Source organism: Streptomyces sp. SID8352 (assembly GCF_009862265.1).
Classification (GTDB): domain Bacteria; phylum Actinomycetota; class Actinomycetes; order Streptomycetales; family Streptomycetaceae; genus Streptomyces.
On record NZ_WWGX01000039.1, the window covers coordinates 1 to 40,934 of the forward strand.

The 40,934-nt window shown below is 72.0% G+C and carries 45 protein-coding genes, 1 tRNA gene and 1 pseudogene; 33 read left to right on the top strand and 14 right to left on the bottom strand.

Annotation, left to right across the window (positions count from 1 at the left end):
- Positions 1-489 precede the first annotated feature (489 nt).
- Positions 490-1,920 (top strand): FAD-dependent monooxygenase, encoded by a 1,431-nt coding sequence (locus GTY84_RS13740; protein WP_161226538.1) that lies wholly within the window; start codon positions 490-492, stop codon positions 1,918-1,920.
- Between the two features lie 181 nt (positions 1,921-2,101).
- Here GTY84_RS13740 and GTY84_RS13745 read toward each other — a convergent pair.
- Positions 2,102-2,185: transfer RNA gene (locus GTY84_RS13745), tRNA-Leu, on the bottom strand.
- 407 nt (positions 2,186-2,592) lie between these two features.
- Here GTY84_RS13745 and GTY84_RS13750 point away from each other — a divergent pair.
- From GTY84_RS13750 to pknB, 6 genes are all read left to right on the top strand, one after another.
- Positions 2,593-3,450, top strand: a complete 858-nt coding sequence (locus tag GTY84_RS13750; protein WP_161226539.1) for a DUF3662 and FHA domain-containing protein — start codon at positions 2,593-2,595, stop codon at positions 3,448-3,450.
- A gap of 10 nt (positions 3,451-3,460) precedes the next feature.
- The gene (locus tag GTY84_RS13755; protein ID WP_161226540.1) at positions 3,461-3,973 is read left to right on the top strand and encodes an FHA domain-containing protein; all 513 of its coding nucleotides are present in this window, start codon (positions 3,461-3,463) and stop codon (positions 3,971-3,973) included.
- A 141-nt stretch (positions 3,974-4,114) separates the two neighbouring features.
- Positions 4,115-5,647, top strand: coding sequence for a Stp1/IreP family PP2C-type Ser/Thr phosphatase (locus tag GTY84_RS13760; RefSeq protein WP_161226541.1), 1,533 nt, complete (start codon positions 4,115-4,117; stop codon positions 5,645-5,647).
- Between the two features lie 27 nt (positions 5,648-5,674).
- Positions 5,675-7,120, top strand: coding sequence for an FtsW/RodA/SpoVE family cell cycle protein (locus tag GTY84_RS13765; RefSeq protein WP_161226542.1), 1,446 nt, complete (start codon positions 5,675-5,677; stop codon positions 7,118-7,120).
- Complete coding sequence (locus GTY84_RS13770) at positions 7,117-8,589, top strand: penicillin-binding protein 2 (RefSeq protein WP_161226543.1); 1,473 nt, start codon at positions 7,117-7,119, stop codon at positions 8,587-8,589. Before GTY84_RS13765 ends, GTY84_RS13770 begins: the two co-directional genes overlap by 4 nt.
- 191 nt (positions 8,590-8,780) lie before the next feature.
- Positions 8,781-10,805 carry a Stk1 family PASTA domain-containing Ser/Thr kinase gene (gene pknB, locus GTY84_RS13775; RefSeq protein WP_161226544.1) on the top strand — a complete coding sequence of 675 codons (2,025 nt, stop codon included), beginning with the start codon at positions 8,781-8,783 and terminating at the stop codon, positions 10,803-10,805.
- A gap of 466 nt (positions 10,806-11,271) precedes the next feature.
- On the opposite strand, the gene GTY84_RS13780 is transcribed toward pknB, so the two are convergent.
- Genes GTY84_RS13780 through GTY84_RS13805 form a run of 5 tightly spaced genes read right to left on the bottom strand, consistent with a single transcriptional unit; the run spans position 11,272 to position 15,031 of the window.
- The gene (locus GTY84_RS13780; protein WP_345943428.1) at positions 11,272-12,045 is read right to left on the bottom strand and encodes a class E sortase; all 774 of its coding nucleotides are present in this window, start codon (positions 12,043-12,045) and stop codon (positions 11,272-11,274) included.
- Positions 12,046-12,060: 15 nt separating this feature from the next.
- Positions 12,061-13,365, bottom strand: a complete 1,305-nt coding sequence (locus GTY84_RS13785) for a class E sortase (RefSeq protein ID WP_345943429.1) — start codon at positions 13,363-13,365, stop codon at positions 12,061-12,063.
- A complete protein-coding gene (locus GTY84_RS13795; protein WP_161226546.1) occupies positions 13,362-14,000 on the bottom strand; it encodes an aminodeoxychorismate/anthranilate synthase component II in 639 nt (212 codons plus the stop codon). The genes GTY84_RS13785 and GTY84_RS13795 overlap by 4 nt, the downstream gene beginning before the upstream one ends.
- The gene (locus GTY84_RS13800) at positions 13,997-14,194 is read right to left on the bottom strand and encodes a hypothetical protein (protein ID WP_202551116.1); all 198 of its coding nucleotides are present in this window, start codon (positions 14,192-14,194) and stop codon (positions 13,997-13,999) included. Before GTY84_RS13800 ends, GTY84_RS13795 begins: the two co-directional genes overlap by 4 nt.
- A 45-nt stretch (positions 14,195-14,239) precedes the next feature.
- Positions 14,240-15,031 carry a DUF881 domain-containing protein gene (locus tag GTY84_RS13805; protein WP_161226548.1) on the bottom strand — a complete coding sequence of 264 codons (792 nt, stop codon included), beginning with the start codon at positions 15,029-15,031 and terminating at the stop codon, positions 14,240-14,242.
- A 94-nt stretch (positions 15,032-15,125) separates the two neighbouring features.
- On the opposite strand from GTY84_RS13805, the gene crgA reads away from it, so the two are divergent.
- On the top strand, positions 15,126-15,380 hold the full coding sequence (gene crgA / locus GTY84_RS13810; RefSeq protein WP_161226549.1) for a cell division protein CrgA: 255 nt from the start codon (positions 15,126-15,128) through the stop codon (positions 15,378-15,380).
- A 258-nt stretch (positions 15,381-15,638) separates the two neighbouring features.
- On the opposite strand, the gene GTY84_RS13815 is transcribed toward crgA, so the two are convergent.
- Together GTY84_RS13815 and GTY84_RS13820 are read right to left on the bottom strand one after the other, a co-directional pair.
- A complete protein-coding gene (locus tag GTY84_RS13815; RefSeq protein ID WP_161226550.1) occupies positions 15,639-16,568 on the bottom strand; it encodes a rhomboid family intramembrane serine protease in 930 nt (309 codons plus the stop codon).
- A 119-nt stretch (positions 16,569-16,687) separates the two neighbouring features.
- Complete coding sequence (locus GTY84_RS13820; RefSeq protein WP_161226551.1) at positions 16,688-17,221, bottom strand: peptidylprolyl isomerase; 534 nt, start codon at positions 17,219-17,221, stop codon at positions 16,688-16,690.
- 405 nt (positions 17,222-17,626) lie between these two features.
- Here GTY84_RS13820 and GTY84_RS13825 point away from each other — a divergent pair, with 405 nt between their 5' ends.
- Positions 17,627-18,352, top strand: coding sequence for a DUF5324 family protein (locus tag GTY84_RS13825; RefSeq protein ID WP_161226552.1), 726 nt, complete (start codon positions 17,627-17,629; stop codon positions 18,350-18,352).
- Positions 18,353-18,710: 358 nt separating this feature from the next.
- On the opposite strand, the gene GTY84_RS13830 is transcribed toward GTY84_RS13825, so the two are convergent.
- Entirely contained in the window at positions 18,711-19,487 is a 777-nt protein-coding gene (locus GTY84_RS13830) for an isoprenyl transferase (protein WP_161226553.1), read from the bottom strand.
- Between the two features lie 1,109 nt (positions 19,488-20,596).
- Here GTY84_RS13830 and GTY84_RS13835 point away from each other — a divergent pair.
- Positions 20,597-22,888 (top strand): hypothetical protein, encoded by a 2,292-nt coding sequence (locus tag GTY84_RS13835; protein ID WP_237532258.1) that lies wholly within the window; start codon positions 20,597-20,599, stop codon positions 22,886-22,888.
- Between the two features lie 172 nt (positions 22,889-23,060).
- Here the strand turns inward: GTY84_RS13835 and GTY84_RS13840 are convergent, their stop codons facing one another.
- Complete coding sequence (locus tag GTY84_RS13840; RefSeq protein ID WP_161226555.1) at positions 23,061-23,642, bottom strand: NAD(P)H-dependent oxidoreductase; 582 nt, start codon at positions 23,640-23,642, stop codon at positions 23,061-23,063.
- Between the two features lie 941 nt (positions 23,643-24,583).
- Here GTY84_RS13840 and GTY84_RS13845 point away from each other — a divergent pair.
- Positions 24,584-25,498 (top strand): NADP-dependent oxidoreductase, encoded by a 915-nt coding sequence (locus GTY84_RS13845; protein ID WP_161226556.1) that lies wholly within the window; start codon positions 24,584-24,586, stop codon positions 25,496-25,498.
- Positions 25,499-25,548: 50 nt separating this feature from the next.
- The gene (locus tag GTY84_RS13850) at positions 25,549-26,979 is read left to right on the top strand and encodes a DHA2 family efflux MFS transporter permease subunit (protein WP_161226557.1); all 1,431 of its coding nucleotides are present in this window, start codon (positions 25,549-25,551) and stop codon (positions 26,977-26,979) included.
- Positions 26,980-27,022: 43 nt separating this feature from the next.
- Here the strand turns inward: GTY84_RS13850 and GTY84_RS33840 are convergent.
- From GTY84_RS33840 to GTY84_RS13870, 4 genes and pseudogenes are all read right to left on the bottom strand, one after another.
- Positions 27,023-27,231, bottom strand: a pseudogene (locus GTY84_RS33840) (carboxyl transferase domain-containing protein); the annotation flags it as partial.
- A 349-nt stretch (positions 27,232-27,580) separates the two neighbouring features.
- Positions 27,581-28,888, bottom strand: coding sequence for a tyrosine-type recombinase/integrase (locus GTY84_RS13860; protein WP_237532259.1), 1,308 nt, complete (start codon positions 28,886-28,888; stop codon positions 27,581-27,583).
- Between the two features lie 59 nt (positions 28,889-28,947).
- On the bottom strand, positions 28,948-29,154 hold the full coding sequence (locus GTY84_RS13865) for a hypothetical protein (protein WP_161226558.1): 207 nt from the start codon (positions 29,152-29,154) through the stop codon (positions 28,948-28,950).
- Between the two features lie 153 nt (positions 29,155-29,307).
- A complete protein-coding gene (locus GTY84_RS13870; RefSeq protein ID WP_161226559.1) occupies positions 29,308-29,673 on the bottom strand; it encodes a helix-turn-helix domain-containing protein in 366 nt (121 codons plus the stop codon).
- Positions 29,674-29,986: 313 nt separating this feature from the next.
- Here GTY84_RS13870 and GTY84_RS13875 point away from each other — a divergent pair, with 313 nt between their 5' ends.
- From GTY84_RS13875 to GTY84_RS13965, 21 genes are all read left to right on the top strand, one after another.
- Positions 29,987-30,253 carry an XRE family transcriptional regulator gene (locus GTY84_RS13875; RefSeq protein WP_237532260.1) on the top strand — a complete coding sequence of 89 codons (267 nt, stop codon included), beginning with the start codon at positions 29,987-29,989 and terminating at the stop codon, positions 30,251-30,253.
- Positions 30,237-30,467 carry a hypothetical protein gene (locus GTY84_RS13880; RefSeq protein WP_161226561.1) on the top strand — a complete coding sequence of 77 codons (231 nt, stop codon included), beginning with the start codon at positions 30,237-30,239 and terminating at the stop codon, positions 30,465-30,467. Before GTY84_RS13875 ends, GTY84_RS13880 begins: the two co-directional genes overlap by 17 nt.
- Positions 30,468-30,557: 90 nt before the next feature.
- Positions 30,558-30,926: a hypothetical protein gene (locus GTY84_RS13885; RefSeq protein WP_161226562.1), complete on the top strand. Its 369-nt coding sequence runs from the start codon at positions 30,558-30,560 to the stop codon at positions 30,924-30,926.
- Entirely contained in the window at positions 30,923-31,687 is a 765-nt protein-coding gene (locus GTY84_RS13890; RefSeq protein WP_161226563.1) for a hypothetical protein, read from the top strand. Before GTY84_RS13885 ends, GTY84_RS13890 begins: the two co-directional genes overlap by 4 nt.
- Entirely contained in the window at positions 31,684-31,815 is a 132-nt protein-coding gene (locus GTY84_RS34660) for a hypothetical protein (protein ID WP_272919207.1), read from the top strand. The genes GTY84_RS13890 and GTY84_RS34660 overlap by 4 nt, the downstream gene beginning before the upstream one ends.
- Positions 31,812-32,192 carry a hypothetical protein gene (locus tag GTY84_RS13895; RefSeq protein WP_202551107.1) on the top strand — a complete coding sequence of 127 codons (381 nt, stop codon included), beginning with the start codon at positions 31,812-31,814 and terminating at the stop codon, positions 32,190-32,192. The genes GTY84_RS34660 and GTY84_RS13895 overlap by 4 nt, the downstream gene beginning before the upstream one ends.
- Positions 32,189-32,779 (top strand): hypothetical protein, encoded by a 591-nt coding sequence (locus GTY84_RS13900; RefSeq protein ID WP_161226564.1) that lies wholly within the window; start codon positions 32,189-32,191, stop codon positions 32,777-32,779. The genes GTY84_RS13895 and GTY84_RS13900 overlap by 4 nt, the downstream gene beginning before the upstream one ends.
- Complete coding sequence (locus GTY84_RS13905; RefSeq protein WP_161226565.1) at positions 32,776-33,090, top strand: hypothetical protein; 315 nt, start codon at positions 32,776-32,778, stop codon at positions 33,088-33,090. Before GTY84_RS13900 ends, GTY84_RS13905 begins: the two co-directional genes overlap by 4 nt.
- Positions 33,087-33,290: a hypothetical protein gene (locus tag GTY84_RS32980; protein WP_202551108.1), complete on the top strand. Its 204-nt coding sequence runs from the start codon at positions 33,087-33,089 to the stop codon at positions 33,288-33,290. The genes GTY84_RS13905 and GTY84_RS32980 overlap by 4 nt, the downstream gene beginning before the upstream one ends.
- Positions 33,287-34,330, top strand: a complete 1,044-nt coding sequence (locus GTY84_RS13910) for a lambda-exonuclease family protein (RefSeq protein ID WP_161226566.1) — start codon at positions 33,287-33,289, stop codon at positions 34,328-34,330. The genes GTY84_RS32980 and GTY84_RS13910 overlap by 4 nt, the downstream gene beginning before the upstream one ends.
- 1 nt (position 34,331) lies before the next feature.
- Positions 34,332-35,123: an ERF family protein gene (locus GTY84_RS13915; protein WP_161226567.1), complete on the top strand. Its 792-nt coding sequence runs from the start codon at positions 34,332-34,334 to the stop codon at positions 35,121-35,123.
- Positions 35,120-35,878, top strand: coding sequence for an exonuclease domain-containing protein (locus tag GTY84_RS13920; protein ID WP_161226568.1), 759 nt, complete (start codon positions 35,120-35,122; stop codon positions 35,876-35,878). The genes GTY84_RS13915 and GTY84_RS13920 overlap by 4 nt, the downstream gene beginning before the upstream one ends.
- Positions 35,878-36,288 carry a hypothetical protein gene (locus GTY84_RS13925; RefSeq protein ID WP_161226569.1) on the top strand — a complete coding sequence of 137 codons (411 nt, stop codon included), beginning with the start codon at positions 35,878-35,880 and terminating at the stop codon, positions 36,286-36,288. Before GTY84_RS13920 ends, GTY84_RS13925 begins: the two co-directional genes overlap by 1 nt.
- Before the next feature lie 148 nt (positions 36,289-36,436).
- A complete protein-coding gene (locus GTY84_RS13930; RefSeq protein WP_161226570.1) occupies positions 36,437-37,024 on the top strand; it encodes a crossover junction endodeoxyribonuclease RuvC in 588 nt (195 codons plus the stop codon).
- The gene (locus GTY84_RS13935; RefSeq protein WP_161226571.1) at positions 37,021-37,374 is read left to right on the top strand and encodes a hypothetical protein; all 354 of its coding nucleotides are present in this window, start codon (positions 37,021-37,023) and stop codon (positions 37,372-37,374) included. The genes GTY84_RS13930 and GTY84_RS13935 overlap by 4 nt, the downstream gene beginning before the upstream one ends.
- On the top strand, positions 37,344-37,628 hold the full coding sequence (locus GTY84_RS13940; RefSeq protein ID WP_202551109.1) for a WhiB family transcriptional regulator: 285 nt from the start codon (positions 37,344-37,346) through the stop codon (positions 37,626-37,628). Before GTY84_RS13935 ends, GTY84_RS13940 begins: the two co-directional genes overlap by 31 nt.
- Entirely contained in the window at positions 37,625-37,819 is a 195-nt protein-coding gene (locus GTY84_RS13945; protein WP_161226572.1) for a transcription factor WhiB, read from the top strand. The genes GTY84_RS13940 and GTY84_RS13945 overlap by 4 nt, the downstream gene beginning before the upstream one ends.
- Complete coding sequence (locus tag GTY84_RS13950; RefSeq protein WP_161226573.1) at positions 37,816-38,133, top strand: hypothetical protein; 318 nt, start codon at positions 37,816-37,818, stop codon at positions 38,131-38,133. The genes GTY84_RS13945 and GTY84_RS13950 overlap by 4 nt, the downstream gene beginning before the upstream one ends.
- Positions 38,133-38,441: a hypothetical protein gene (locus tag GTY84_RS13955; RefSeq protein ID WP_202551110.1), complete on the top strand. Its 309-nt coding sequence runs from the start codon at positions 38,133-38,135 to the stop codon at positions 38,439-38,441. Before GTY84_RS13950 ends, GTY84_RS13955 begins: the two co-directional genes overlap by 1 nt.
- 12 nt (positions 38,442-38,453) lie before the next feature.
- Positions 38,454-40,313, top strand: a complete 1,860-nt coding sequence (locus GTY84_RS13960; RefSeq protein ID WP_161226574.1) for an AAA family ATPase — start codon at positions 38,454-38,456, stop codon at positions 40,311-40,313.
- A 55-nt stretch (positions 40,314-40,368) separates the two neighbouring features.
- Positions 40,369-40,934, top strand: a 566-nt coding sequence (locus GTY84_RS13965) for a DUF4326 domain-containing protein (protein ID WP_202551111.1), incomplete at its 3' end; no start/stop codon positions are given.

Here is a 40,934-nt window from a genome sequence, read left to right on the forward strand (position 1 = left end):
CCCCTCCCCTCCCCTCCCCGCACCAGCTCCGCCACGGGCCCGCTCCGCCACGCCCACCGGAACGCCGACCGCCGCCGCTCCCTCGCCGCCGCGCATGCGCGCGCCGGTCCCACGGCCCCGGTCCCGTTCCACCGGCGCGCCCCGGCGCGCGGGGCGGCCCGGACGACGGCCTCCCATGCCCTCCGCGACCCGCACGGGACACGCGAGCCCCGCACCGGAACTCCCCCACCCCCAACGGCGCTTCCCCCGCGTGGCCCGGCAACGGCCGCCGCCCGCGCGGCCGTTCATGTGACGAACATCCCACTCGCTGACGTCGGCATCGTCCATGATGGAGCGTCAGCTCCGTCCCGACCTCGTACCCGCGCCCGGGCCGATCCCGAGCCCCCCAACCCCCGGACTCCCAACCCCGAACTCCCAACACCGAGCCCCGAACCCCGAACCCCGGACAGCGAACCGCCCCGCCCCGCCCCCGAAGGGAAACAGCCCGTCATGACCGAGGCACCGCGCGGCGGTCCCGCCAAGGTGGTCGTCATCGGCGGCAGCATGGCCGGGATGCTGGCCGCGGCGGCCGTGAGGGACCACACCGACCGCGTCGAGATCGTCGAGGCGCACGAGCTGCCCGACGGCCCCGACCCCCGTACCGGCGTCCCCCAGGCCGTCCACATCCACATGCTCCAGACCGGCGGGGCCGAGGCGGTCGAGGCGCTGCTGCCGGGGAGCGTCGGCCGCCTGGTCGCCGCGGGCGCCCATCGCATACCGGTGACCACCGGCATGGTCATCCACTCCCCCGAGGGCTGGTACCGCCGCTGGCGGCGCGCCACCCACTACCTGATCAGCGCCAGCCGCGACCTGACCGACCTCGTCGTCCGGCGGCAGGTGCTGGAGGACCCCCGGATCGGTGTGCGGACGCGCACCCGCGCCGTCGGGCTGCTCGGCGACCGGCGCGCCGTGACCGGGATACGGGTGCGCGCCGCCGACGGCACCGAGGCGGAGCTCCGCGCCGACCTGGTCGTCGACGCCTCCGGCCGGTCCTCCCACACCCCGCGGTGGCTCACCGACCTGGGCGTCACCGGGCTCACCAGGGACGAGATCGACTCCGGCCTGGTGTACGCCAGCCGGATCTACCGCGCCCCCGGCCCGCTCCGCGACTGGCCCATGATCGGCGTGCAGGCCGACCCGCGCCGGCCCGGACCGGGCGGTTCGGGCGGCATGCTCCCGATCGAGGGCGACCGCTGGCACGTCAGCCTGATGGGCCCCCCGGGCGCGCACCCCACCCGCGACCCGGCGGACTTCGAGCCCTTCGCCCGCTCGCTGCGCCACCCCATCCTGGCCGATCTGCTGGCGCACGCCGAGCCGCTCACCGGCGTCAGCCTCACCCGCGGCACCGCCAACCGGCGCCACCACTACGAGCGGCTCGCCCACTGGCCCGAGGGCCTGGTCGTGCTCGGCGACGCGGCGGCGGCCTTCAACCCGGTCTACGGGCACGGGCTCACCGTGGCCGCCCAGAGCGCCCTGGCCCTGCGCGAGCTGCTCGCCGGGGACGGCGCCGCCGGACGGCGCGCGGGACGGGCCCCGGGCTTCGCCCGGCGGGCCCAGCGCGCCGTCGCCCGCCCCGTGGGCTCCGCGTGGGCCCTGGCCACCGGGCAGGACATCCACTTCCCCACCACGACGGGCCGGAGCCCGACGGCCGCCGACCGCCTCCTGCTCCGCGGCGTCAGCCGGCTCTCCCGCACGGCGGCGGGCTCCTTCCGCGCCGCCACCGCCCTGACCGACGTCCTCTCCCTCCAGGCGCCGCCGGTCTCGCTGGCCCGGCCCGACGTGCTGCTGGCGGCCCTGCTGGGCCCCCTGCGGCCCCCGCTGGAGCACCCGCCGCTCACCCGGGCCGAACGCGCCCTGCTGAACCCCCCGGACCGGCCCTGAGACCTTCCTCACAGGGAACCGCCCCCGAAGGCCCCGCCCGGCCCGGCGGCGACCGCCCGCCCGGCCCACGGGGCCGGGAGACGGACGTCACCGCACACGAAAAACGGAACGGGCGGCATCGTCTGAACGATGCCGCCCGTTCCATCGGTACGACCGGAGCGCCTCAACCGGCACTCTCTTGTGCGCGAGGGGGGAGTTGAACCCCCACGCCCTTGCGGGCACTGGAACCTGAATCCAGCGCGTCTGCCTATTCCGCCACCCGCGCATTGGGTGTTGTCCTCGGGCCCGTTTCCGCTGCTCCCAGCGGCGTGGCGCCTTCCGACATGCAGAACATTAGCACGCCGGCGGCTGCCGATTCACCTCACTTCCGCCGGGGCGGGGTCGCCCCGCGCACGTACCGACCTGTGACCGTCCGGGTATCAACCTCGTACCGGTCCGGCCCGTCTCCCAGGGAGCCCGGTCAGGTCGTCAGCCGGGTGCGGGACACTGGACCACGGCCGCCTCTACGATCCAGAGGGAAGGTGCGGACAGGTGTCCCCCCGGGAGTTCGGCGCGGACTCCGCAGGGGAACCGGTCGATCGACCCGCGCGTGGATACGATCAGTAAGCACTACCAGGTACGCAGCGGCACGCAGGGCAGTGAACAGGACGGCAGCGACGGAGGAGGTGCCCCATGGGAGTCCTGAAGAAGTTCGAGCAGCGCCTCGAAGGTCTGGTCAACGGCACCTTCGCGAAGGTGTTCAAGTCCGAGGTACAGCCCGTGGAGATCGCGGGCGCGCTTCAGCGCGAGTGCGACAACAACGCGACCATCTGGAACCGCGACCGCACCGTCGTCCCCAACGACTTCATCGTGGAGCTGAGCACCCCGGACTTCGAGCGGCTCAGCCCCTACTCCGGGCAGCTCGGCGACGAGCTGGCCGGCATGGTGCGGGACTACGCGAAGCAGCAGCGCTACACGTTCATGGGACCCATCAAGGTCCATCTGGAGAAGGCCGACGACCTCGACACGGGCCTGTACCGGGTGCGCAGCCGCACCCTCGCCTCCTCCAGCAGCCAGCAGGCCGGACCGGGCGCCGCCCCGCCCGCCCCCCAGGGCCGCCCCGGCGCCCCCGGCGGCGGCTACGGCTACCCGCCCCCCGCCGGTCCCGCGGGCGCCCCGCCGATGCCCCCCGGCCCCCCGGCCGGCGGCTACGGCTACCCTCAGCCCGCGGGCGGCCAGCGCCCCCCGGCCGCCCCCGCGGCCGGAAGCCGCACCCGCCACTGGATCGAGATCAACGGCAACCGCCACCAGATCTCCCGCGCCACGCTCGTGCTGGGCCGCAGTACCGAGGCCGACGTGCGGATCGACGACCCCGGCGTCTCCCGCCGGCACTGCGAGATCCGGACCGGAACGCCCTCGACGATCCAGGACCTCGGCTCCACCAACGGCATCGTGGTGGACGGGCAGCACACCACCCGCGCTACGCTCCGCGACGGCTCGCGGATCGTCGTGGGCAGCACCACCGTTATCTATAGGCAAGCCGAAGGGTGATCCGGGGGCAATGTCAGAGCTGACCCTGACGGTCATGCGGCTGGGTTTCCTGGCCGTACTGTGGCTGTTCGTGATCGTGGCCGTGCAGGTCATCCGCAGCGACCTGTTCGGGACGCGGGTCACCCAGCGCGGGGCGCGGCGCGACGCCGCGCGACCGCAGCAGGCCGCGCGCCAGGGCCAGGCGCCTCCGCAGCAGCGCCAGCAGCAGGGCGGCCGCCGCGGCCGCAACACACCCACCAAACTCGTCGTCACCGAGGGCACCCTCACGGGCACCACCGTCGCCCTCCAGGGCCAGACCATCACCCTGGGCCGGGCGCACGACTCCACGATCGTGCTCGACGACGACTACGCCTCCAGCCGCCATGCCAGGATCTACCCGGACCGCGACGGGCAGTGGATCGTCGAGGACCTCGGGTCCACCAACGGCACGTATCTGGACCGGTCCCGGCTGACGACTCCCACACCGATCTCGCTGGGTGCGCCGATCCGCATCGGCAAGACCGTCATCGAGCTGCGGAAGTAGTGCTACACCAATGAATGAGCGCGAGCGGAGCGAGCACGCGGAGGCGGCCGGCGGTACCGGCCCCGGCGCGCTCCCGACCGGAGGGTGGGCAGTGTGGCTCGACACGACCGGCTGCATGCGGAGCCGACGGGCGAGGTGCGCATGAGTCTGTCACTGCGCTTCGCCGCCGGATCGCACAAGGGCATGATCCGCGAGGGCAACGAGGACTCCGGCTACGCCGGCCCCCGGCTGCTCGCCATCGCCGACGGCATGGGCGGCCAGGCGGCCGGAGAGGTCGCCTCCTCCGAGGTGATCTCCACCATCGTCGCCCTCGACGACGACGTCCCCGGCTCCGACATCCTCACCTCCCTCGGCACCGCCGTGCGCCGCGCCAACGACCAGCTCCGCCAGATGGTCGAGGAGGACCCCTCCCTGGAGGGCATGGGCACCACCCTGACCGCCCTGCTCTGGACCGGCCAGCGGCTCGGCCTGGTGCACGTCGGCGACTCCCGCGCCTATCTGCTGCGCGACGGCGTCCTCACCCAGATCACCCAGGACCACACCTGGGTGCAGCGGCTGGTCGACGAGGGACGCATCACCGAGGAGGAGGCGGGCACCCACCCCCAGCGCTCCCTGCTGATGCGTGCCCTCGGCAGCGGCGAGCACGTCGAGCCCGACCTGTCCATCCGCGAGGTCCGGGCCGGCGACCGCTATCTGATCTGCTCCGACGGGCTCTCCGGCGTCGTCTCCCACCAGACGCTGGAGGACACCCTCGCCGGCTACCAGGGCCCGCAGGAGACCGTGCAGGAGCTGATCCAGCTCGCGCTGCGCGGCGGCGGCCCCGACAACATCACGGTGATCGTCGCCGACGTCCTCGACCTCGACACGGGGGACGGCCACACCGGGCAGCTCTCCGACACCCCCGTCGTCGTCGGCGCCGTCGCCGAGAACCAGCACCAGTCGCACGACAACCGCATCATGCAGACCCCGGCCGGCCGCGCCTCCGGCCTCGGCCGCCACGCCGGCGGCGAGTTCGGCCCGCCCGGCAGCGGCGAGGCCGGCGGCTACGCCCGCTCCGGCGGCTTCGACGACTACGGCCCCGACGACTTCGTCAAACCCCGCCGGAACCACGTCTGGCTGAAGCGGTCCTTCTACACCGTCCTCGCCCTCGCCGTCGTCGGCGGCGGGCTCTACGGCGGCTGGCGCTGGACCCAGACCCAGTACTACGTCGGCACCAACAACGACCACGTCGCCCTCTACCGGGGCATCAGCCAGGACCTGGCCTGGGTGTCGCTGTCGGAGGTCCAGAAGGACCACCCCGAGATCGAACTCAAGTACCTGCCGCCCTACCAGCAGAAGCTCGTGGAGGCGACCATCGCCGAGGGCGACCTGGCCGACGCCCGCGCGAAGATCGAGGAACTCTCGGTGCAGGCCTCCGCCTGCCGCAAGCAGGCCGAGCGGCGTGCCGCGCAGAGCGGGAAGAAGGCCGGGTCCGGCGAGGAGTCCGCGGGCGGCACGGGAACCACACCCGCCTCCTTCACGTCCAAGGCCACACCGTCGCCCACCGCGTCCCCGACGCCCGGCACGCCGGAAGCGTCCACGACCCCGTCCACGACCGCCGCCCCCACCCCCAGCCCCGGCCCCAGCCTCTCGGAGGAGGAGCAGAAGGTCGTCTCGCTGTGCGGTAAGCAGTAGGCAAGCCGTGAGAGGCCCCGTCACACGATGAGCAGTTCTTCCCAGTCGCCGACGCACCAGACGTCCACGATCGGCGCCATCGGCGCACCCAGCCGCCGCAACACCGAACTGGCGCTCCTGGTGTTCGCCGTCGTCATCCCGGTCTTCGCCTACGCCAACGTGGGCCTCGCGATCAACGACCAGGTGCCCGCCGGGCTGCTGAGCTACGGTCTGGGTCTCGGCCTGCTGGCCGGTATCGCCCACCTCGTGGTCCGCAGGTTCGCGCCCTACGCGGACCCGCTGCTGCTGCCCCTGGCCACCCTGCTCAACGGCCTCGGACTCGTCGCCATCTGGCGGCTCGACCAGTCCGAGCTCCTCCAGAGCATCAAGCAGGCCGGCGGCGCCGCGCCCCGCCAGCTCATGTACACCGCGATGGGCATCGCCCTGTTCGTCGCCGTGCTGCTGTTCCTCAAGGACCACCGGGCCCTCCAGCGCTACACCTACATCTCCATGCTCGGCGCGCTGGTCCTGCTGCTGCTGCCGCTGGTGCCGGGCCTCGGCCAGGACATCTTCGGCGCCAAGATCTGGATCAAGGTCGGCTCCTTCTCCATCCAGCCCGGCGAGTTCGCCAAGATCGTGCTGGCGGTCTTCTTCGCCGGCTACCTGATGGTGAAGCGGGACGCGCTGGCCCTGGCCAGCCGCCGCTTCATGGGCCTCTACCTGCCGCGCGGGCGCGACCTCGGCCCGATCCTCGTGGTCTGGATCGTCTCCATCCTCATCCTGGTCTTCGAGACCGACCTCGGCACCTCGCTGCTGTTCTTCGGCATGTTCGTGATCATGCTGTACGTCGCCACCGAGCGGACCAGCTGGATCGTCTTCGGCCTGCTGATGTCCGCCGTCGGCGCCGTCGGCGTGGCCAGCTTCGAGTCGCACATCCAGACCCGTGTGCAGGCCTGGCTCGACCCCATGCGCGAGTACGAGCTGAGCCGGGCCGGGGTCATGGACGGCGTCCTCCACTCCGAGCAGGCCATGCAGGCCCTCTGGGCGTTCGGCTCCGGCGGCACCCTCGGCACCGGCTGGGGCCAGGGCCACTCCGAGCTGATCCGCTTCGCCGCCAACTCCGACTTCATCCTCGCCACCTTCGGCGAGGAACTGGGCCTGGCCGGGCTGATGGCCCTGCTGCTGCTCTACGGCCTGATCGTGGAGCGCGGCATCCGCACCGCCCTCGCCGCCCGCGACCCCTTCGGCAAGCTGCTCGCGGCGGGCCTGTCCGGCGCCTTCGCCCTCCAGGTCTTCGTCGTCGCCGGCGGTGTCATGGGCCTCATCCCGCTGACCGGTATGACCATGCCCTTCCTGGCCTACGGCGGCTCCTCCGTGATCGCCAACTGGGCCCTCATCGGCATCCTGCTGCGCATCAGCGACACGGCGAGAAGGCCCGCCCCCGCCCCCGCCGCCAATCCCGACGCCGAGATGACCCAGGTGGTCCGACCGTGAACAAGCCACTGCGCCGTATCGCGATCTTCTGCGGCCTCCTGGTGCTCACCCTGCTGCTGCGCGACAACTGGCTCCAGTACGTCAAGGCCGACGAGCTCAAGAGCGACGAGAAGAACCGCCGGGTCGCCATCGAGCGCTACTCCAGCCCGCGCGGCGACATCATCGTCGATGGCAAGGCCATCACCGGCCATGCCACCACCGAGGGCGACTTCAAGTACAAGCGGACCTACAGGAACGGCCCCATGTGGGCCCCGGTCACCGGCTACGTCTCCCAGGCGTACGGCGCCACCCAGATCGAGGCCATCGACGACGGCATCCTCACCGGCAACGACGACCGGCTGTTCTTCCGCAACACCCTCGACATGATCACCGGCAAGAAGCGCGAGGGCGGCAACGTCGTCACCACCCTCAACGGGGCCGCGCAGAAGGCCGCCTACGAGGGGCTGAAGAAGCAGAACGGCAAGGGCGCCGTCGTCGCCCTGGAGCCCGCCACCGGCAAGGTCCTGGCCCTCGCCTCCTTCCCCTCGTACGACCCCACCTCCATCGCGGGCGGCGGCAAGGCCGACGGCGAGGCGTGGAACCGGCTCCAGAAGAAGAACAACCCGGCCGACCCGATGCTCAACCGCGCGCTGCGCGAGGTCTATCCGCCCGGCTCGACCTTCAAGGTGCTCACCGCCGCCGCCGCGCTGGAGAACGGGCTGTACGACTCGGCGGACGAGAAGACCGACTCGCCCCAGCCCTGGACCATGACCGGCACCCAGACGGAACTGAAGAACGAGGGCACCATCCAGTGCAAGGACGTCCCGATGCGCGAGGCGCTGCGGGTCTCCTGCAACACCGTCTTCGGCAAGATCGGCGCCGACCTCGGCAACGAGAAGATGCTGGAGCAGGCGAAGAAGTTCGGCTTCACCGAGGAGCAGTTCATCCCGGTCCGCGCCAACGCCTCGGTCTTCTCCGACGACATGGAGCCCTCGCAGGTCGCGCTCTCCTCCATCGGCCAGTTCAACACCGCCGCCACCCCGCTCCAGATGGCCATGGTCACCGCGGCCATCGCCAACAACGGCGTGCTGATGAAGCCGTACATGGTGGACGAGCTGCAGGCGCCGAACGTGGACACCATCGAGAAGACCAGCCCGACCGAGCAGAGCCGGCCGCTCTCCGCGAAGAACGCCCAGATCCTGCAGTCGATGATGGAGACCGTCGTCAACGAGGGCACCGGCTCCAACGCCCGGATCAGCGGCGTCACCGTGGGCGGCAAGACCGGTACCGCCCAGCACGGTGTCGACAACAGCGAGAACCCCTACGCCTGGTTCATCTCGTACGCCAAGCAGAGCGACGGCAGCTCGCCGGTCGCCGTGGCCGTGGTGATCGAGGACGAGGACGCCGTCCGCGACGACATCTCCGGCGGCGGCCTCGCGGCGCCGATCGCCCGGAACGTGATGCAGGCGGTTCTGGACAGCAAGAAGTGACGACGGACCGAACGGGGCGTGACTCCCGTCACGCCCCCGTCACATAGACGCACGTTGCGATACCGGTCCTGTATCGGGTAACCGGCTTGGCCAGGTCACCCGGGGCGGGCCGGGTACGGTAGGCCGCGGACGACAGCCACCCGACCGCCGAGCGCGCCGGTCGGGACCGACGGAGAGGGCTGGTAGGAACCATGGAAGAGCCGCGTCGCCTCGGCGGCCGGTACGAACTGGGCCAGGTGCTCGGTCGTGGTGGCATGGCGGAGGTCTACCTCGCGCATGACACGCGGCTCGGACGCACCGTGGCGGTGAAGACGCTCCGCGCGGACCTCGCGCGCGACCCGTCCTTCCAGGCCCGGTTCCGCCGGGAGGCCCAGTCGGCCGCCTCGCTCAACCATCCCGCGATCGTGGCGGTCTACGACACGGGCGAGGACTACATCGACGGGGTCTCCATCCCGTACATCGTCATGGAGTACGTCGACGGGTCCACCCTGCGCGAACTGCTCCACTCGGGCCGCAAGCTGCTGCCCGAGCGGACGCTGGAGATGACCATCGGGATCCTCCAGGCCCTGGAGTACTCGCACCGGGCCGGGATCGTCCACCGCGACATCAAGCCCGCCAACGTCATGCTCACCCGCAACGGCCAGGTCAAGGTCATGGACTTCGGCATCGCCCGCGCCATGGGCGACTCCGGCATGACGATGACCCAGACCGCCGCGGTGATCGGCACCGCGCAGTACCTCTCCCCGGAGCAGGCCAAGGGCGAGCAGGTCGACGCCCGCTCCGACCTCTACTCCACCGGCTGCCTGCTCTACGAGCTGCTCACCGTCCGCCCGCCGTTCGTCGGCGACTCCCCCGTGGCCGTCGCCTACCAGCACGTGCGGGAGGAACCGCAGGCGCCCAGCGTCTTCGACCCCGAGATCACGCCCGAGATGGACGCCATCGTCCTCAAGGCCCTGGTCAAGGACCCCGACTACCGCTACCAGTCGGCCGACGAGATGCGCGCCGACATCGAGGCCTGCCTCGACGGGCAGCCCGTCGCCGCCACCGCCGCCCTGGGCGCCGTCGGCTACGGCGGCTACCCGGACGACCAGCCGACCACCGCGCTGCGCTCCGACGCGGGCCCCGGCGGCGCCACCGCCATGCTGCCGCCGATGAACCCGGACGACGGCGGCTACGGCTACGACGACCGCCCCGACCGGCGGCGCCAGCAGCCGCGCAAGTCGAACCTCTCCACGGTCCTCCTGATCCTGTCCGGCCTGGTCGTCCTCGCCGGCGCCATCCTGATCGGCAAGTACGCCTTCGGCGGGGACGGCGCCGCCGACTCCACCGTGCCCGTGCCGCTCCTCGTCGGCCAGACGCAGGAGGAGGCCGGGAAGCTGCTGACCAACCGCGACCTGAAGATGGGCACGGTCGAGAAGAAGCCCTGCGAGGACCAGGAGGCCGGCACCGTCTGCGAGCAGGACCCCAAGCAGGGCACCGAGGTCGAGAAGGACTCCGTCGTCAACCTGGTGATCTCCACCGGCGCCCCCAAGGCCGATGTCCCCGACGTCAAGGGCCAGACCTACGCCGACGCCGAACGCGCCCTGAAGGACAAGGGCTTCGAGGTGGACAAGCGGTCCGAGGAGTCCACCGCGACCCCGGACACGGTGCTCTCCCAGGACCCGGCCGGCGGCACGGAGCTGAAGAAGGGCTCCACCGTCACGCTCACCGTGGCCCGGGAGACGGCCAAGGTCACCGTGCCCGACCTGAGCGGCAAGACCCCGGACGTGGCCAAGCAGCTCCTGGACTCCAAGGGCCTGGTACTCGGCTCGCAGACCCAGGAGGAGTCCGCCGCCCAGGCGGAGGGCACCGTCTTCGAGCAGAGCTTCGCCCCCGGCACCGACGTGGACCGCGGCAGCACGGTCGACATCAAGATCGCCAAGGCGCCGCCGCCCGAGGAGGAGAAGATCCAGATGCCGAGGGTCACGCAGATGACCGTCGGCCAGGCCAAGCAGGTCCTCGCGCAGCACGGGCTGGAGCTGGAGCGGATCATCGGGGCCGACGACGACAACGCCCTGGTCACCGGCAGCAACCCCGCCGAGGGCCAGGAGGTCAAGAAGGGCGACAAGGTCTTCCTGGTCGCGGCCCCGCAGCAGGGCGGCGACAACGGCAACGGGAACGACGGCGGGGGCAACAACGGGGGCGGCTTCCTCGGGGGCCTCGGCCGGGGCCACTGACCCGGCGCCCCACCGCGCCCGCGCCCGCGCGTGACGAGAGCCCCGGTCCCCTCGGTGAGGGGGCCGGGGCTCCGCCGTGCGGGGGCGTCGGGGACAGAGGGGGTCGACGCGGGAGGCGTCGGGGACAGAGGGGGTCGACGCGGGAGGCGGCGACGCGGCGGCGGGAACGGCCGCGGGGACCCGGGTGGCGGAGGGCGGAGGCGCGGGAGCGGCGGGGCGAACACGGCGCGGGATGGGCGGCACGCCGCGCCAGGCCCGGTACCGGCCCGGGGCGCCTGGGCTCCGGGGCCGCCCCGGGCCCGTCATCGCGGCGCGGGGCCCGCCGCCCCGTCCTGCCCCGTCCTGCCCCGGCGATCACGGTCAGCGGCCTGCGGCTCCGGCTGCGGCTCCGGCTGCGGCTCCGGCTCCGGCTCCGGCTCCGGCTCCGGCTCCGGCCCCGGCCGTAGTGGCGCTCAGCGGCCGGGGCTCAGTCCAGTTCCTTCGGCGGCGTCCGGTCGGCGTCGACCTTCTCGGTGCGCACCAGCTCGCCCCAGACCACGTACCGGTACTTGCTGGTGTACAGCGGGGTGCAGGTGGTCAGCGTGATGAAGTGGCCGGCCTTCTTCCGACCGGACTCCTCCGGTACCGGCGCCAGCGCCGCCACGTTGTACTTCGAGGTCTCCGGCAGGACGCTGTACGCCTTGTAGACGTACCAGGTGTCCTTCGTCTCGAAGACGATGGGATCGCCCTCGCCGATCTTGTGGATGTTGTGGAACTTGGCGCCGTGCCCGTCGCGGTGGGCGGCCAGCGAGAAGTTGCCCTTCTTCCCGGACGTGGGCAGCGTCGCCTTCACCGGGTCGGTGTAGTAGCCGGCCACGCCGTCGTTGAGGACCTGCGCCGACGTGCCCTTCTCCACCAGGATCTCGTCGCCGCCCATCGCGGGCACGTGCAGGAAGCCGATGCCGGCGCCGGTGTCGAGGGCGCCGGGGCCGGCCTCCTCCTGCCGGGCCCAGCCGTCGCGGACCCGGTCGGCCTGACGGTCCGCCGCGCGGTCGGCGACCACGTTCGTCCACCAGAGCGAGTAGGCGACGAACAGGCCCAGCACCAGGCCCGCCGTGATGAGGAGTTCGCCCAGGAAGCTGACGGCCAGGGCGACGGCCCGGCCGCCCCGGCGCCGGCGACGCCGTCCCCGGGACCGTGACGGGCCGGACGCGCGGTCCCCCGCGCGGTCCGCGTGATCCGATTCGGTGATCGATGCCACTGGTGTCATCCGCCCCTAGCTCACGAGCGCATCCGGCTTGCCCTTGCTGCGCGGCCGTTCCTCCACCATCTTGCCCCACACGATGAGCCGGTACTTGCTGGTGAACTCCGGCGTGCAGGTGGTGAGCGTGATGTAGCGGCCGGGGCTCTTGAAGCCCGCCTGCCGCGGGACCGGGTCGAGGACGCCGACGTTGCTCGGCGCGGTCACCGGCAGGACGGAGGCCATCTTGTACACGAAGTAGGTGTCCCGGGTCTCCACCACGATCGGGTCGCCGGGCTTCAGCCGGTTGATGTAACGGAAGGGCTCGCCATGGGTGTTGCGGTGCCCGGCCAGCCCGAAGTTGCCGGACGCGTCCTGCGGCATCGCCGTCTTCAGGGGCTTGTCCGCGTAGTGCCCGACCATGCCGCGGTCGAGCACCTTCTTGGTGTCGGTGCCCTCCGCGATCGGCACCACCACGTCCAGCGTGGGCATGTGGAGCAGGGCGAAGCCCTGACCCGGCTCGAAGGCGTCCGGGGCGCGCCCGCTGGCCCAGTCGTCCTGGAGGGCGCTGGCCGCGCGGTCCGCCTGGGCATGGGCCCGGACGTTGGTCCACCAGAGTTGGTAGGTGACGAACAGCAGCATCATCACACCTGTGGTGATGAACAGTTCGCCCATCACCCGGCTGACGATCACGGCGGGGCCCGGCTTGCGGGCGCGGGCCCGGCGGCGGGCCTCCACGCGCGACAGGGGCGCCTCCGCGTCCTCCCCGGCCTCCTGGTCCGGGAACTCCTCCGAAGGCTCCCCACGGCGGCCGTGGCGGCTCCTGGCGGCCCTCCTGCGCGCCGCGCGGCCCCCGTCCCCGGGGAAGGACGGGTCGGCGGGCTGTCCGGGCGGGGGGACGGGGACGCGCAGCGCCATCGTCTCGTCGTCGCCGGGCGGCCCGTAACCGCCCCCGGCGGGACCCCGTTCGGACGGCGCGCCCCGGTACCCCCCGTCGTCGTACGGCCCGTCCCCGTACCCCTGGTCCCCGTACCACTGGTCGCCGCCGTGGGGACCGGCGCCGTGTCCCTCGCCGCCGCGGGGGGCGCCGCCGTACGGGTCCGCGTCGTACCGCCCGTTCCCGTACCGCTCGCCGCCGAAGGCCCCGGGGTCGCCGTACGGCGGGCCCTGGGTGCCGTGGTCCGTCCCGTACGGGTCGTGCCCGTGGTGCCCGGGGTCGTCGCCGTAGGGTCCGCCGGGTCCGCTCCCGAACGCCCGGGGGTCCTCGTACGGCGGCCATCCGTACGAGCCCCCCTGCTCACCGGCGGAGCCGGATTCGCGCTCGGGGCGCAGGGCGGTCACGCCGTGGCCCTGCCCACCACCGGGGCGAGCCCCGCCGACCTCGCCACCGCGTCCCGGTCGCCGCACTCCACCAGCCAGTTGGCCAGCATGCGGTGCCCGTACTCGGTCAGTACCGACTCGGGGTGGAACTGGACCCCCTCGACGGGCAGTTCCCGGTGGCGCAGGCCCATCACGATGCCGTCCCGGGTGCGGGCGGTGACCTCCAGCTCGGCGGGCACCGTGGCCGGTTCGGCGGCCAGCGAGTGGTAGCGCGTCGCCGTGAACGGCGAGGGCAGGCCCGCGAAGACGCCCCTGCCGCCGTGCTCGACGGGGGAGGTCTTGCCGTGCAGCAGCTCCGGCGCCCGGTCCACCACGCCGCCGTACGCCACCTGCATCGCCTGCATGCCGAGGCAGACGCCGAAGACGGGGACGCCGGCCGCGGCGCAGTGCCGGACCATGCCGATGCTCACGCCGGCCCCCTCCGGGGTACCCGGGCCGGGGGAGATCAGCACGCCGTCGTAGCCGTCGTCGGCGTGCTCCGGGGTCACCACGTCGTTGCGCACCACGTCGCACTCGGCGCCGAGCTGGTAGAGGTACTGCACCAGGTTGAAGACGAAGCTGTCGTAGTTGTCGACGACGAGGATGCGCACGCTCACTGGTTGTCCACCGTCACATCGTTGAAGGGAATCAGCGGTTCGGCCCAGGGGAACACGTACTGGAACAGGCCGTAGACCGCCCCCAGGACCAGCACGAGCGAGACCAGCGCCTTCACCCACGCGTTGCCCGGCAGATGCCGCCAGATCCAGCCGTACATGCCGCCCCTTCCGTCGCGCCACGGCACCAAAACCACGCCGTACCCCACCAGACTAGCCGCGCGGGCTCCCGCGGAAGGGCGTCACGCCACAGGCCGCGCGTAGCGCAGGTCGGCCGTGCCCGAGTAGCCGGGCAGGGTGGTGACTCCGTTCTCCTCGACCTTCCAGCCCAGGCCGTAGACGTTGACGTACACCATGTAGTTCTGGATGGCGGGCGAGGCGGCGAGCGCCTTCCGCAGCCGCTCGGGCGGCCCCACGGCCTGGATCCGGTACGGCGGCGAGTAGACCCGGCCCTGGAGGATCAGGGTGTTGCCGACGCAGCGCACGGCGCTGGTGGAGATCAGCCGCTGGTCCATGACCTTGATGCCCTCGGCGCCGCCCTCCCAGAGGGCGTTCACCACGGCCTGGAGGTCCTGCTGGTGGATGACGAGGTAGTCGGGCTGCGGCTCGGGGTAGCCGGGCAGCTTGGCGGTGGCGTCCGGCGGGGCGTCGTCGAGCGTGACGGTGAGGGCCTCGCCCTTCAGCTCGCGGGTGCCGGCCCGCTCCTCCAGCCCGGAGAGCCTGCGCTCCTCGGCCAGGGTGCTGCCGCCGTCGCGGTCGGCGAGGGACTCGATGTCCCCGCGCAGAGCGGCGTTGGACTCGTCCAGTTCCCCGTTCTTCCGGCTGCGTTCGTGGATCAGATCGGACAACTTCAGCAAAGAGGCGTCCGTACGGATATTGGTGCCCTTGGCGGTATTGAAGCTGGTGAAGAAAAGGAGACCGGCCAGGGCGAAGACGGCGGCGGTGAGGATCCGCACGGGGCGGAATCCCCGCCGGAATCCTGGTCCGCGGACAGGGCTGGATACCTTCCCGGGGGAGTCGGCAGAATTGCTCAACGTACCCTTATCTCCTTCGGCGCCACGGAAGCACTACGCTAACGGACGCCCGGGGGAGCGTTCAGAGCCCCTTGCATCGACAGGAGAGACCCTCGTGCCGAAGTCACGTATCCGCAAGAAGGCCGACTACACGCCGCCGCCCGCGAAGCAGGCGGCAGCGATCAAGTTGACCAATCGGTCCTGGGTCGCACCCGTGATGCTGGCCCTGTTCGTCATCGGTCTCGCCTGGATCGTGGTCTTCTACGTCACGGACGGTTCGCTGCCGTGGGACACCCTGGGCAACTGGAACATCGTGGTGGGCTTCGGCTTCATCGCCGCCGGTTTCGGTGTTTCCACGCAATGGAAGTAGCGCCTCGCGCGCTGTGTTTCCCGGGTTCGGACCGGTCTTCCCCAGCGAGTTATCCACAGGTTGTCCACATGGGGAAAAGAAACGACGATCTGTGGATAACCACCAGAGCGTTGACGCCGGTGTGACGGAAGTACCAGCTCCCGAAAACACGTTCGCCCCCTGCCTGACCTGCGGAAACACAGGTCAGCGACAGGGGGCACACCTGTTCCCGCGCCATATGCACAAGATCCGGCACCCGCTGTGGACAACCGGGAGTGCTCAGGTGAGCTGGGCGGTTCTCACCAGGGTGAGGACGACCACGGCCACCAGGACCAGCGCACAGGCCCCGTACTGCACGGCGGCCCGCCGTTCGCGCGGGGCGTGCAGCATCGCGTAGCCGATCAGGACACCGGCGACGAGACCGCCGATGTGCGCCTGCCAGGCGATGTTGAAACCCGGACTGAACGTGAAGACCAGGTTGATCGCCAGCAGGACGACGACCGGCCGCATGTCGGCGTTGAGCCGCCGCACCAGGGCGGCGGTCGCGCCGAAGAGGCCGAAGATCGCGCCGGAGGCACCGAGCGAGGGCTGGTTGGGCTCCGCGATCAGATAGCTCAGCGCGCTGCCGGCCAGCCCGGAGCAGAAGTACAGGGCGAGGTAGCGGGCCCGGCCGAGCGCCGTCTCCAGCGGACCGCCGAGCCACCACAGGCTGAGCATGTTGAAGGCGATGTGCATCACGCTGCCGTGCAGGAACATCGCGGTCAGCAGCCGGTACCACTGGCCCTCCGCGATCCCCTCCACCGAGCCGAGGCCCGGCACATAGGCCTGCCCGATCAGCTCGAAGCGCTCGGTGAACCGGTCCCCGACCGCGAACTGGACCAGGAAGAACACCAGGTTGATCCCGATCAGGATCTTGGTGACCAGCCGGGGGTCCGCGGAGACGACACCGCCGGCCAGGGTCCGGGGCTGCCACGCGGGGGGAGCCAGCCGCGCTCCGCCCGACGGGCCCCGGGCGCAGTCGGGGCAGTGGAAGCCGACGGAGGCGTCGACCATGCACTCCGGGCAGATCGGCCGCTCGCACCGGGTGCAGCTGATGCCGGTCTCGCGGTCGGGATGGCGGTAGCAGCCGGGGAGCCCCTGCTCGGGCGGGGGCGCCTGGCCGCCGGGTCCCCACGGGCCCTGCGGGCTGCCGGGTGCCTGTCCGTCCATGGGTTCCCCTCGCTCGTCCGTCCGGGGCGGGACACACCCCCGCCCCGCACATCCTTACGGACGGGCGGGGCGTTTGGTTCCCCCGGGACCCACTCCTGCGGGGCCGGGGGCGGTGGCGGTCAGCCCTCGACGGTCTCGACCACGACCGACTCGATCACCACGTCGTCCACCGGACGGTCGGTGCGCGGGTTGGTCGGCAGTGCCGCGATGGCGTCGATGACCTTCTGGCTCGCCGTGTCGGTCACCTCGCCGAAGATCGTGTGCTTGCGGTTCAGCCAGGTCGTCGGGGAGACGGTGAGGAAGAACTGCGAGCCGTTGGTGCCCGGACCGGCGTTGGCCATGGCCAGCAGATAGGGGCGGTTGAAGGAGAGGTCCGGGTGGAACTCGTCCCCGAACTCGTAACCGGGGCCGCCGGTGCCGTTGCCCAGCGGGTCACCGCCCTGGATCATGAAACCGCTGATCACCCGGTGGAAGACGGTGCCGTCGTAGAAGCGGTCCGTGGACTTCTTCCCGGTCGCGGGGTGCGTCCACTCCCGCTCGCCCCCGGCGAGTTCGACGAAGTTCCGGACCGTCTTGGGGGCGTGGTTCGGCAGGAGCCGGACCCGGATGTCGCCGTGGTTGGTCTTCAGGGTGGCGTGGAGCTGCTCGGCCACGAGGTGCCTTCCGTCGTCCTGTCGTGCCCCCCGATCCTCGCACGCCCGGTGCCGTGCGTCGTGCAGCCGCCGGAACCCGTTCCGGTCCGCGCCCCGCCCCGGCCGCCGGAGCCCGCCGCCACCGCCGGGGACGGGGTGGGGGCGGGGCCGGGACGGGCCGGGGGCGAGCGCGGGGCGCCGTTTCGTGGCATTGTCGTCGACGGGTTCGCGTTGATCCCCGTTCGTCCACTCCCGCTGCGCTTCACCCCTGACGGCGATGGTTTCTCCGGGGTTGTCCGGCGGGTTCCGGAGCCACCGCCCGTGCCCCGGATGCCCGCTCTCGCATGCCCGGCGCCCCGTCCGCAGGCATGATCCGCACAGGGGTGGAAAGTCGAATGACCGTACGCCACCGAGGAGGAGGAACCCGTGACCCGCATCGACAGCGTGCGCGCCGCGACCGGTTCGGCGAAGGACAGCGTCCTGCACGCCGCGGACGCGGTGGCGCCCTACGCCGACACGGCCAAGGACCGGGCCGCCCACTACGCGCACGAGGCCCGTGTGCGGCTGGCGCCCAAGGTGTCCCAGGCCGCCTGCCAGGCCCGCCTCCAGTACGGCACGCATGTCGCGCCCCGGCTGGAGCAGGCCCGTACCCATGTGCCGCCCAAGGTGGACCAGGCCGCTCAGGAGGCCGCGCTCCGGGCCCGGGTGGCCGCCCGGCAGGCCGCCGATTACTCCCGGCCGAGGGTCGAGCAGGCGGTGGCCGCCGCCGGTCCCGTCCGGGACGAGGCCGCCGCGCGCGGTGCCGCCGCCCTGGCCGCGCTGCGGGGCCAGGTCTCGGCCGACGAGATCCGGCGGCTGGCCCGCAGGAACGAGCGGCGGGCGAGGACCGGGCGCTTCGTCAAGGTCCTGGCGCTGGTCGGCATCGCCGCAGGCGGGGCCTTCGCCGCGTGGAAGTGGTGGGACCGCCAGGCGAACCCGGAGTGGCTGGTCGAGCCGCCCGCGGCGACGGAGGTGCCCCGGTCCGGGCGGCTGACGTCGGTGGACGGTTCCGGCGAGGGCGAGGGTGAGGGCGACGGCGAGGCCATCCTCGAACCCGAGGTCCAGGCCAAGCAGGCCCAGGACGAGGCCGCGGAGGGCGACGAGCCGCGCTGAACCCCCCCGGCGCGACGAGCCCCTCGGCGCGCCGGATTCCCTGCGGGGATCGGTCCCCGGAGCGCCGGACCCGCACGGCTCCGTTTCCCCCCGCCCCCCGCCCCGTCGCCGCGGTCGCTCCGTCGCCGTGGCGCGGAGGAGGACGGTCTCTTCCGCCCCACGGCGGCGTTTCACGTGGAACAACGCAAGCCCGTCCGGCCGTGCGCCGGGGCAGGAGCATGCCGGTGTCGGGGCGATGGTGTGGGCGGGCGGTGCCCGGTGCGGGGTGGTGCCCCGTGCCGGGGGCGGTGGCGGCGGCCGCGACCGGGCGCGGTGGCCCGCGGTCCGCCGCGCGGCGGATTCCGGAGGAGGCCCCGGCTCAGCGGCCGTAGCGGCGTTCCCGCAGGGAGTAGGAACGCAGCGCGCGCAGGAAGTCGATCTCGCGGAAGTCCGGCCAGTAGCACTCGCAGAAGTACACCTCCGCGTAGGCGGACTGCCAGAGCAGGAAGCCGGAGAGGCGCTGCTCCCCGGAGGTGCGGATGATGAGGTCCGACTCCGAACGCGCCTTGGAGTACAGGTGCTTCGAGATGTGCTCCATGGTGAACGTCTCGATGAACTCGTCGATGTCACCACCCCGGGCGCTGTGCTCGGTCAGCGCGGAGCGCACGGCGTCGACGATCTCCCGCCGCCCGCCGTAGCCCACCGCGACATCGACCTTGGTGCCCTGGGTGCGGCCCTCGGTCGCGGCGGTGGCGCTCTTCAGCCGGTTCGCGGACTCGGCGGGCAGCAGGTCCAGCGCGCCGACCACTTCCACCCGCCAGGGGTTTCCCGGCGCCGCCAGGTGCTCGACGACCTCCGCGATGATGTCGATGAGCGGTTCGAGCTGGTCCTCGGGCCGGTGCAGGTTGTCGTCGGAGAGCATGAACAGGGTGACGTGCTCGATCTGCGCGGAGTCGCACCAGCGCAGGAAGTCCATGACCTTGGCCCCGCCCGCGCGGTAGCCCTCGCGCGGGTCCTCGATGCCGGACATCTTGGCCCAGCGGCGGTTGCCGTCCAGCATGATCCCGATGTGCTGGGGGCGTGGGAGTCCATCCAACTCTCTGACCAGGCGCCGCATGTACAGCGCGTCGAGAGCGGCCCGTACCTTCGCCCGCATGGTTTACCCCTTCCGGCTCGTCGGCGGCAACGGAACGGCCCCGACGGCGATGAGCCACCCGGCAGCGTCCCCTTGGGGGGTGTGGTGCCGGCGCCCTCTGAGGTGACGATATCAAGAGCAGACAGCGCTTCTCCGGGGCTCGACGGGCCGCGCGGACCCGCGCGCGGGGCGGTCCGGGGGCGCTTGGGAAGGGTGTGACGGGTGGTGCCGGTGTGGCAGGTTCCACGGCGCGGAACGGAGCCCCGGCACCGGACCGGGCCGTCCGCCGGGCGCGGGGAACCGCTCCCCGGGGAGGATCATTTTCCCGAGGGACCGTCTCCGAACAGGTGTTTCTCCGGTAACTCCCGCTCCGTGGAGGGGGACTGCCCGACCGTGCGGCCCCGCGAGGAGCCGTCGGCCCGGACCGGCCGCCGCCGGGCCCCTCCCCCGGCGCGGAGCCGCTCGCGGGCACCGCGGCGGCGGACGGCGGGGCGGTCCGCGGGCCCACCGGGCCGGGGGCGGCGGCGGAACCGGTGTCCCACATCGGCCGAAACCATGATCCACACCTGGCCGACATCGTGTCGTCGGGGCGCCGGCGGGGCCATGGGCGGCCGGGGACGATGCCCGCGGCGCGGCGCGAGACCGCGCGGCACGGCGAGGCCCGGTATGGAGCGGGACCGCGCGGCGAGGACAGGGAGCAGCGGGGAGGGGCGGGCGGCGCCGAACCCGGGGCGCCGGACGGGGCGGGGCGCGAGGCGTGTGCCGGGCGGGGCGTGCGGCGCGCGCCCGGTGGGGGGCGGGGCGTGCGGCGCGCGCCCGGTGGGGGGCGGGGCGTGCGGCGCGCGCCCGGCGGGGCAGAGCGCGGGGCGCGCGCCCGGCGGGGCAGAGCGCGGGGCGCGCGCCCGGTGGGGCAGAGCGCGGGGCGCCGGACGACGCAACGCGGGGAAGGCGGGGCGGTAGCCATCGGTGCGACCCGGGCGGCGTGCGCCGGGGCGGGTCCGTGGGGCAAGGCGAGGGAAGACGGTTGCCCTGAGCGGGTTCCTGACGGTCCGCCACGCACCGTTTCTGGCTCTGATCACACTACGTGACTGCTATCTATGCTTCGCATGACACCCAGGCAACGCCCCCTCATGCCAGGACGGCGCGCATGGCCGTCCCGCATCGCTGCCTCGGCCCTCGCCCTGGCGCTGGCCACCGGCTCCTCTCTCCTCATGGGCGCCACGGACTCCGCCCAGGCCCGGCCCCAGGACCAGACCCAGACCCGGGCCGAGAACCAGACCCAGACCAGGGTCCGCGCCAGCTCCCTCGTCCAGGAGACCTTCACCGAGGCCACCGCACCCGACTTCACCGGAGTGGGGTCGGCCTGCCTCACCGGCGCCCCGGCCGCCGCCCCTCCGGGCGAGGGCAACCACCCGCTGGGCGGCTGCCCCGAGGGCGTCGGCCCGGTCCCGCCCCCGGACGCCGCCCCGAACGGCTACCTGCGGCTGACCGACGCCTCCCACGACCAGTCCGGCGCCGTCCTCCACAACCACGCGCTGCCCGCCACACAGGGCCTCGACGTCACCTTCGACCAGTGGCAGTACGGGAGCACGACGCCCGCCACCCCGGCCGACGGCATCTCCTTCTTCCTCGTCGACGGGGACACCGACCTGAACCACCCGGGCGCCTTCGGCGGCAGCCTCGGCTACGCGCAGAAGCTCCCGGACGACGACCCCACCGCCGAGTTCCTGCCCGGCGTGGACCGCGGCTACCTGGGCATCGGCCTGGACGTCCTCGGCAACTACTTCGGCGACTGGGAGCACCGCGGCAACGGCTGCGACACCCGCTCGCCCGCCGGGACCGCCTTCCACGTCCCCGCGCCCGGCCCCAACATGGTGACCGTGCGCGGACCGGGCGACGGGATCGAGGGCTACTGCTTCCTCACCGCCACCACCAGCAACTTCAGCACCACCGGCCCCTGGCCGTCGACCCTGCCCGGCCGGCTCCAGGGCCCGCTGACCACGCTGCCACCGGACGCCACGCCCGTCGAGGCCCAGACCGCGCTGGAGCCCTCGCGCCGCCGGGTGCACGTGGAGATCACCCCGGCGCCGGACCCGGTCCTCACCGTGTCGATCGACTTCAACGACGGAGCCGGCTTCCAGCAGGTGCTGACCACGCCGGCCCCGCAACCGGTGCCGTCCACCTACAAGTTCGGCTTCGCGGCCTCCACCGGCCTGTTCACCGACGTGCACCTGATCCGCAACGTGGCCATCAGCACCCAGGTGCCGCTGCCGCAGCTCGACCTGGTCAAGCAGGTCAAGGAGCCCCGGCCGGGCGACCTGACCGTCGGGTCCGAGGTGCCGTACGAGTTCGTGGTGACCAACTCCGGCGAGACGGACATCGAGAACCTCACCGTCGACGACCCGAAGGTCGGCCCGGTCTCCTGCCCGACGACGACGCTCGCGCCCGGTGAGACGGTCACCTGTACCGCCACCTACACCGTGACCGCCGCCGACGTGGCGCAGGGCTCCATCGAGAACACCGCCGTCGCGCGGGGCACGTCGGACGGGGAGCCGGTCACCTCGCCGCCGTCCTCGGAGACGGTGCCGATCGAACTGCCGGCGGGCATCTCCATCGAGAAGCGGGTGACGACCCCCGGGCCGTACAACGTCGGCGACGAGATCACCTACACGTACACCGTCCGCAACACGGGCGGCACCGAGCTGACCGGGGTCGCGGTCCAGGACGACCGGGTCACCGGCATCACCTGCGGGTCGACGACGCTGGCACCGCTCGGCAGCCCCGGTGACAGCACCACCTGCACCGGCACCTACACCATCACCGCGAGCGACGGCACCGCCGGTTACGTGACCAACACGGCGACGGCGAGCGGCACTTCGGAGGGCCGCACCATCACCTCCCCGCCGACCGAGCAGACGGTGCCCGTCGGCGCCCCCCACCTCACCCTGGAGAAGCGGGTCGTCACGCCCGGCCCGTACGCGGTCGGCGACGAGGTCACCTACTCCTACACCGTCCGCAACACCGGCAGTACCGTCCTGCACGACGTCCTGGTCAGCGACGACCTGGTGGCCGAGGTGACCTGCGGGTCGACGACCCTGGAGCCCGGCGCGAGCACCACCTGCACCGGCACCTACACGATCCGGGACGCCGACGTCGCGGACTGCCCGGACTCCGGCACCGGATACGGCACCGGATACGGCACCGGTGGCGCGGGCTGCCCCCTGACCAACGTGGCCATCGCGGCGGGCACCGACCCGCAGGGCAACCAGATCGCCAGCGAACGCGCCGAGGCCACCATCACGGTCGGAGGCGGCGGGAACGGCGAATGCCCCGGGAAGGACCACGGCAAGAAGGGCTACGGCGAGCCCGGCAAGGACCACGACGAGTCCGGAAAGGGCTACGGCAACCCCGGGCACTGCTAAGGAGCCTGACCCCCCGGTACCGAACGAGCCCCCCGGCCGCCTCTCCCGCGGCCGGGGGGCTCCCGCACGCCCGGCTCCCGTCACCGGCCGGGTGCGGGACGCCCCGCCGCGGCTGCCGGGGCGGAGGCGCCGCGGCGCGGGCGCGGGCGCCGGAAGCCGGGCGCCGTGCCGGTCAGCCGCTGTACGGGGTCTTCGCGCGGGCGTCCCGCAGGGCGTTGCCCCACCAGATGAGCTGGTCGAGCAGGGTCTTGGCCGCCGCCGGAGCGGTGTCGTTGGTGACCTGGCCGTCCTCGCCGAACTGCTCCCAGACGTTGCTGAGCGTGACCACGTCGCGCACGGTCGCGGCGTGCAGCTCCGCGCATACGGTGCGCAGGTGCTCCACGGCCCGGGAACCGCCCGCCACCCCGCCGTACGACACGAAGCCGACCGGCTTGGCGTGCCACTGCGTGCCGGTCCAGTCGAGCAGGTTCTTCAGCGACGCCGGATAGCTGTGGTTGTACTCCGGGGTGACCACGGCGAACGCGTCGGCCCGCTCCAGCCGCCCGGACACCTCGTCGAGGACGCGCCGCACCTCGGGGGCGGGCTCCATGGAAATGACCGTGGGCAGGTGATGCTCGGCGAGGTCGATCATCTCCACCGCCACTCCGGCGTTCCGGCGCGCGACACCCGCGAACCACTCGGCGACCGTGCCGCCGAAGCGGCCTTCGCGGTTGCTGCCGATGATCACGGCGAGGCGGAGGGGGGCGTTGGGCATCTCTGTCTCCTGGGAAGGGTGAGTGGCGTCGGACGGGCCTGGTGTGCGGCGGGCCGTGCCGCCGCCGCTCGGCACGGCGGACGGCCCGGACGGGGGCCGGACGGCCCGCGCGCCTCCACGATCCGACCTCAACTTCGGACGAGGTCAAGGGGGGAACAGGAGTCCACGGCCCCGCGGTGGATCTCCGGCGCCGCCGCCGGCCGGTTCGGGGTGATGCGGGCGTGCGTCAGACCCTCCGGGTTGGTCGAAGCCGGTGCCGCGGCGGCGTGCCACCCGGGACACCGCTCCCGGACGCTGGTCCCGCACAGCCCGGCCGCGCGGTTCCGGCCGCGGTTCCGGCTACGCACCCCGATCGCGCGCCCCGACCGCACGGTCCGCGAGGTGCCCGTGGGCCTCCCCGCCCCGGGGCGCCGAGGGTCGGGCCGAAGGACGGAGGGGGACAGGGCTCGGCGGGGACAGGGGCCGACGGGAGACAGGAGGCGGCGGGGACAGAGGGCGGGCGGCGCTGGAATCCCCTGGCCGGGACTTGACCTCAATCGCTGTTGAGGTCCAAGACTTCTCCTCGGCGTCCACGACACACAACCAACTGACCTGACCCTCCATGTGATTGACGTTCCGTCAGAAAGAGACGGAAGCGACCGGCGACCGCGCCTCCGGGGCGGGAAGCGCTGCGGCAGCGCGCCCTCGCGCAGGAAGCCGAACCCGTGCTCGACCGCCGGCACCCCGAGCGCCCGCGCACCCCGAGACGGGCTCGAGCGTGGCCTGACCCCCGGCCCCGCCGGACGGGCGCGCGGACCGCCGACAGCCCGTGCCACCTGGCGTCAAGCAGCAGTCGAGGCAACCTCAAGACCGTTGCGTGAATCTCGCAGCGCCGGGGAGCGGCGCCGTGAGGACTACGAAGTGTCCCAGTTCCACGAACCAGTGAATGCGAAGTGACGGCGATGAAGGCTGCAGCGTTGTTCTCGTTCGGCGGGCCCGAGGTCCTGACCCTGGCCGACGTCCCCGAGCCCCAGGCCGGTCCGGGGCAGGTGCGCGTCCGCGTCCGGGCGGCCGGTGTCCAGCACTTCGACACCGGCATCCGGCAGGGGTGGGCGCCCCCCTCCATCGACCTCGGCTTCCCGGTCGTGCCCGGCAACGAGTTCGCCGGCGTCGTCGACCGGGTGGGCGAGGGCGTCACCGGCTTCGCCGAGGGCGACGAGGTCCTCGGCTACACCACGCTGGGCAGCTACGCCGAGTACGTCGTGGCGCCCGCCGACCAGATCGCGCACAAGCCCGCGAGCATGCCCTGGGACGTCGCGGGCGGCTTCTCCGCCAACGGCCAGGGCGCCCACCTGTGCCTGGGCGAGATGAAGGTGGGGCCGGGCGACACGGTCCTCATCCACGCGGCGGCCGGGGCCCTCGGCACCTTCTCGGTCCAGCTCGCCAGGGCCTGGGGCGCCACCACCGTCATCGGCACCGCGAGCGAGGCCAACCACGACTACCTGCGCTCGATCGGCGCCGTGCCGGTGGCCTACGGCGAGGGACTGGTCGAACGGGTCAGGGCGGTGGCGCCGAACGGCGTGGACGCCGCCATGGACAACGCGGGCCCCGACGCGCTGCGGGCCTCCGTCGAGCTGGTCAAGGACAAGAACCGCATCAGGACCATGATCTCCGACGAGGCCGCGGAGGAGCTGGGCGTGCCCGCGCTGGGGCCCGGCCGGTCGGTCGAGCGGCTGCTGGAGCTGATCCGGCTCTACGAGCAGGGCAGCATCCGCATCCACATCCGCAACGCCCACCCGCTCGCCCGGGCCGCCGAGGCGCACCGGGAGCTGGAGACCGGCCACGGGCGCGGAAAGCTGGTCCTCACCGTCGACTGAGGCGCCACCGCCCCGCACGGCAGAAAAGAACGAAGGGAATCCAGGACACCGTGGCGTCAGAAATCACGGAGGCGGGCGCCAAAAAGGCGCAGAAGGAAACCAGTCTGATAACGCTCGGCTGCGTTGTGATTCTGGGCACCATCGTGGCCGCGATCGACGGCACCGTCATGGTGGTGGCGATCGATGCGATCGGAAAGGACTTCTCGGCGTCGACCCAGGCCGTCCAATGGGTCACCGGCGCCTATCTGCTCGCCACCTGCGCGGCCATTCCGGTCTCCGGGTACATGGTCGACCGCTTCCGCGCGCGGACCGTGTGGCTGCTCTCCCTGGTGGCCTTCCTGGCCTCCGTGGTGCTGTGCGGGGCCGCCTGGTCGTCGGCGAGCCTGATCCTCTTCCGGGTACTCCAGGGGTTCTCCGGCGGCCTCATCGGCATGGTCGCCACCGTGGTGCTGACCCGCGCGGCCGGTCCCGAACGGGCCGGCCGCGCGTTCAGCGCGGTCGCCGTGCCCTCCACCCTGGCGCCGGTCCTGGGCCCCATCGCGGCCGGCGCCGTCATCGACTCGGCCAGTTGGCGGTGGCTGTTCTACGGTCAGCTCCCGCTCCTGGTCATCGCGCTGGGCGCGGCCCTGATCGTGCTGCCGCGCGACGGCGCCGACCGCACGGCGCGCCTCGACTGGAAGGGCCTGTTGCTCATCACCCCCGGGCTGGCGGGCCTTGTGTACGGCCTGTCGGAGGTGGCCGGCACGGACATGACCGGCTCCGGCGGGGTCCTTCCCGTCGTCCGGAACGTGGCGTTCGTCGTCGCCGGAATCCTCCTGACGGTCCTCTTTGCCCGGCGCGCGCTGCGGACCCGCCAGAATCCACTGATCGACCTGAGCCTTTTCGGGAACAAGGGCTTTTCCATCACCGTCGTACTCCTCTTCGTAGTAGGATTCCTGCTGTACGGCCTGCTCTTCCTGATTCCGCTCTATTACCAGCAGGTCGTCGGCCTCAGTGCGACGGCCGCCGGAGCACTGCTCGCGCCGCAGGGCGCCGGAATGGGAATAGCGGCCGTATTCATCGGCTCGCTGAACGACCGGTTCGGCGCCCGGCCGATCGTGCTGTGCGGTCTGCTGCTCACCACCGCGGGCACCGTGCCCTTCGCCTTCTCCGGCGCGCACCCCGACGACCTGCTCCTCGGCGCGGCGCTCGCGCTGCGCGGCATGGGCCTCGCCTCCATCTCGATCCCGCTGTCGGCCTCGCTCTACCAGAGCAGGCTGCCGCAGGAGGCGATCCCCCACATCACCACGATCAGTGCCGTCGGCCAGCGCGTCGGCGGCGCGCTCGGCGGGGCCATGGCCGCGGTGAGCCTGCAGCTCATGTCCGAGCCGGGCCGCACGGCCGGCGGGTCCGCGTTCACCGTCACGTTCTGGTGGATGACCGGGCTGCTCCTGGCGCCCCTCGCGCTCGCCCTCCGGCTGCCCCGCAAGGCCAGGGGCTGAGCCCCGGGCCCGGCCACGGGCCCCGGCGGCGCCGCGCGCCCCGGACGTCCAGGTACTCGCCGTCGTCGACGCTCTCCCCGATGACCCAGGCCATGCCGTACGGCCGGTTGCCGTCGGCGGGGACCTGGTCGCGCAGCGCCTTCCGACGCCGGTCCGCGCCCCCCGGCGCGACGGCCGGCGGAAGCTCTCCCGGTTGTTCTGCGGGAGCAGGAAGAGGAGGTGGCACACCTCGGCGATGCACGTCTCCTCGTCGCCGTGGGACGTCAGCACGCCGGCACGCCGACACGTCAGCACGTCAGCACGTCAGCACGTCAGCACGTCAGCACGTCAGCACGTCAAACAGGGACAAAAAACACCCCCCTGACGACGTTTCCAAAGGTCAGAGGGGTGTTTCGAAGTGGAGCCTAGGGGAGTCGAACCCCTGACATCTGCCATGCAAAATCACGTGACCCTAGAAGCGGGTCTCACGGAGTCTCGCCGAGTGGCCCCGAGCGCAGGTCAACAGGGTGGTGATCCCCTCGCTACGAGATTGGCCGAGCTTCGACGAGGCTCGCGGAGGGGGGAATGTGGACGTGAAGTGGATTCCACATCCCTGCGGTCATCACGAGACCGCCCGCAGGTGACGGCCGGTACCGCCAGCCTCAAGGGCATCGCGCACGCGGTCTGCCGCACCCTCGCTGCCGTGCGTGTAGAGCCACGTCACCCGCCCACCCCGCTCCTGCCCGAGCATGAGCTGCACGTCCTTCTCGCTCACGCCCCGAGCATGCAGACGGCTCGCCAGCGCGTGCCGGTAGTCGTGCATCCGCGGCCAGTACTCCTCTCGTCCGGTCTCGGGGTTCTTGATGAGCCGTGCCAATCCCACTTCCTTGATCGCGGGGATCCAGATCCGGCGCCGGAAGTTGTTGCCGCGCAGCACTCCGTCCAGCACGGTCTTCTCCCCCTGGAGGGATCGGACCTCACCGGCCATCGGGCCGCGGAACACGAGTTCGTCCGGGCACAGTCCGGTCTCAACGTCGGTCACCGCCCTGGACGCTGGCAGGCGCTCCAGCATCAGCGCGGCGGCCTCCACGGCGAGCGATGTGAGGGGGACCGCCCTGTATCCGGCGACGGTTTTCGGCATGCTCTGGCGGACGACGGTCCCGCGGTCGTCCACGAGGATGTGCCTGACCTCAGCTGTCTGGCCCTCAAGGTCGAGGTAGCAGGCGCGCAGACCGATGATCTCGCTCCAGCGCATGCCGGTCTCGTGCGCGAAGTCGACGAGCGGCTGATACCACCCGGGGATGGCCTCGCGGATCGCGGCGTACTGCTCTTCGGTGGGGGGCCGCAGATCGTCCGGGTGCTTCGTCGGGGCTGCGGCCGTGATGGTGACGGAGTCGAGCGGGTTCTTCGCAATGCGCTCGTCCACCACTGCGTCGCGCATCAGCGCGCGGAGCAGCTCACGGACCTTCACCTGCGTGGCGTGGCCCTTGACCTCGGTCCGCATCCACGCCTGGACCTCGGCGTGCCGAATCGAGTTGAGCTTGCGCCGCCCCCACTTCGGCTCGATGTGGCACGTCCAGGAGCTGAGCTTTCGGTTGCGGGTGGTGGTCCTCTTGGGCTCGTGGCCGGGCCACCATTCGTCCCACCAGGCGCTGAGGGTGATCTCGCCGCGCTTGGGGTCCAGGTAGGTCCCGGAGCGTACGGCCTCGCGCATCCTGTCCAGGAAGGCGTCGGCCTCCTTCTTCTTCGGGAAGTTCTTCGCCTTCTGGTCGCCGTTGCTGTCTCGGTAGCGGGCCTGCCAGGAGCCGAGGCAGTCGCGGCGCTTCTTCCGCTCGCCGTGTTCGGCCAGCGGGTACTTCTCCATGCACGCCTGGCAGCCGCACGACTTCGAGCGGAGCTGGCGGGGGTTGTTCGTGGCCCTAGGCGGCATGGTGCCTCCTGCGGCAGGGCTGGCGGGTCTTCTTGGGCGTCACGAAGCACCTCGTTCTGTCACTGGGCAGCGAGGCGGATGCTCTCGCCGCACCAGCAGCGTGCACCCAAGGACCTCTGGCGGACACCAATTTCGTCGAGAACGGCGCGGACGGCGCGGACGGCGAACCCGTCACGCAGATCCGGCGGAATGGTGATCACGTTCCTGTCGCGGTCCCACGGATCGCTGATCTCGTCGAGCGGCGCGTACAGGACACGGATGCACATGGCGCACTCCCCTTTGGATGCACGGCTGAGTGTCGCCAACGGGGGAGGAGGAGAGCGTCGGCCCGATCGACCGTACTCCTTGCGGCGGGAATATGACACTGCTTAGCGCACGGAATCTACACGTCCGCGCACAGGGTGTGACTGACCTTCAGGCTAAGGGAGTTGCTTGTTGCTGTCCGCGAGCGCCTTCGCCTGAATCTCCAGCATCTCCTGCTGCTCCTGCGTCAGCCTGTCGAAGACGCTCAGGAGGCGCGCCTTGGCGTCGGGGCCGAGCGGGGCAGGGGCCCGGCGGCCGGCGGCAGCCGTGAGCCGCGTCAGGCTGTACTGCGGGAAGGCCTGGGCGAGGCGTCGGATGGCCTCGTCGCGAGGGACCTTGCGGCCGTTGATCCAGGTGCTGACCGTGGAAGGGGACGCCTCGATGGCGCGGGCCACGTCGGACTGGCTGGCGTTGTAGTGCACCATCAGCTCGGCGAGTACCTGCGCGAACGTCTCGGCGTTGGGGTCGGCTTCCACGGGCACCAGAGTGCCCGCCCGACTCTACTTTTTGCAAGTAAAAGTAGAACCATGGCGCGTTCCACGCCCGTGCGTAACCTCCCCGTCACGCAGGCGTGGAGCTGCATATGCCGCGCCACTATAGAACAGTCGTTCGAAAAAGGCCACTAACTTGCCGCCGCTCGGCGGGACTCGGGGAGACTCGTTGACAGAAGCGTGACTGTGACGGTAGAAAGGTCACAGCGCCGCAGCCCATGGCGCCACACCAGCCACAACCCGGCACGAGGTCCACATGCCAAAACTCAGCCGCAAGGGCGCAGGCCAGCCACTGAGAGACGCCATGAAGCGAGCCGGACTCACCGGTCCGGAACTCGCCGAGGCGACCAAGGAGGTCGACCCGGCCGGCAAGGGCATCAGCCCCGCCACCGTCGGACGCCTGACCGGCAGAGGAAAGACCGCCCGCGACCGCTGTGAGTGGGACACCGCCTGGTTTATGGCCGAGGCCCTCCATCGGAGGACCAACGCGCCGCTCCAGGACCTCTTTGCCATACCTGCACATTCCACCGTGACAGTAGAAAGGTCAACACCTGATGCCGACCAAGGTTGACCGGCACGTCGCCAGCCTCCCGGCCGGCCTGCTGCCGCTCCTGAGCCAGAAGGAGCTGGAGACGTACTACGGCGTCTCCGACTGGACCGTCCGCCAGTGGATGAAGGCCGGGATGCCGCGCGAGCCGTTCGGCGCCCGTGGCTTCCGCTTCGACCTGGACCAGGTCCGGGGCTGGATGGCGGAGTACGCCGAGCAGCTCGCTGCGACGGCCTGAAGGTTCCTCACCAACGCCGAAGGGCCGCCCGCTTGCAGGCCCGGCGACCCCCGACTCGGCGACCATCACCACTCTGAAAGCGAGGCCCCCGTGGCCACATCATTCCAGACCCCGCGCATCGAGCATCTGTCGGTGCTGGCCCACGAGGCGGCGCGACGCGACAACGAGAACGACTACGAGGTCACCGTCAACATCCTCGGTCTGCCGCAGGCCGACCACGAGGTCGACGCGGACGCGGTGCGCGTCACGTCGGCAGACATCCAGGTGCTGGCCGCGTGGCTGGAGGAGAAGGGCGGCACGGTCGCCAAGCTCGACACGGGCTTCGGGGTGACGGTGTGGACGCTGTCCACCGTTGCCGGGGCTGACGAGGGCTACATCGGGTGCCGGGTGCTGGTGACGGTGCCGGTTCCAGCGTCCGGCTGGGTTCCGTGCGAGGTCACCGAGGCGGTGGCCGCATGAGTGCCCCGCTGGAGGTGAACACCCTGGACGGCACGGTGTGGACGCGCCGGGCGGTGACCCGGGACGGGCTCGCCTTGTACGCGCCGGAGGGCGTCTGCAACTGCCCGGAGTTCGTGATGGCGACGCTGCCCGAGCTGGCGGAGCGCGGGATCGGCGGATCGGCGGACGTGCTGCTGGCGCCGGTGGGCCCGGGCCCGGTCGTCCGGCCGATCGCGCTGCCCGAGGCTCAGGTCGACGCCCTCGCCGCATCCGGGAACCGCGCGGTGAACGACATGGTCCACGAGGACTTGTGTGCCTGTGACGCGTGGCCGGAGAAGTGTCTGTCGTCGGGTGGCTTCTTCCAGGGGTACTGGGACTGGGGCTACTTGGAGACGGCGATCCCGGCGGTGCTCGGCTTGTGGGAGTCGATGCGCGGCGGCGAGTTGGAGCGGCTGCGGGCTCGGGTCGCCGAGCTGGAGTCGCCGACGCTGACGGTGTACCGGGCGTCGCACGACTCGATCGTGATGGGCCACTACACCACGGCCGCCGAGGCGCGGAAGCACTGCGAGACCGAGATGCGCCGCGAGTACGACGAGAGCACGAAGGTGTCGCTCTGGTGGCGTGAGGACGAGGACACCGTCGACCAGCCGGAGGACGGCGAGCAGGAGCTGTTCGTGCACGCCACCCCTCGCGGCATGGAACGCGGGCGCACCTGGCGCTCGGGCTACGTGGTGACGCCGCTGGAGGTCGCTTCCGCGTACGACCCGGACGGTGACGAATGAGCGCCGCCGAGTGGCTCCTGTGGGTCGCCGCCGCCGGAATCGTCTGGGCCGTCTTCTGCGCGTCTTCCCTGCCCGACCTGTGCGCCCGTCTCGCCGCCCGCTACCGCCACGGAGGTGGCCCCCGATGATCACCCGAATCCGGCTCGTCTTCCACCGGCTCTTCCGCCGCCCCGCCGTCACCGGCCCCTACCCCATCTACATCCGCCGCCTCCCGACGGGCGCCGTCCTCGACATGGAGGACTACCTCACCGCGATGCTCACCACCCTGGCCGACAACGCGGACCTCCTCGACCTGCTCGACGAGATGGCCCGGGACCGGGCCGAGGCCCGCGCCCACGACGGGTGGGAGCCGGAGGGGCTCTACGTGGAGCAGCTCCTCGCGGCGCTGGGCTACGAGATCCCGGTGTACGGGGACCGGGTGGTGGGGCTGGCGGAGCGGCTGCTCGCGGTGGCCCCGGCGCGGGCCGAGGGCGCCCCGGCGCGCAGCGCGGCGGGTGCGGCATGAGCCTCGTGACCATCACCCCCGCCGCTCTGCCGCCTCAGGTGTACGCCCACGACGCGGACCACGATGTCCGCCTTACCTCCGACCCGACGCGGTGGCGCCCCGTGCGCGGCATCGGGACCGGATGGGTCAAGCCCCACGCAGGGACCGGTCTCTGGACCTCGCCGGTCACCGCACACCGGGCTGATCGGACCCCGACGGACAGCGCCTGGCTGGAGTGGAGCCGCGCCGAGATGGACGCGGACACCAGCAGTCAGATGCTCACCGAGGTCTGGCCGACCGGCACCGCCCGGCTCCTGCTGATCGACGACCAGGCGCACCTGGCCGCGATCATCGCCGCCTACCCTGCCGAACCGAACCCGTACGCTGCGCCCCGCAACGGCGGCCGCTACCCGGATTGGGAGGCGCTGGCCGCCGACGGGTGGGACGGCGTCTACCTGACGGACAGGGGCCAGTGGGCGACCCGACTGCCTCGGTCGGGCCCGGACTTGTACGGCTGGGACCTGGAGTCGTGCCTGTGGCTGCGGCCGTCCTACGTGGTCGGCCGGACGGGCTGCTCGGCGGCACGCAGTGGGGCGGGTGCCGCGTGAGCACCGCCCGCCAGCACCTGATCGCCGCTCTCGCCCGCGTGCCGGGAGCACCGCTCACCGCCGTGGACCACGCCGAGCAACTCGCCGACGCCCACCGGGCCGCCGTCCTGATCGAGGACGGACAGGCCTACGACGGCGAACTCGCCATGCTCCGCGGCCTGGTGGCCACCCTGGTCGCCGTCGCCGAGCACGGTGACCTGACCGACGTCCGTCAGCTCCTCGCCGAGTACCAGCGCGACGACCGCGAGGCCCGGAAGATGGCCAGCCCCATGGGGGCCGCCGCTTCCCGGGCCGGGAGGACCCGCCCGTGACCATCCCCTCCGCCCCCATCACCGACGCGGCCCGGATCCTCGGCCAGATCCAGCGCGGCGAGATCCGCGCCGGAGCCGACGCCGCCCGCGAGATCGCCGCCCGCCACCAGGCCGCCTACGGCAACGCCGTCTGGGGCCCGGCCCCGGACGACGCGTGGGCCGACGCCCTCGCCTCCCTGAACGGAGACACCAGCGCATGAGCACGACCGTGCAGGCCGGGGCGGCCACCACCGCCCCGGCCGCCGGCCGCCGGGTCACTCCCACCGGCCGTCTTATCCTCCCCGCCGACGCCGACCGCGCCGACTGGCTCACCGCCCGCCGCTCCGGCATCGGCTCCAGCGACGTCCCCGCGATCCTCGGCCTCGTCGAGAAGAACCCGCCGCTGAAGGTCTACCTCGACAAGCTCGGCCACGACGTCGACGACGCAGGCGAGGCCGCCTACTGGGGCACCGTCAACGAGGCCAACGTCGCCCACCGCTGGGCGATGCAGAACCGCAGCGTGATCCGCCGCGTCGGCCTCGTCGCCCACCAGGACCACCCACACTGGATGACCACCCTCGACCGACGCGTCACCGAGTGCCCCCTCGACTCCCACGAGCAGGCGCCGTGCGCGCTGGAGATCAAGACCCGCAGCGCTTTCAAGTCCGCGCAGTGGCACGCCGGAGCACCCGACGACGTCACCGCGCAGGTGCTCTGGCAGATCGCCGTCAACGGCTACGAGCACATGCACTACGCCGTGCTCATCGGCGGCAACGACTACCACCAGGGCACCATCCGCGCTGACCAGTACGCCGACGTGATCGCGGACATCACGACCGCGGTCGACAAGTTCTGGGTCGAGCACGTCCAGGCGCAGGTGCCGCCGGAGCCGAGCGGGGACGGCGAGGCGCTGACGAAGCTGTTCCGCCGGCTGCACCCGATCCGGTCCGGATCGGTGGACATCGTCCGGCACGACGACGCCCTCGACGCGCTGGCTGACTACAACCGCCACCAGCGCGCCGAGTCGGCCGCGAGGAAGGCGAAGAGCCAGGCGAAGGCCCGCATGGTCGCCGCCCTCGGCGACGCGCAAGAAGCCCTGATCGCTGGTGAGCGCGCCTACTCCCTGGAGCCGTCCAACGCCGCTCCGCGCGTCGATCTGGAGCTCCTCGCCGAACGCTGGCCCGACGCCTACGAGGCGTGCGTGACACCCAATCCGACCGAGCGCATCGCCATCGCGCAGCAGTACAAGGGGGACTTCTGACATGGGCCTGCGAGAGAACGCGGCCGCAGCCGCCGGCCGGACGCTGAAGACGGACGATCTCCTCGACGAGATGGACCGCGGCCGGGCACCTGAAGAGTACGTCCCCGCTCCGGACCCGATGGCCGACTACGAGCCCGGCGACGACGACCCCGAGATGGTGCCCGTCCACATCGCGTGGCTCCGCGTCCGTAAGGAAGTCCGCGCCATCGCCAAGCGCGAGCAGTACAACGGCGGCGGCACCCGCTTCAACTTCCGCGGCGTCGACACTGTCGTCAACACCTTCGGCCCCGTCACGCTCAAGCACGGGCTCAACATCTTCCCCGTCGGTATCGAGGCGGAGCACCGGGACACCACCACGTCCAAGGGCAACAAGATGCGCGAGTGCACCGCGACCGTCTCCTGGATGGTCATGGGCCCCAAGGGCGACACCCTGCCGATGCTGCTGAAGTCCCGCGGCGAAGCGCTCGACTCGGCGGACAAGGGCACGGCCAAGGCGCAGTCGGTGGCGCTGAGGGTGCTGCTGCTGACGGGCGGGTTGACGCCGACCCACGACCCGGACCCGGACTCGACTCGTGTCGAACGTGGTGAGACGCCGGTCCGGCCAGCGGCTACCTACCTGGACGAGATCTGCAACCCGCGCACGAGCGCCGGGCGACTGCGGCAGATCCACCACGAGTTGGGGACGACGCGCCAGTTGGGCGCCCTGGTCACCAACGAGGTCGGGGACGAGGAGCAGATCGGGGCGATGGTCGTCCGCATCGGCAAGGAGCGCGCCGCCGGGGGTGCCGAGTGAGCACCTTCGCCGACGTCCGCAAGCTGTCCTGGGACACCGAGACCACCGGCCCGAACCCGCTGGAGGACCGCATCGTCACCGCGGCGATCATCGTCCGCGGCGGCGGCCGGGACGACCGCGTCTTCTCCTGGCTCATCAACCCCGGCATCCCGATCCCCGCCGAGGCCAGCGAAGTCCACGGCATCACCGACGCCATGGTGAAGGCCGACGGACAGGACCCAAAGGCCGCCCTCGACGAGATCGCGACCAACCTGCTCCAGGCAGCCGTATGGGGCATGCCCGTCGTCGCCTTCAACCAGTCCTTCGACTGGTCGATCCTCCACCACGACCTCGTGCGCAACGGCCTGCCCACCGTCGAGGACCGCCTCGCCGCGTACTCGGACCTCCCGGTGCCGCTGGTGGACCCGCACGTCATCGACAAGCAGTTCGACCGGTACGTCAAGGGCAGTGGCCAGCGGAAGCTGAAGCCGACCGCCGAGCGGTACGGCGTCACGCTGACCGACTGGCACACCGCCGAGGCCGACGCCCTGGCCGCGCTGCTGATCGCGGAGGCCCAGTTCGAGCGGTACCCGCGGCTGACCGATCTGGGCCCGGCGGCCCTGTTCGCGGCGCAGCAGGCGTGGCGGGCGGAGCAGCAGGCCGGGCTTCAGAAGTGGTTCCGGACGCGGGCGACGCCTGAGCAGGGCGGGGACCCGGCCAAGGTGATCGACGGCTCGTGGCCGCTGATCCCGGCTCAGCGAGGCGGTGACGCCTGATGTTCGTCACCCGCCGCCGTCACGCCGCCGAGACCACCGCTCTCCGCAAGCAGGCCGCCGCCGCCGAGGCCCGGCAGGCCGCCACCGAGACCGAGAGGCAGCAGCTCGCCCGGCAGCTCGCCGAGGCCGACGCCACGGCCCGGGGCCTGGAGGAGCAGCTCCTCGTGACCGGCCGCCGAATGGCCGCGCTGGCCGAGTCGGACCCCGGGTACGCCGCCGCCCTGGAGCGCCGCATCACGCGCCTCCAGCGGGTCGGCGCGCGACTCCTCACCGTCCGGGACGCGGAGCGGCACCGCGCGGACCGGCTCCAGGCCCGCCTCGACGAAGCCCTCGGCCTCGACGACACCGCGGTGCTCGCGGGCCGGGACTGGCAGCGCACCCGCCAGGACCGCAAGGGGCCCGCGTCGTGAGCCACTTCGCCGCGGCGCTTGCCGGAGCCCTAACCGCCATCGGTGTCGGCGCCACGCTCCTTGGCCGCTACTGGCCCGCCCCGGCCCGGCGCCGCCTCCCGGCCCGGCCGGACACCCGCCCCACTACGACCACCACGGGAGACCCCCGATGACCGCCGCCTTGTTCGACCTCCGCCCCGAGACACCGGCCGCCACCACGACGGCCGGGCCCCGACCCCTCATCATCGGCCTCGACCTCTCCCTCCGCTCCACCGGAATCGCAGGCGAGGGCTGGACCGACCACATCCGCACCAAGCTCACCGGCGACGCCCGTCTCGCCCACCTCGAAGACGGCATCGCCTCCTTCATCCGCTCCGCCGACCTCGTCGCCATGGAAGGCCCGAGCTTCGGCCACGGCGGACTCGGCGGACACGAAGACCTGGCCGGCCTGCGCGTCCTCGTCCGCCGCTACTGCCACCGGCACCACATCCCCTACGCGGTGCTCCCGCCGTCGTCGCTGAAGCTGTACATCGCCGGGTACGGCAAGGCATCCAAGGGCGAGGTCCGGTCCGCGGTCGCCGACCGGTACGGCGTGCACACCGAGGGCACGGCCCGCTACGACGAGGCCGACGCCTACGCCGCGCTCGCCGCGGCCTGCGACTGGTGGGGGGCGCCGCTCGCCGCGGTCCCGGACCGGCAGCGCGCGGCCCTGGGCGGCTGCACGTGGCCGGACCGCGAGGCGGTGCAGACCCGATGACCACCGCCCTCGCCCTCTTCGACCTCGCCACCCTCAACCCGCTGTGCAGCCGGTGCCACACCAGGCCCGCCACCACCCACGTCTACGCCACCCAGAACCTCCTCGGCACCCACCCCACCTGGCTGACCACCCGATACCGCGACGCCACCCGCCGCGCCCACTCCGGCCCCTGCTGCGGCACCTGCGCCTGGACCCTCGCCACCGCCTGGTGGGGCTCGATGGCCTGCCCCCGAGGCGCGTGCGGCCTCTGGGCCCACACCCTCACCGACCCGCAGCCGGGCTGGGACTGCCCGCGGCACCACCGGGAGACCGCGGTCGTGTGGCGCAGCCCGACGGCGGTGGCGGCGTGATCGCCGGGTGGTGGGCCCGCGCGGCCTGCGCCGGCACCGACCCCGATGCCTTCTACGCCGACGGGCCCGACTCTCACAACCAGCGCACCCTCGCACAGCAGGTCTGCGCCGCCTGCCCGGTCCGGGCCGAGTGCGCCGCTCACGCCATCCAGACCGGCGAGAACTGGGGCATGTGGGGCGGCATGACCCAGAAGGAGCTGCGGCGAAGGCGTCTCCGCGGGGTCGTCCCGACCGGCCGCAGGACCGCGGCATGACCGGCTGGCTCGGCGGCCTCCAGATCAGCCGCACCGACCGCGGCCAGACCCCCATCGCCGACTTCCTGTGCACCGCCTGCGGCACCCACCGCCGCATCACCGGCCGCACCAACGTCACCGACTACGTCCGCTCCCAGCCCATCACCGACCACCGGGCCACCTGCCCGGCCAACCAGAAAGGCCCCCGATGACCCACATCGACGCCGACGTCAAGTTCGACAGCAAGGTCCTCACCGACGTCGCCGAAGCCCTCGAACCCCACGCCGAGCAGATGTTCAAGCTCCGCCGCGGCCGCTGGATCGCCGTCGTCGAGCTGGCCCACGTCGAGCGCACCGAGCCCGGCCCCGACGAGGACAAGCATCCCACCGTCAAGGTCCGCGTCACCGGCATCGAGGTCGCCGCCGACGAGATCACCGCCGGACGGCTCCGCAGCATCCAGCGGGAGATGTACGACCGGCGCACCAGCGGCGGCACCCTCTTCCAGCCCGACGAGGACGTCGCCTGATGGCCGGCCGCAGGCGGGGCGGCGACGGCGCCCGCCCCTGCCCCGCCTGCGGCACTCCGACCCTCGCCCAGTGGGTCGGCACCACCGCGGCACTCCACGCCACCGTCGACCTCCCCGGCCCCGATGAACCCCGGCCCTGGGCCGCCGCCCTCCTGCACCGCACCCCGAACAACCTCATCTGGTGCCTGCCCCGCCCCCGATACGGCCCGCTACGCCTCCGCTGGACCCACGCCCGGCATCCCCCGGACTGCCCGCACCAGCACCTCACCAGCCACACCTGCACGCCCGCACCGACCACGCTCTTCTGAGGAGACCGCCCCGTGGAGAACGTCCGCCCCTTCCCGCGCGACCCGGCGGATCAGGACGGCCCCGACCATCACGACGCGGAGCGCTACGTCCTCGGTGGCTGCATGCACCAGCCCAAGCAGATCCCCACCATCCGCGGCATCCTCGCCCGCACCGACTTCGCCCTCCCCGCCCACGAACTGATCTGGGACGTCCTGGGCCACCTCTACGACGAGGGCGAGCCCGTCAACCCCATCTCCCTCCGCATCGAGCTGGAGAAGCGCAAGGAACTTCGGCGGGCCGGCGGCGTCGGCTATGTCGCCCAGCTCGGGAACTACGGAGGCGACCCCGCCTACTACGCCCAAGAGGTCCGGCGCCGCGCCGAGCTCACCGCTGAGGCCGACCTCGGCCGACGAATCGTCCAGCAGGCGACCGCGCCCGATGCCGAGCCCGGCCGGGCCGTCACCTTCATCGACGACTACCTCAAGCGGCAGTCCGAACGCGCCGCCGGCCGCTCCGGCGACCCCGCCGACGCGCTCCTCGCCGAACTTCTCGACGCGTCCAGCCTCGACAACATGCCGACCCTTGAACCACTCGTCGGCGACCTGCTGCACCTGGATTCCCTCGCCCGGATCGTCGGCCCGTCCGGGCACATGAAGTCCTTCGTCACCATCGACCTGGCCGCGCACGTCGGCACCGGCATGAAGTGGCACGGCCACTACGTCCATCAGGGCACCGTCGTGTACCTCGTGGCCGAAGGCGCCCGCGGCATCCGCAAGCGGGTCCGCGCCTGGGAGAAGCACTACGGGCTGAAGATGGACAACGTCCTTTTCCTCCCCCGGCCCGTCCAGGCCATAGGGCCCGAGTGGGACACCCTCATCGAGGCGATGCGGCGCCTCCAGCCCCAGATGATCGTCATCGACACCCAGGCCCGAGTCTCCGTGGGCGTCGAGGAGAACTCCGCGAAGGAACTCGGCGTGGTCGTCGAACGCATTGAGGAGCTGCGGCGCGCCACCGGGGCCTGTGTCCTGGTCATCCACCACACCGGCCACATCGGAGAGCACGGCCGCGGTTCCTCCAGCGCGAAGGGGGCTCTCCAGTCCGAGCTGCACGTGTCAAAGAAGGGGGACAGCGCCAGCAACATCGTCGTCACGGTCAAGGTCGGCAAGCAGAAAGACGACGAGGAGTCCGGCGACCTCCAGTTTGGGTTGAAGGTCATCACCCTCACCGGGGAGGCCAAGCCGGACGGCCGGCCGGTCACGTCCGTGGTGCTGGAGTCCCTTGACCACCGTCCTGCTGACGAGATCAAGGGGACGGCGCAGTGGCTGGTGCGGGTGCTGGACAAGGCTGACATCCCGCTGAAGTGGGGCAGTCCTCGGGTCATCAAGTGGTGTGCGGAGTACGGCATCCAGATGCGGAAGGACAAGGTCGAGGAAGCCGTGCGGATTCGGAAGCACCGGAACAGCTTCGATGAGGCACGTACCGGGACGGGGGATGTCAATTCAGGCGCCCCTTTCGGGGTGAATGAGGACATGTCCGACGACAGGTCACAGTCGGTGTCCGATTCACCCCCGAATGACCTCCCCCCGAACATCCCCCGAGCCCCTGAAAGCAACATCCCCCGCGATCTTGGGGGGAGCCCCGGGGAGAACCACGAAAACCCCAGGTCAAACCTCCCCCCACTCTCCGGGGGAGGCCCGGGGGAGGCCCCACTCAAACCTCCCTCCCCCCGCTCCCCCTCTAGGGAGGGGGGAGGTGAGGGAGCACCCACCGAACACCCCCACTGCACCGCCTGCAACAAGCCCCTCACCGGCTACCGCCGAGACCGCGGATACGACACCCACATCGGCTGCGACCCCACCCTCGGCAACCCACCACCACACGACGCCGCCTGAGCCGCCCATTCGGATATCCGGCGCCCGCGCGCACACCCACCCTCTGGAGCCTCTGATGACCCCACCCCGCCGTATCCAGCGCCGCCGCACGAAGGGCTGGCGCGCCCCCGAAGGAGCCATCTACGTCGGCCGGGGAAGCCGCTGGGGCAACCCCTGCACGCAGGTCCGCATGCCCGCTCTGGACGGCTCGGAGTGGGAACGCGAGGGCCGCCTCGGCAAGACGTCCGGGCAGTGGCACGGCTTCCGGCACCCCGACGGCACGACGACGTCGCACCTGGTGCAGGACGCGACCCGGGAGCAGGCCGTCGTCATGTTCCGGGAGTGGCTCGTCCTGAAGCCCAGCCTCGCCGAGGCCGCGCGTACCGAGCTGGCCGGCCGGGACCTCATGTGCTGGTGCCCGCCCGGCGAGCCCTGCCACGCCGACGTGCTGCTGGAACTCGCGAACCCCGTCGACGACTGCCTCACCTGCGAGCACTTCCTGCCCGCCAGTCCCCCCGAGGAGCAATGCAACCCCGACGGCTGCGGCTGCACCGGCTACCCGGACGCCTGCGACATCCACGCCGCACCCGCCGGAGCCACCTTCCCGATCGCCAACTGCCCCCGCTGGCAGACCGCGCGCAC

Excerpts from the sequence above, each read along its gene's own strand:
- GTY84_RS13840 (WP_161226555.1), bottom strand. The coding sequence starts at position 23,642 with ATGCCCAACGCCCCCCTCCGCCTCGCCGTGATCATCGGCAGCAACCGC.
- GTY84_RS13925 (WP_161226569.1), top strand. The coding sequence starts at position 35,878 with ATGTTCGTCACCCGCCGCCGTCACGCCGCCGAGACCACCGCTCTCCGC.
- GTY84_RS13895 (WP_202551107.1), top strand. The coding sequence starts at position 31,812 with ATGATCACCCGAATCCGGCTCGTCTTCCACCGGCTCTTCCGCCGCCCC.
- GTY84_RS13875 (WP_237532260.1), top strand. The coding sequence starts at position 29,987 with ATGAAGCGAGCCGGACTCACCGGTCCGGAACTCGCCGAGGCGACCAAG.
- GTY84_RS13950 (WP_161226573.1), top strand. The coding sequence starts at position 37,816 with ATGACCCACATCGACGCCGACGTCAAGTTCGACAGCAAGGTCCTCACC.
- GTY84_RS13815 (WP_161226550.1), bottom strand. The coding sequence starts at position 16,568 with ATGGACGGACAGGCACCCGGCAGCCCGCAGGGCCCGTGGGGACCCGGC.
- GTY84_RS13945 (WP_161226572.1), top strand. The coding sequence starts at position 37,625 with ATGACCGGCTGGCTCGGCGGCCTCCAGATCAGCCGCACCGACCGCGGC.
- GTY84_RS13955 (WP_202551110.1), top strand. The coding sequence starts at position 38,133 with ATGGCCGGCCGCAGGCGGGGCGGCGACGGCGCCCGCCCCTGCCCCGCC.
- GTY84_RS13900 (WP_161226564.1), top strand. The coding sequence starts at position 32,189 with ATGAGCCTCGTGACCATCACCCCCGCCGCTCTGCCGCCTCAGGTGTAC.
- GTY84_RS13910 (WP_161226566.1), top strand. The coding sequence starts at position 33,287 with ATGAGCACGACCGTGCAGGCCGGGGCGGCCACCACCGCCCCGGCCGCC.
- GTY84_RS13765 (WP_161226542.1), top strand. The coding sequence starts at position 5,675 with ATGAGCAGTTCTTCCCAGTCGCCGACGCACCAGACGTCCACGATCGGC.
- GTY84_RS34660 (WP_272919207.1), top strand. The coding sequence starts at position 31,684 with ATGAGCGCCGCCGAGTGGCTCCTGTGGGTCGCCGCCGCCGGAATCGTC.
- GTY84_RS13880 (WP_161226561.1), top strand. The coding sequence starts at position 30,237 with ATGCCGACCAAGGTTGACCGGCACGTCGCCAGCCTCCCGGCCGGCCTG.
- GTY84_RS13830 (WP_161226553.1), bottom strand. The coding sequence starts at position 19,487 with ATGCGGGCGAAGGTACGGGCCGCTCTCGACGCGCTGTACATGCGGCGC.
- GTY84_RS13750 (WP_161226539.1), top strand. The coding sequence starts at position 2,593 with ATGGGAGTCCTGAAGAAGTTCGAGCAGCGCCTCGAAGGTCTGGTCAAC.
- GTY84_RS13935 (WP_161226571.1), top strand. The coding sequence starts at position 37,021 with ATGACCACCGCCCTCGCCCTCTTCGACCTCGCCACCCTCAACCCGCTG.
- GTY84_RS13845 (WP_161226556.1), top strand. The coding sequence starts at position 24,584 with ATGAAGGCTGCAGCGTTGTTCTCGTTCGGCGGGCCCGAGGTCCTGACC.
- GTY84_RS13890 (WP_161226563.1), top strand. The coding sequence starts at position 30,923 with ATGAGTGCCCCGCTGGAGGTGAACACCCTGGACGGCACGGTGTGGACG.
- GTY84_RS13755 (WP_161226540.1), top strand. The coding sequence starts at position 3,461 with ATGTCAGAGCTGACCCTGACGGTCATGCGGCTGGGTTTCCTGGCCGTA.
- GTY84_RS13865 (WP_161226558.1), bottom strand. The coding sequence starts at position 29,154 with ATGTGCATCCGTGTCCTGTACGCGCCGCTCGACGAGATCAGCGATCCG.
- GTY84_RS13860 (WP_237532259.1), bottom strand. The coding sequence starts at position 28,888 with ATGCCGCCTAGGGCCACGAACAACCCCCGCCAGCTCCGCTCGAAGTCG.
- pknB (WP_161226544.1), top strand. The coding sequence starts at position 8,781 with ATGGAAGAGCCGCGTCGCCTCGGCGGCCGGTACGAACTGGGCCAGGTG.
- GTY84_RS13930 (WP_161226570.1), top strand. The coding sequence starts at position 36,437 with ATGACCGCCGCCTTGTTCGACCTCCGCCCCGAGACACCGGCCGCCACC.
- GTY84_RS13915 (WP_161226567.1), top strand. The coding sequence starts at position 34,332 with ATGGGCCTGCGAGAGAACGCGGCCGCAGCCGCCGGCCGGACGCTGAAG.
- GTY84_RS13835 (WP_237532258.1), top strand. The coding sequence starts at position 20,597 with ATGCCAGGACGGCGCGCATGGCCGTCCCGCATCGCTGCCTCGGCCCTC.
- GTY84_RS13760 (WP_161226541.1), top strand. The coding sequence starts at position 4,115 with ATGAGTCTGTCACTGCGCTTCGCCGCCGGATCGCACAAGGGCATGATC.
- GTY84_RS13740 (WP_161226538.1), top strand. The coding sequence starts at position 490 with ATGACCGAGGCACCGCGCGGCGGTCCCGCCAAGGTGGTCGTCATCGGC.